The sequence below is a fragment of the Pontibacillus marinus BH030004 = DSM 16465 genome (assembly GCF_000425225.1).
Classification (GTDB): Bacteria; Bacillota; Bacilli; order Bacillales; family BH030062; genus Pontibacillus; species Pontibacillus marinus.
Window position 1 is genome coordinate 6,894 of record NZ_AULJ01000019.1, and the last position, 57,207, is coordinate 64,100.

At 38.5% G+C, this 57,207-nt stretch carries 63 protein-coding genes and 3 riboswitches; of the genes, 15 read left to right on the plus strand and 48 right to left on the minus strand.

Annotated elements, in window-relative coordinates; translation table 11 throughout:
- Window positions 1-213: 213 nt before the first annotated feature.
- Window positions 214-408 carry a hypothetical protein gene (locus tag H514_RS0104650; RefSeq protein WP_027445910.1) on the minus strand — a complete coding sequence of 65 codons (195 nt, stop codon included), beginning with the start codon at window positions 406-408 and terminating at the stop codon, window positions 214-216.
- Between the two features lie 135 nt (window positions 409-543).
- Between H514_RS0104650 and H514_RS0104655 the strand changes: the two genes are divergently transcribed.
- Window positions 544-924 (plus strand): kinase-associated lipoprotein B, encoded by a 381-nt coding sequence (locus tag H514_RS0104655; protein ID WP_027445911.1) that lies wholly within the window; start codon window positions 544-546, stop codon window positions 922-924.
- A 620-nt stretch (window positions 925-1,544) separates the two neighbouring features.
- Here H514_RS0104655 and H514_RS0104665 read toward each other — a convergent pair.
- The 3 genes from H514_RS0104665 to H514_RS0104675 form a co-directional block, all read right to left on the minus strand.
- Window positions 1,545-2,732 carry a cation:proton antiporter gene (locus tag H514_RS0104665; protein ID WP_233422672.1) on the minus strand — a complete coding sequence of 396 codons (1,188 nt, stop codon included), beginning with the start codon at window positions 2,730-2,732 and terminating at the stop codon, window positions 1,545-1,547.
- 5 nt (window positions 2,733-2,737) lie between these two features.
- Window positions 2,738-3,226, minus strand: coding sequence for a cation:proton antiporter regulatory subunit (locus tag H514_RS0104670; RefSeq protein WP_027445914.1), 489 nt, complete (start codon window positions 3,224-3,226; stop codon window positions 2,738-2,740).
- Between the two features lie 102 nt (window positions 3,227-3,328).
- On the minus strand, window positions 3,329-4,384 hold the full coding sequence (locus H514_RS0104675) for an HD-GYP domain-containing protein (RefSeq protein ID WP_027445915.1): 1,056 nt from the start codon (window positions 4,382-4,384) through the stop codon (window positions 3,329-3,331).
- A 213-nt stretch (window positions 4,385-4,597) separates the two neighbouring features.
- Between H514_RS0104675 and deoD the strand changes: the two genes are divergently transcribed.
- Entirely contained in the window at window positions 4,598-5,308 is a 711-nt protein-coding gene (gene deoD, locus H514_RS0104680; RefSeq protein ID WP_027445916.1) for a purine-nucleoside phosphorylase, read from the plus strand.
- Between the two features lie 103 nt (window positions 5,309-5,411).
- Entirely contained in the window at window positions 5,412-5,798 is a 387-nt protein-coding gene (locus tag H514_RS0104685) for a hypothetical protein (RefSeq protein WP_027445917.1), read from the plus strand.
- 84 nt (window positions 5,799-5,882) lie between these two features.
- Here the strand turns inward: H514_RS0104685 and H514_RS0104690 are convergent, their stop codons facing one another.
- Window positions 5,883-7,373 (minus strand): leucyl aminopeptidase, encoded by a 1,491-nt coding sequence (locus tag H514_RS0104690; protein WP_027445918.1) that lies wholly within the window; start codon window positions 7,371-7,373, stop codon window positions 5,883-5,885.
- 240 nt (window positions 7,374-7,613) lie between these two features.
- Between H514_RS0104690 and H514_RS0104695 the strand changes: the two genes are divergently transcribed.
- On the plus strand, window positions 7,614-8,087 hold the full coding sequence (locus H514_RS0104695; RefSeq protein ID WP_027445919.1) for a divergent PAP2 family protein: 474 nt from the start codon (window positions 7,614-7,616) through the stop codon (window positions 8,085-8,087).
- Window positions 8,088-8,127: 40 nt separating this feature from the next.
- Here the strand turns inward: H514_RS0104695 and H514_RS0104700 are convergent, their stop codons facing one another.
- From H514_RS0104700 to H514_RS0104715, 4 genes are all read right to left on the minus strand, one after another.
- Window positions 8,128-8,454, minus strand: a complete 327-nt coding sequence (locus H514_RS0104700) for a hypothetical protein (protein WP_027445920.1) — start codon at window positions 8,452-8,454, stop codon at window positions 8,128-8,130.
- A gap of 134 nt (window positions 8,455-8,588) precedes the next feature.
- The gene (locus H514_RS0104705) at window positions 8,589-9,278 is read right to left on the minus strand and encodes a 3D domain-containing protein (RefSeq protein WP_027445921.1); all 690 of its coding nucleotides are present in this window, start codon (window positions 9,276-9,278) and stop codon (window positions 8,589-8,591) included.
- Window positions 9,279-9,420: 142 nt separating this feature from the next.
- Window positions 9,421-9,738, minus strand: coding sequence for a YuiB family protein (locus tag H514_RS0104710; protein ID WP_036842042.1), 318 nt, complete (start codon window positions 9,736-9,738; stop codon window positions 9,421-9,423).
- A 316-nt stretch (window positions 9,739-10,054) separates the two neighbouring features.
- Window positions 10,055-11,275, minus strand: coding sequence for an NAD(P)/FAD-dependent oxidoreductase (locus H514_RS0104715; protein ID WP_027445923.1), 1,221 nt, complete (start codon window positions 11,273-11,275; stop codon window positions 10,055-10,057).
- Window positions 11,276-11,975: 700 nt separating this feature from the next.
- Between H514_RS0104715 and H514_RS0104720 the strand changes: the two genes are divergently transcribed.
- Window positions 11,976-12,965, plus strand: coding sequence for an NAD(P)/FAD-dependent oxidoreductase (locus tag H514_RS0104720; protein WP_231566571.1), 990 nt, complete (start codon window positions 11,976-11,978; stop codon window positions 12,963-12,965).
- 51 nt (window positions 12,966-13,016) lie between these two features.
- On the opposite strand, the gene H514_RS0104725 is transcribed toward H514_RS0104720, so the two are convergent.
- The 6 genes from H514_RS0104725 to H514_RS0104750 form a co-directional block, all read right to left on the minus strand.
- On the minus strand, window positions 13,017-13,562 hold the full coding sequence (locus H514_RS0104725) for a hypothetical protein (RefSeq protein ID WP_027445925.1): 546 nt from the start codon (window positions 13,560-13,562) through the stop codon (window positions 13,017-13,019).
- 126 nt (window positions 13,563-13,688) lie between these two features.
- The gene (locus tag H514_RS0104730) at window positions 13,689-14,048 is read right to left on the minus strand and encodes a HesB/IscA family protein (RefSeq protein WP_027445926.1); all 360 of its coding nucleotides are present in this window, start codon (window positions 14,046-14,048) and stop codon (window positions 13,689-13,691) included.
- Between the two features lie 132 nt (window positions 14,049-14,180).
- Window positions 14,181-15,128, minus strand: coding sequence for a lipoyl synthase (lipA, locus tag H514_RS0104735; RefSeq protein ID WP_027445927.1), 948 nt, complete (start codon window positions 15,126-15,128; stop codon window positions 14,181-14,183).
- Window positions 15,129-15,154: 26 nt separating this feature from the next.
- On the minus strand, window positions 15,155-15,973 hold the full coding sequence (locus tag H514_RS0104740; RefSeq protein WP_027445928.1) for a lipoate--protein ligase family protein: 819 nt from the start codon (window positions 15,971-15,973) through the stop codon (window positions 15,155-15,157).
- Between the two features lie 170 nt (window positions 15,974-16,143).
- Window positions 16,144-16,380, minus strand: coding sequence for a YuzB family protein (locus H514_RS0104745; RefSeq protein ID WP_027445929.1), 237 nt, complete (start codon window positions 16,378-16,380; stop codon window positions 16,144-16,146).
- Between the two features lie 101 nt (window positions 16,381-16,481).
- Window positions 16,482-16,805, minus strand: a complete 324-nt coding sequence (locus H514_RS0104750) for a DUF1462 family protein (RefSeq protein WP_027445930.1) — start codon at window positions 16,803-16,805, stop codon at window positions 16,482-16,484.
- A 233-nt stretch (window positions 16,806-17,038) separates the two neighbouring features.
- Here H514_RS0104750 and H514_RS0104755 point away from each other — a divergent pair, with 233 nt between their 5' ends.
- A complete protein-coding gene (locus H514_RS0104755) occupies window positions 17,039-17,269 on the plus strand; it encodes a NifU family protein (protein ID WP_231566570.1) in 231 nt (76 codons plus the stop codon).
- A gap of 377 nt (window positions 17,270-17,646) precedes the next feature.
- Here the strand turns inward: H514_RS0104755 and H514_RS0104765 are convergent, their stop codons facing one another.
- Together H514_RS0104765 and yutH are read right to left on the minus strand one after the other, a co-directional pair.
- Entirely contained in the window at window positions 17,647-18,615 is a 969-nt protein-coding gene (locus tag H514_RS0104765; protein ID WP_027445933.1) for a 2-hydroxyacid dehydrogenase, read from the minus strand.
- A gap of 74 nt (window positions 18,616-18,689) precedes the next feature.
- Window positions 18,690-19,673, minus strand: coding sequence for a spore coat putative kinase YutH (gene yutH, locus H514_RS0104770; RefSeq protein ID WP_027445934.1), 984 nt, complete (start codon window positions 19,671-19,673; stop codon window positions 18,690-18,692).
- Window positions 19,674-19,829: 156 nt separating this feature from the next.
- Between yutH and H514_RS0104775 the strand changes: the two genes are divergently transcribed.
- The 3 genes from H514_RS0104775 to H514_RS0104785 all read left to right on the plus strand — a co-directional run bounded on the left by H514_RS0104775 (window position 19,830) and on the right by H514_RS0104785 (window position 23,675).
- Entirely contained in the window at window positions 19,830-20,336 is a 507-nt protein-coding gene (locus H514_RS0104775) for a phosphatidylglycerophosphatase A family protein (protein ID WP_027445935.1), read from the plus strand.
- A 132-nt stretch (window positions 20,337-20,468) separates the two neighbouring features.
- Window positions 20,469-22,010, plus strand: coding sequence for a hypothetical protein (locus H514_RS0104780; protein ID WP_027445936.1), 1,542 nt, complete (start codon window positions 20,469-20,471; stop codon window positions 22,008-22,010).
- Window positions 22,011-22,124: 114 nt separating this feature from the next.
- The gene (locus tag H514_RS0104785) at window positions 22,125-23,675 is read left to right on the plus strand and encodes a hypothetical protein (protein WP_027445937.1); all 1,551 of its coding nucleotides are present in this window, start codon (window positions 22,125-22,127) and stop codon (window positions 23,673-23,675) included.
- Window positions 23,676-23,856: 181 nt separating this feature from the next.
- On the opposite strand, the gene H514_RS0104790 is transcribed toward H514_RS0104785, so the two are convergent.
- Window positions 23,857-24,627, minus strand: a complete 771-nt coding sequence (locus tag H514_RS0104790; protein WP_027445938.1) for a TIGR01457 family HAD-type hydrolase — start codon at window positions 24,625-24,627, stop codon at window positions 23,857-23,859.
- 56 nt (window positions 24,628-24,683) lie between these two features.
- Window positions 24,684-25,121 carry a DUF86 domain-containing protein gene (locus H514_RS0104795; RefSeq protein ID WP_027445939.1) on the minus strand — a complete coding sequence of 146 codons (438 nt, stop codon included), beginning with the start codon at window positions 25,119-25,121 and terminating at the stop codon, window positions 24,684-24,686.
- Between the two features lie 143 nt (window positions 25,122-25,264).
- On the opposite strand from H514_RS0104795, the gene glpX reads away from it, so the two are divergent.
- The 3 genes from glpX to H514_RS0104810 are packed head-to-tail and all read left to right on the plus strand — an operon-like array spanning window position 25,265 to window position 26,887.
- Window positions 25,265-26,230, plus strand: coding sequence for a class II fructose-bisphosphatase (glpX, locus tag H514_RS0104800; RefSeq protein ID WP_027445940.1), 966 nt, complete (start codon window positions 25,265-25,267; stop codon window positions 26,228-26,230).
- 26 nt (window positions 26,231-26,256) lie between these two features.
- Window positions 26,257-26,526 carry a DUF3055 domain-containing protein gene (locus H514_RS0104805; protein ID WP_027445941.1) on the plus strand — a complete coding sequence of 90 codons (270 nt, stop codon included), beginning with the start codon at window positions 26,257-26,259 and terminating at the stop codon, window positions 26,524-26,526.
- A gap of 58 nt (window positions 26,527-26,584) precedes the next feature.
- Window positions 26,585-26,887, plus strand: a complete 303-nt coding sequence (locus H514_RS0104810; protein WP_027445942.1) for a hypothetical protein — start codon at window positions 26,585-26,587, stop codon at window positions 26,885-26,887.
- A gap of 165 nt (window positions 26,888-27,052) precedes the next feature.
- Here the strand turns inward: H514_RS0104810 and H514_RS0104815 are convergent, their stop codons facing one another.
- Window positions 27,053-27,328 (minus strand): YutD family protein, encoded by a 276-nt coding sequence (locus H514_RS0104815; RefSeq protein WP_027445943.1) that lies wholly within the window; start codon window positions 27,326-27,328, stop codon window positions 27,053-27,055.
- A 156-nt stretch (window positions 27,329-27,484) separates the two neighbouring features.
- Between H514_RS0104815 and H514_RS22510 the strand changes: the two genes are divergently transcribed.
- Window positions 27,485-28,165 (plus strand): YhcN/YlaJ family sporulation lipoprotein, encoded by a 681-nt coding sequence (locus tag H514_RS22510; RefSeq protein ID WP_051255034.1) that lies wholly within the window; start codon window positions 27,485-27,487, stop codon window positions 28,163-28,165.
- Window positions 28,166-28,317: 152 nt separating this feature from the next.
- A complete protein-coding gene (locus tag H514_RS0104825; RefSeq protein ID WP_027445944.1) occupies window positions 28,318-29,289 on the plus strand; it encodes a M23 family metallopeptidase in 972 nt (323 codons plus the stop codon).
- A 41-nt stretch (window positions 29,290-29,330) separates the two neighbouring features.
- On the opposite strand, the gene H514_RS24235 is transcribed toward H514_RS0104825, so the two are convergent.
- From H514_RS24235 to H514_RS0104915, 18 genes are all read right to left on the minus strand, one after another.
- Window positions 29,331-29,435 carry a methionine/alanine import family NSS transporter small subunit gene (locus tag H514_RS24235; RefSeq protein ID WP_081672934.1) on the minus strand — a complete coding sequence of 35 codons (105 nt, stop codon included), beginning with the start codon at window positions 29,433-29,435 and terminating at the stop codon, window positions 29,331-29,333.
- The gene (locus H514_RS0104835) at window positions 29,435-30,949 is read right to left on the minus strand and encodes a sodium-dependent transporter (RefSeq protein ID WP_027445945.1); all 1,515 of its coding nucleotides are present in this window, start codon (window positions 30,947-30,949) and stop codon (window positions 29,435-29,437) included. Before H514_RS0104835 ends, H514_RS24235 begins: the two co-directional genes overlap by 1 nt.
- 329 nt (window positions 30,950-31,278) lie before the next feature.
- Window positions 31,279-32,835, minus strand: a complete 1,557-nt coding sequence (locus H514_RS0104840) for a Na+/H+ antiporter NhaC family protein (RefSeq protein ID WP_027445946.1) — start codon at window positions 32,833-32,835, stop codon at window positions 31,279-31,281.
- Window positions 32,836-33,031: 196 nt separating this feature from the next.
- Window positions 33,032-33,219, minus strand: a riboswitch (Lysine riboswitch).
- 57 nt (window positions 33,220-33,276) lie between these two features.
- Window positions 33,277-34,065 carry a sporulation protein YunB gene (gene yunB / locus H514_RS0104845; protein WP_027445947.1) on the minus strand — a complete coding sequence of 263 codons (789 nt, stop codon included), beginning with the start codon at window positions 34,063-34,065 and terminating at the stop codon, window positions 33,277-33,279.
- 56 nt (window positions 34,066-34,121) lie between these two features.
- A complete protein-coding gene (locus tag H514_RS0104850) occupies window positions 34,122-35,225 on the minus strand; it encodes an HD-GYP domain-containing protein (RefSeq protein ID WP_027445948.1) in 1,104 nt (367 codons plus the stop codon).
- Between the two features lie 227 nt (window positions 35,226-35,452).
- Window positions 35,453-35,773: a YunC family protein gene (locus H514_RS0104855; protein WP_027445949.1), complete on the minus strand. Its 321-nt coding sequence runs from the start codon at window positions 35,771-35,773 to the stop codon at window positions 35,453-35,455.
- 51 nt (window positions 35,774-35,824) lie between these two features.
- Window positions 35,825-37,222, minus strand: a complete 1,398-nt coding sequence (locus tag H514_RS0104860; RefSeq protein WP_027445950.1) for a bifunctional metallophosphatase/5'-nucleotidase — start codon at window positions 37,220-37,222, stop codon at window positions 35,825-35,827.
- A 12-nt stretch (window positions 37,223-37,234) separates the two neighbouring features.
- On the minus strand, window positions 37,235-38,059 hold the full coding sequence (locus tag H514_RS0104865) for a sulfite exporter TauE/SafE family protein (protein WP_154657323.1): 825 nt from the start codon (window positions 38,057-38,059) through the stop codon (window positions 37,235-37,237).
- Window positions 38,060-38,798: 739 nt separating this feature from the next.
- On the minus strand, window positions 38,799-40,196 hold the full coding sequence (sufB, locus tag H514_RS0104870) for a Fe-S cluster assembly protein SufB (protein WP_027445952.1): 1,398 nt from the start codon (window positions 40,194-40,196) through the stop codon (window positions 38,799-38,801).
- Between the two features lie 42 nt (window positions 40,197-40,238).
- Window positions 40,239-40,679 (minus strand): Fe-S cluster assembly sulfur transfer protein SufU, encoded by a 441-nt coding sequence (sufU, locus tag H514_RS0104875; protein ID WP_027445953.1) that lies wholly within the window; start codon window positions 40,677-40,679, stop codon window positions 40,239-40,241.
- A complete protein-coding gene (locus H514_RS0104880; protein ID WP_027445954.1) occupies window positions 40,669-41,889 on the minus strand; it encodes a cysteine desulfurase in 1,221 nt (406 codons plus the stop codon). The genes sufU and H514_RS0104880 overlap by 11 nt, the downstream gene beginning before the upstream one ends.
- Window positions 41,889-43,196, minus strand: a complete 1,308-nt coding sequence (sufD, locus tag H514_RS0104885) for a Fe-S cluster assembly protein SufD (protein ID WP_027445955.1) — start codon at window positions 43,194-43,196, stop codon at window positions 41,889-41,891. The genes H514_RS0104880 and sufD overlap by 1 nt, the downstream gene beginning before the upstream one ends.
- A gap of 18 nt (window positions 43,197-43,214) precedes the next feature.
- Complete coding sequence (gene sufC, locus H514_RS0104890; protein WP_027445956.1) at window positions 43,215-44,000, minus strand: Fe-S cluster assembly ATPase SufC; 786 nt, start codon at window positions 43,998-44,000, stop codon at window positions 43,215-43,217.
- Between the two features lie 350 nt (window positions 44,001-44,350).
- The gene (locus H514_RS24930; RefSeq protein WP_169449748.1) at window positions 44,351-44,491 is read right to left on the minus strand and encodes a hypothetical protein; all 141 of its coding nucleotides are present in this window, start codon (window positions 44,489-44,491) and stop codon (window positions 44,351-44,353) included.
- Between the two features lie 234 nt (window positions 44,492-44,725).
- The gene (locus tag H514_RS0104900) at window positions 44,726-45,097 is read right to left on the minus strand and encodes a carboxymuconolactone decarboxylase family protein (RefSeq protein ID WP_027445957.1); all 372 of its coding nucleotides are present in this window, start codon (window positions 45,095-45,097) and stop codon (window positions 44,726-44,728) included.
- Between the two features lie 83 nt (window positions 45,098-45,180).
- Window positions 45,181-46,068: a MetQ/NlpA family ABC transporter substrate-binding protein gene (locus tag H514_RS0104905; protein ID WP_027445958.1), complete on the minus strand. Its 888-nt coding sequence runs from the start codon at window positions 46,066-46,068 to the stop codon at window positions 45,181-45,183.
- Window positions 46,069-46,086: 18 nt separating this feature from the next.
- The gene (locus H514_RS0104910; RefSeq protein ID WP_027445959.1) at window positions 46,087-46,755 is read right to left on the minus strand and encodes a methionine ABC transporter permease; all 669 of its coding nucleotides are present in this window, start codon (window positions 46,753-46,755) and stop codon (window positions 46,087-46,089) included.
- The gene (locus H514_RS0104915) at window positions 46,745-47,773 is read right to left on the minus strand and encodes a methionine ABC transporter ATP-binding protein (RefSeq protein ID WP_027445960.1); all 1,029 of its coding nucleotides are present in this window, start codon (window positions 47,771-47,773) and stop codon (window positions 46,745-46,747) included. Before H514_RS0104915 ends, H514_RS0104910 begins: the two co-directional genes overlap by 11 nt.
- Before the next feature lie 81 nt (window positions 47,774-47,854).
- Window positions 47,855-47,973: riboswitch (SAM riboswitch) on the minus strand.
- A gap of 174 nt (window positions 47,974-48,147) precedes the next feature.
- A riboswitch (SAM riboswitch) is annotated at window positions 48,148-48,252 on the minus strand.
- 83 nt (window positions 48,253-48,335) lie between these two features.
- Between H514_RS0104915 and H514_RS0104920 the strand changes: the two genes are divergently transcribed.
- Window positions 48,336-48,746, plus strand: a complete 411-nt coding sequence (locus tag H514_RS0104920; RefSeq protein WP_027445961.1) for a TlpA disulfide reductase family protein — start codon at window positions 48,336-48,338, stop codon at window positions 48,744-48,746.
- Here H514_RS0104920 and H514_RS0104925 read toward each other — a convergent pair.
- From H514_RS0104925 to H514_RS0104970, 10 genes are all read right to left on the minus strand, one after another.
- The gene (locus tag H514_RS0104925; protein ID WP_027445962.1) at window positions 48,743-49,066 is read right to left on the minus strand and encodes a hypothetical protein; all 324 of its coding nucleotides are present in this window, start codon (window positions 49,064-49,066) and stop codon (window positions 48,743-48,745) included. The two genes, H514_RS0104920 and H514_RS0104925, sit on opposite strands and share 4 nt — an antisense overlap.
- Window positions 49,067-49,205: 139 nt before the next feature.
- Entirely contained in the window at window positions 49,206-49,487 is a 282-nt protein-coding gene (locus H514_RS0104930; RefSeq protein ID WP_027445963.1) for a hypothetical protein, read from the minus strand.
- 94 nt (window positions 49,488-49,581) lie between these two features.
- A complete protein-coding gene (locus tag H514_RS0104935; protein ID WP_027445964.1) occupies window positions 49,582-49,881 on the minus strand; it encodes a thioredoxin family protein in 300 nt (99 codons plus the stop codon).
- A 12-nt stretch (window positions 49,882-49,893) separates the two neighbouring features.
- Window positions 49,894-50,244: a toprim domain-containing protein gene (locus H514_RS0104940; RefSeq protein ID WP_027445965.1), complete on the minus strand. Its 351-nt coding sequence runs from the start codon at window positions 50,242-50,244 to the stop codon at window positions 49,894-49,896.
- A 157-nt stretch (window positions 50,245-50,401) separates the two neighbouring features.
- Window positions 50,402-50,560, minus strand: coding sequence for a hypothetical protein (locus H514_RS24565; RefSeq protein ID WP_154657325.1), 159 nt, complete (start codon window positions 50,558-50,560; stop codon window positions 50,402-50,404).
- Between the two features lie 58 nt (window positions 50,561-50,618).
- A complete protein-coding gene (gcvH, locus tag H514_RS0104950; RefSeq protein WP_027445966.1) occupies window positions 50,619-51,002 on the minus strand; it encodes a glycine cleavage system protein GcvH in 384 nt (127 codons plus the stop codon).
- 74 nt (window positions 51,003-51,076) lie between these two features.
- Window positions 51,077-51,433 (minus strand): arsenate reductase family protein, encoded by a 357-nt coding sequence (locus tag H514_RS0104955; protein WP_027445967.1) that lies wholly within the window; start codon window positions 51,431-51,433, stop codon window positions 51,077-51,079.
- A 361-nt stretch (window positions 51,434-51,794) separates the two neighbouring features.
- Window positions 51,795-53,579, minus strand: a complete 1,785-nt coding sequence (locus H514_RS0104960) for an acyl-CoA dehydrogenase family protein (protein ID WP_027445968.1) — start codon at window positions 53,577-53,579, stop codon at window positions 51,795-51,797.
- A gap of 14 nt (window positions 53,580-53,593) precedes the next feature.
- On the minus strand, window positions 53,594-54,769 hold the full coding sequence (locus tag H514_RS0104965) for an acetyl-CoA C-acetyltransferase (protein WP_027445969.1): 1,176 nt from the start codon (window positions 54,767-54,769) through the stop codon (window positions 53,594-53,596).
- A 13-nt stretch (window positions 54,770-54,782) separates the two neighbouring features.
- Window positions 54,783-57,182 carry a 3-hydroxyacyl-CoA dehydrogenase/enoyl-CoA hydratase family protein gene (locus tag H514_RS0104970; RefSeq protein ID WP_027445970.1) on the minus strand — a complete coding sequence of 800 codons (2,400 nt, stop codon included), beginning with the start codon at window positions 57,180-57,182 and terminating at the stop codon, window positions 54,783-54,785.
- Window positions 57,183-57,207 lie beyond the last annotated feature (25 nt).

The following is a 57,207-nucleotide window of genomic DNA, read 5'->3' on the forward strand; positions in this document are numbered from 1 at the left end:
AAGTTCGTCACGTCCTGTGACAACGCCGATCTGACCCACGTCGTGTGGGCCCAAGTTCGTCACGTCCTGTGACAACGTCGATCTGACCCACGTCGTGTGGGCCCAAGTCCCTTCGTTGCTGGGCGCTGGAGCTGGATGTGGCCCCACTTTTATTAAAAAGTTATACACAAGCCACAATCTAAAGAACAAAAAAGCCCCTTCTACAAGAAGAGACTAAGAACGGGGCTCATTATCTGATTCATCTATATTGTGAGTATCATATGTTTCATCAACGATTTCTTTCTCTTTCTTAGCAGCCTTTAAAATAATACGCATTGTTACAAAGGCCCCTAAAGCGAAAAAGAGTAATGTAATTAGCGCTGGAATGTATTCGGTCTTATCTTGTGGAAAATATAGAAATTCCATCATAAGCTATCACGCCTTTCACCAATATCACCGATTCTATTATACCAAATTCTATCCAGAACGACACTACGTGAAAGTGAACAGTGAGTGACAAGTTATGTTATGATGAGCCTAAAATAGAATGTTGGAGGAATAAAAATGGCAGAATTGCAACCTGGAGATAAAGTTCAAGCACATTATAAAACAGGGAAATACATTGGAGAGATTATGGAAGATCGAGGTCATGCCTACTTAGTAAAAGTATTGGCAGTCCTAAAGCACCCACAACAAGGTGACTTACATAACCCTGGTAAAACGGAGAATGTGTTCTTCCACGAACGAAAAGCTTTAGCTCATAATGAAAAAGCAAACATTTCGAAATCCTCATTGAGTGAGCATGATGGAGAAATTCCAAATTATCAAGATTCTTTAAGAGAGGCTTTGGATAAACTTAAACAAAAACTCGCTGCAAAAGATGATGAGTTCAGTGAAAAAGCTCAGCATCAATTAGCGGAATTAGAAAAACGATATTTCAAGTAATATTCCCCTTCTTCAGTCAAAGCCCTCTATTATTGAAGACTTGGGTTCGAGATAAAACTATGTTGTGGAGTCCTTTGCTGGAAAGAGAGTAAGGGGTTCGTTGAAACGGCAATACTCCTGCGGAAGACCAGCTGAGCCTCCTCATACGCTACGCTCCTTGCGGGGTCTCATCTGCCCTTTCTACCGCGGGAGTTTGCCATTTCCCTCACCCCTTTGCGGTTATGGGGAATAACGGACCCTAGTTGTGTGAGCTCTAAACCATACGGACATCTGTTCCGTTATTTGTTTTAAATCACCTTGGAAAAAACCAATTTGCCACAAAATAAGGTATCATATGTCCGTAAGCATCGACCTCTCAATATCGCTGCGGTTCCGTTAGTCACCATTCGGCTAAGGTGGGCTGTGGAACGGGTTGACTCCTCCGGTAGAAAGGGCGAGCGAGATCCCGCAGGAACGAAGTGACGAGGAAGCTCGATCGGTCTTCCGGGGAAAGCAACCCGTTCCACAGCCCGCCGATCTCCACAAAAGCGACGGAACCATCCCGCACCAGCTTATTCCACATCACTCCCATATAACCAATAAAAAAGTCCTACACCATCAAGGTATAGGACTGTGAAGAGTTATGATCCAGGTACTTTTAAGTTCTTCTTTTTCTTCTTCGGTTTTCCATAAATAAGATTGGTGATATTTGGCGCTCGTTCAAATAAGAGCATGCCTATAAACGCCGCAACAAGAATGTACATGCCGCTAAACACCTTAATCGTACCAGTTGCCAATGCCGCAATCACAACGGAAAATTCTCCTCTCGAACAGATCGACAAACCTGCTCTTAAGGATACACGCTTTGATAATCCATAAAGCTTACCACCTATAATTCCAACAAGCAGCTTGGCAATTAACCCCCATCCAATCAATGTGAGTAACAGACCTAACATTGGAATACCATCACCGAACTCAATCGTCGTTCCAAAGTAAACGAAAAATAAAGGAAGCATCAAATCTTTAACAGGCAAGACAGTCTGCTCAACACGCTCAATCTTACCAATTTCCGCAAGCATGATTCCTGCAAGAAATGCTCCTAACACTTCAGAAAGATCTAGATATAAAGCAAGACCTCCATAAGCTAAGGCAATACCGATGAGTAAGGCAATTTTAAAGTCCTCATCATCAATTTTTTCAAGCAACACTTCAAACCTTTTAAATAACGTTTTACCAAGGATAATCGCACCTAATGCTAATCCAACAATTTTTCCAATTAAGATAGCAAGGTCGATGGGAGCAAAATCTCCACCACTACTCATCCCCATAATAATTGCGACTACAATGGGAGCAACTAAGTCTTCAAAAATTAATAAAGCCAAAATAAACTCTGTTTCACGGTTTGCCATACGACTTGTATCATCGAGCAACTTAGCTGTGATAGAAGAACTTGTTGCATATGTAACGCCACCAATTAAGAAGGACGTAAAGAGGTCAAGGCCGAATGCATACGTTATGGCCATCGACACTCCTAAGCTTAGACCAACATCAAGAAACCCAGCCGGCCATATCTTCTTAGCAATACCACCTAGTCGTTTGATATTAAACTCTAACCCTAAAAGGAAAAATAACAATACGATTCCAATTTCACTAGCGAAATGCAATAACTCATTATGATGCAGTGCCCCCGCTAGCACAATACCAAGTAAAATATATAAAATAACATTCGGAAATTTTATTTTGAGACTTAAAAAACCTAGCCAAAAAATGAGTAACAGGACAAGTCCAGCACCTAATAATGATGGCATCTCTATATCAAATGGAATCAATGGGATCATTCCTCTCCCTTACATAATGCTGTAAGTGAAGCAATTTGATCTTTCTTACCAATCCCCATAAGTACGTCACCTGGTTTCAACGTTGTATATGCCTCTGGGATGGCAATAATGTCATCTCCTTTTACAATTCCAATAATCGTAGCTCCTGTTTGATTTCGAACCTCAGACTCTTCAATCGTCTTATGTGCAATAGAAGATGCTTCTTTAATTTCCACCCAATCAATAACGATTTGGTTATTAAACATCTTAAGCTTATCGGCATCAACAGGTTGATAGGTTGCACCAAGCAATTGTGCTCCAAGTTCTCTTGTTTCATCACCAGTTAGATCCATTCCAAAATCCGCTTCTTCGCTGTCAGCATCCTCAAAAAAGTATAATTCACGTTTTCCTGTATGATGAACAATTAAAATGAGCTGACTATCTTCAGCAGTAGTTAATGTAATTTTTTGACCGATACCAGGTAATTGGGATATAGATATATTCATTCGGATATCTCCTTTCAACATGTATCATTATGTTTGTATATGCTTCACTTAAACAATTCGTTCAACAAGCTTTATTAAGTCATTCCCTATTCACACCAGGTTTTAATCTTGTACCATGCGATTAATAAATAACGTTGGTGCTTTTGCCAGATTAATTTCTTCAACATCATAATGCATATACTGATTTGTCGTATTATTAGAAAAAATACGTACAATCGGACGTTGGGGTAGTCCTTTATTCTGCCCAACTATTGTAGCGATACTTCCATTAGATAAGTGGACATTACTTCCATTCGGATAAAATGCAACACTTCTTAAAAATTGCCAAACAACATCTCGGTCAAACTTCTCCCCAGCTAACCCCATGATCTGTTCCCCTGCTTCATAAGGTAGTAGGGGTTGACTTCCATCTTGTGGCGATACTAAATTGTCGTAGGTGTTCGCCACAGAAACAATACGTGCGTAAGGATGAATATTTTCACCTTTAACTCCCCTCGGCTCACCACTTCCATCAAGATACTCATGGTGTTGAAAGGCTACATGGGCAGATACCGTACTTATTTCTCTATTTTTACGCAAAGTATTAAATCCAATCCAAGCATGATGTTCATTTGCAGCAAGTCCATCTTTTTGTTTCTTACCCACCTTGCCAACATCATGAAGTATAGCACCAATCCCCAGCTCTATAAGCTCTTTATTGGTGTATTGGAGCTTAATCCCCACAAGCACTGACATGACCGTTACGTGCATAGAGTGGATTAATAGTTCATTATCCTTAGTCCGGATATCTTCTAATTGTAATAACACATCTTTATTATGTAATAGTTCATCAATAATATTTTTCGTGGTTTGGCCAAGATCCTTTGTATGAAAATCTTTCCCCTCTTGAATGATTCCTAACGATTCAGAAAGGTTTTTCATAACTTCACGCTTCGTTTTATCGGAAATGGAGGATTCATCCTCTGACTCAGGAATGTCTTTTCCCTCTTCTTCATCGTCCATCACATAAACAGCATGTACTCCCATGCGTTTAAGACGGCCGATTAGTCCAATCGTTAATGAAATCCCTTTTCCTAACAATACACGTCCATCATTGGCATAGATATTCCGTCCCAGTCTATCACTTTGCTCTAATTGATCAATTGGTCTATATTTCATACAAAATCCCCTCGAACTACACCTTTGTTCTTATTTTAGCAGTCCTTCAACTGAAAACATAGTAAATATATTCCTCCATGATCTGAAAACGTTCCCATTTGTGTTCTTAAAACCGTTATGGTATTTTTACATTGTAGATGTCAGACAACCTGAATTTTCTATTCATGACATTACTTTTATGAGAAACAATGAACTCAAGGAGGTTTATACCATATGACAGTACATATTGGTGCCAATAAAGGCGATATTGCAGATAAAATTTTACTACCTGGAGACCCTCTTCGTGCGAAATATATTGCAGAGAACTTTTTAGAGGATGTTACTTGCTATAACGAAGTTCGTGGTATGTACGGCTTCACAGGTACATATAAAGGAGAACGTATCTCTGTACAGGGAACAGGTATGGGTGTACCGTCCATTTCGATCTATGTAAATGAACTTATTCAGAGCTATGACGTACAAAAGTTAATCCGTGTAGGTTCTTGTGGTGCTTTACAAAAAGACGTGCAAGTTCGTGATGTTATTCTTGCATCTACTTCATCTACAGACTCTCAAATGAACCGTATGGTATTTGGCGGTATCGACTTTGCTCCAACAGCAGACTTTAGCTTATTAAAAGCTGCCTATGACGTAGGTGAAGAAAAAGGGCTTAACTTGCGCGTAGGTAATGTATTCACAAGTGATAGCTTCTACCGCGATAACGCAAAAGAATTATTCGATCAACTTGCTGACTATAACGTACTAGCAGTTGAAATGGAGACGACAGCTCTTTATACTCTTGCATCAAAATTTGATCGTCAAGCGCTTTCTGTTCTAACAGTAAGTGACCATATTATCACAGGTGAAGAAACCACATCTGAAGAACGACAAACAACGTTCAACGAAATGATCGAAGTAGCATTAGAAGCTGCAATTCAAGATTAAACCTACAAAACGAGCCTCAATAAGAGGTTCGTTTTTTTATAAACTATTTTCACTCTTACCTTACACTTGCATATAGTGTGTATGAGAAAAGGAGGCCTGAAATATGAACCCTTACCAAAACCATTACCCTGTATATTACACTCCCTATATGCTTGTACCTGTAAATCCACTTCAATATCAGCAGCAAATCGTGTCTCGTCAATACCCAGATGTAACCACTAAAAAATTTCAAGAATCCTCTCAAGCCTATCAAAATTTAATCAATGATTCTCAGATTATTTCGCAGCGTTTTGCGGAATCTGGAAATTTACGCCGTAAGGTAATGCGTGCGGCACAAAAATCAGATCACAATACGGTTGTTCATTTAATACAGAATACAGGTATCTCACACCCAATTGAGGTTTCATATAACCCAGACAGTATAAAAGTGACGATAATGGATATCGAGGAAAGTCCAACCAGTAAGCTTATTATGGCATTACGTTGGTAGGTTTCCTTTACACCGAAATCCCTTTTGCACTCTTAAAATAAAAAAGCATGGCCCTGTATAAAAAGACCATGCTCTTATAGATGTCTACCTTGTTAAAACATAATGTGCTAACGTACGAGCCATAACCCCCGTTGGACCTTTTGGACCTAAATCATATTCTGTCCCTGGATTAGATGTACCTGCAATATCTAAGTGAACCCATGGTGTACTTTCAGCAAATTCCGCCAAGAAGGAACCAGCCATAATCGCATGCCCTTTACGTCCTGGTGAATTATTTAAATCAGCAACATCACTTGATCTTACTTGATCTCGATATATTCCATTATATGGTAATTGCCAAATCGGCTCATCTGTATATTTAGATGCTTTATCAAGTTCTGTAAACAAATCATCATTATTCGTCATCGCACCTGTAACCCAATCCCCAAGTGCAACTACTACACCGCCAGTAAGCGTTGCAACATCAATTATTTTTTCAGCTTTATGATGCTTAGCATAGGTGATTCCATCAGCAAGAGCTAGGCGACCTTCTGCATCTGTATTAAGCACCTCTATCGTTTTCCCACTTAATGAAGTAATCACATCATCAGGTTTGAAAGCAGAACCACTAATCATATTATCTGTGGAAGGGATAACAGCGACGATGTTTTGCTTTGGTTTAAGACGACCTATTGTATCCATTGCACCAAGTACAGCGGCAGCTCCCCCCATGTCACCCTTCATACCTACAATGCCATCCTTCGGCTTAATCGAGTATCCACCTGTATCAAAAGTAATTCCTTTTCCTACAAGACCTACAACGTCATCCCATTTTTCTTTACCCTGGTATTTCAAAACGATCATCTTTGGTGGCTCAGTTGACCCTTGGTTTACGGCTAAAAGAGCTCCCATACCTAAACGTTCCATATCTTCTCTTTCCAGAATTTCTGTTTCAAAATCATACGTTGTAGCAAGTGTCATGGCATACTCAGCTAAATCCGTGGCTGTTAATAAGTTACCAGGTGTTTGAACTAAATGACGGGCCGTGTTCACACCATGTCCAACTGCCACTCCCTCTTCAAGAGCTTTTGTAAGTAAGCCAGATTCTTGGTCAGATAAAATACGAACAGATTCGATGACTTGTTCTGGTTTTTCATTACTTGTTTTGTAGTGTTCAAACTGATAAGGAGCTACAATCATCGCTTCAGAGAACGCTTTAGAAGCTTCCTCCTCAGAGATTTCATCGGTTTGGAACGTATGTAGTAAACAAGTAACTTCAGAAACACGATCCTTACGTAGCTGCTTAAATAAAGGACCGAAAGCTTTCTTTAACTTTTGTACACTTAAATCTTTCTTTTTCCCTAACCCTACGACGTAGATACGCTTGGCTGAAGTTTGATTTAATGTAAATACCTTTGAAACTTTCTTATAATCGTTTGATAGATCTCCATCTTGCATATATTGATCTAGAGCTCCATCTAATGCATCGTTTAGTTGCTGATAAGCTGGTTGATGCTGTTTGTTTTCATGATATAAGCCTAGTACTAGAGCTTCCGTTTCTTGAAACATTTCTGTTGTTGGTTGTATTGTAAACAAAATCTCCACCTCCACTTGCTATTATACAGAAAAATCAATCGTTTTTGTGATTCAGTATTTCATGAGTGTGATATAATGAAAAAACACAAGTTTTTGCAGGGTAATCATATCCATATTTAATAATATTTTTACATACATAAAGCCTTGAATTTCCTCATTTTCATTTCCTTCGTGTTAAAATTAAAGGAGCAGAGTCAGGGTCAAACAATGTACTAGATGTAGAAAGGATGACACAGAAGCATGGAAATACTCTCCAATTTCCCCCTCTGGGCTGCTTTAACCGCAATTGTTTTTGCCCAGGTTGTTAAAATTCCCATTCATTACATTGCAACGAGAGAAGCAAATATAGGCCTCGTTTTCTCAACTGGAGGTATGCCTAGTAGTCACTCTGCTGCTGTTACCGCTCTTGCAACTGCTGTAGGGATTCAAGAAGGCTTCGGATCGAACATGTTTGCGATTGCATGTGTCTTAGCTGTAATTGTCATGTATGATGCAACAGGAGTCCGGAGACAAGCTGGTGAGCAGGCAGTGATGTTAAACATGCTAGCGAAAGACTTCTCACATTTTGTCGAAGAAGCAAAAGTGTGGAATAAAAAAGCAGAGTATGAAAAGCGTGAAGAATTGAAAGAATTACTTGGTCACCAGCCTATTGAAGTATTTTTTGGTGGAATCACTGGTGTTCTTTTAGCTATCGTTCTTAATTCTATGATTTAATACCACGTAAAAAGCATCAGCTATATAGCTGATGCTTTAATTATGCCATAAAGTATGGGGCATAATAGATCAATGTAATAATTAAACTAATAATCAAAAATAATATAAGTCCAAACATAATAGGTGTTATTTCAAAACGAAACAACTTCACTTGACCAGCATCCAGACCAGTCCACCCTTTTGTACCTGCCTTCGCAATATTATTAACCCGATTCATTTCAATACCCGACAACCAAATAACCCCAAAAATAAAAGCCCCTCCTAAAAATAGGACTTCCATGACTTGAACTCCCAAAAATGTAGCGATTACTAATATTAATAAAAATTCAAAGAAAATTGTACCGAATACAATAAAAAAAGACTTCATTCCTTTTCCAACTCCTCAAACTAACCTTTTATATGTCTAACGATTTAAAAAGGAAAAAGTTTCAATTTTATTTTTTCATACAACACAAATAAGAGCTTGGATGAACCAAGCTCTTATCGTTACCGGTCTTTGCGTTAACTTTGTAGAATTTCTTCACGGAACACCTGAAGTTGTTCATTTTGATTTAAGGTAACAAGCGTATCTTCAGAAAGCCTTCCGTTTCCTTTTTTCACAACATATACATCAACGCGTTTTTTACCCCATTTTTCGTAAACATCATCAACAGTTTCATAATAAAGATCGATCTTATTTCCCTGGATAGCTGAACCTTTATCAGCCACAACTCCAAATCCGTAATCAGGAATATAAAGAATTGTTCCAATTGGATAAATATCCAAATCTGCTGCAATCGTAGAATATAGATCCCGCTTAACTTTTACACCTGAATACGTAATGCCGTACATTGGGTGGTCCGGTGTTTTACCTGTTGACTCTACACCAGCAGTGTACCCAGTTGCTAGCACTGTTGATTTAGGAAACTGTGAAAAATCTACTGCTTCCTCAATTGAAGTTGGTCCTTGGATCTGCTGACTAGAAATATAACGAGTTTTAGAATCTGCATATTTGAATTCTTTTTTCTTTAAACTTACTTGGCGATCCTCGTGTTCATCATAAGTAGATTGAAAAGGATATAAAGACTTTGTTTGATTGTGGATCCAAACGCCAACCTCAACGGCCGAGACATTCGAAATAGATGTAAATGTCGAACCTAATGCAGCTACCAGTAACCCCAACATCATGATTCGTTTCAGTAATGTTTTCATCTTGTTAACACCTCTCTCGAATGTCATCCTTGCCAAATCCATTAGGTAATATACAAATCCATTAAAAAAACACTACTTTTGTCCTGGTAAAAGGAAGTAGTGTTTAAGGAATATAAAAGCAGAGATAAATTCTCTGCCTCAATTAAAACATCTGATAGCCACGAACACGTAGCATTTTAATAACGATGCCAGAACAAATGGCTCCGGCTAAACCTGAAGAAAGGATAACAACATCCATAACATGAAGCTGAACTAAGTTTTCAAAAGCCACTTGAATAGATGAGCCGAATTGGGTGAAGTATTTTCCGATTGAGATATTATCCACGATTGTTAGGACAATGATTGGATAGAAAAAGGCTAAGAGCCATGTCTGACGAAATAGCATATTGACGATAAAAGAAATCCCAAAAAATAAAACAAAAAACAGAAGCACTGAGACTACCGCTTGTACAATATCCAAAGATGTTCTCCTCCTATATTTTAACGATCTTAGAAATTCCCTCTATAATATAGAGACCTTTTCTAATTTGTTCTTAGTCTTTTAAATTAAAACGGTTTCTAAAACATTTTATAATGCTCAAATCAAAAGCGCAAGTTCTCCTAGAGATTGTCACATAAACTTACGATTCATCCATACAAATACACGTTAGAAAAACACGGTTATCGCCAAAAATGGCGAAACCGATGTCTTTTCTTATACTTTAATCCTTTACAATAGTTACACTTTCTTAAAGCGTAAAAAAGCAAAGGCAGCTTAAGCTACCTTTGCTCTATCATTACTTCGTAAAGATATTAAATTTACCTTTTTTCAGTAGTAAGCCAACTCCGCCAAGCATGAACAGATAACGGTTGTCGATAACCTTCTTCATAACAGATGCTGTCCAACCAAATAGCTTTTTATCGCCAACTACGCCAATTGCTTGTCCTTCTCCTAAGGATGCAACGGTACCTTTTAAGTGTGGCTCAAATGGCTCAAGGTCTGATCCACCACGTACGAGCACTTTCAAGTTGTGCGCTACGTTTTCAGCTTCTTGCATAGCAATCTGTGCAGTTGGAGGATAAGGACGATCGTTTTCTTCGTTCATGATAAGTGCGCAGTCACCTACGATAAATACATCATCATGACCTGGTGCTAGAAGTGTATCAGAAACTTTTACGCGCCCACGCGCTGTTTCAAATCCAGCCTCTTCAACGATAGAGTTACCACGTACACCGGCTGCCCATACAACTGTGTTTGTAGGAATCTCTTCTTGCTGTTCGTCTTTTTCAACTAGAATCTTATCTTCATGTACTTCTTTAATCATTGTACCCGTTTTGAATTCAACGCCTTTTCCTTCAAGAAGGTTCATAGCGTATTCAACAAGTTCTTCATCGAAACCGGGTAGAACGCTTGGAGATGCTTCTACGTTCATAATACGAACTTTTTCACGAGGAATATCATATTCTTCACAAAGTTCAGGAACACGATTTGCAAGTTCACCGACAAATTCGATACCAGTGAAACCTGCACCACCTACAACAATGTTAAGCCTATCTTGACGTTCTTCTTTCTCATTGTTGTATTTAGCAAAATTGTACTCAATGTGCTCACGAATCATACGAGCAGAGTTGATATTGCTGATTGTGAACGCATTCTCTTTCAAGCCTGAGATACCGAAAGTTGCTGCTTCAAAACCTAGTCCAACTACAAGGTAGTCATACTCAAGGTCTCCATTTTCAAGCTTCACTTTCTTCTCATCTGAATTGATGGAAAGAACGGTGTCTTGAACAAAATTAATTTTGTTTGTGTCCACTACATCACTGATCTTCATACGAGTTTTGTCGTGGTGAAGTGTTCCGGCTGCATTTTCGTGAAGCCAAGTTGTTTGATAATGGTAGTTATGCTTGTTTACAAGGGTTACATTCGCTTCATTAGCACCTAGCATTTTTTGCAAACGTACAGTTGTAATCATGCCACCATAACCTGCTCCAAGAATGACAATATTTGGTCTCTTCATAACATATCACTTCCATTTACTATTAGTTTTTCACATTTCACGAAATCCATACAGTGGTTTGTGAATGGGTGGATTGTGACCAACTTCACGAACTAACACATTAAGAAAACTTGCCGATTGGCAAGCCGTAAGGCGCTGACAGAGGCCTAGTTGCACTGGTACTTGAACCTCAAATGTTTAACTACGTCGAAATCTCTACTTGCTAAACATTTACCCAATTCAACGTATTAAGAAAACTTGCCGATTGGCAAGCCGAAGGCGCTGACAGAGGCCTAGCTGCACTGGTACTTGAACCTCAAATGTTTAACTACGTCGAAATCTCTACTTGCTAAACATTTACCCAATTCAACGTATTAAGAAAACTTGCCGATTGGCAAGCCCATATAGCTTACTTGTAGTCAGGCAAGTAGATACAGTGTTGTGTCTTAGACATATGATGTATAGTGTCACATGGTTTTATGTGTTCTTAATGTGAAAAAGAAGACATACTTCAATTAGGGATTGTCATAATATCGTAAAATATTTTCTGAAATCATCATAGTCCTTTTTACTACAATTTTCAACCCTAAATGACAAATAAACGACATTCAGACATTTCAAATAGTTTTATCAAATTGGTGGTTTTGGTATTATTAAAGGTGGAGTGTCATAAGTATGGTAGAATAGAAAAGAAACGAAATTATGAATGGGGGAATCATTTGTGTCTGAACAAGTATATGATATTACCATTATCGGAGGAGGGCCTGTTGGCTTATTCACTGCGTTTTACGGTGGAATGAGACAAGCCAGCGTAAAAATCATCGAAAGCCTCCCTCAGCTTGGTGGACAGCTCTCCGCTTTATATCCAGAAAAATATATTTACGACGTGGCGGGCTTTCCAAAAGTTCGCGCGCAAGAACTAGTAGATAACTTGTGGGAGCAAGCAAACCAGTTTGATCCTGCTGTTGCTTTAGAAGAATCTGTACAAGTTGTTGAAAAGCTTGATGATGAAACATTTAAGCTTACAACAAATAAAGATGTACACTATTCCAAAACGATCATTATTACGGCAGGTAACGGTGCATTTTCACCCCGCCGATTAAAAATACAAGATTGCGAACACTTCGAGAAAACAAACCTTCATTATCATGTTGACGATATGAAAAAATTCGCTGGCCAAGATGTAATGGTTTGTGGTGGCGGTGACTCAGCTGTTGATTGGTCTCTTATGCTTGAACCAATTGCAAAATCCGTTACCCTTGTCCATCGTCGTGATAAATTCCGTGCGCATGAGCATAGTGTTGAACAGTTAAACAACTCTAGCGTCAATATTATGACACCATACTCGCCTGAAGAACTTGTTGGAACAGACCGCATAGAAGAGGTTGTGTTGAAAGAAACAAAAGGTGATCAGATTCATAACATTCCAGTTGATGCTATGATTGTAAACTATGGTTTCGTTTCTTCATTGGGACCAATTAAAGAGTGGAACTTAGATATTGAGAAAAACAATATTGTTGTAAACCAAAGAATGGAAACAAATATTCCTGGCATTTATGCAGCTGGAGACATTTGTACGTACCCTGGTAAAGTTAAGTTGATTGCTTCAGGGTTCGGTGAAGGTCCAACAGCAGTTAATAATGCTAAAGCAAAAATTGATCCGAATGCGAAAGTTCAGCCAATGCATTCAACTAGTCTATTTGGTTCCTAATTAGCATAAATCCCCTTGGCTTCATAAACCAAGGGGATTTTTATGAGTTTTCTAGGAGTTATCTCCTTGCTTTTCTACATCATATTTCATAATTCTATATAACCCATTTTGTAGTTCAAACACAGCAGTCAATGTTGCTTTACCATTAATATCGGTATTATTTTTTTGTGTTAGTTTGTACTTGCCAGCTTCCATCTGTTTGAAGTTAACGGATTTCTCAGGAACAAGAAAATGTTTATACTCTTCGTTTGTTTTCAAATACAGACCTTCATCACGCTCTTCATATATTTTATTTACAATCGGTTTAATAACATCTTTACTAGCGATCTCATGGACATCATTAATAAGTTCTTTTTTTGTATCAAAGTTTTCAACTTTTCCCTCATCGTTCGTTTTTGGTAACAAGCGATCCTCAAACTCTGCCATTAAAGATTTCGCTTTATCTTGAGACAGCTTTTTGTCACCTTCACTATTCTCTTCACTCTTTTGGTCATTACCTTCACCACTACTTTGATCACCTGAAGTTGAATCGCCACAAGCTGATAACACTAATGTGAGGCTTAAGCCTAATAGCATTAGAATTTTTGATATGTTCATATAAGAATCCCCTTTTACAAGTGTGTTTTCTATATGTATTCACAGTATAAAGAGGTCCAAAACATGTGAACTCGTTAATTACGATCAAAAAAATAGCCTTACCGTAAAAGGTAAGACTATCTGTTCTTAACAATCTGTACTTGGCGCACCAGCATTTGTTGCCGTACGGAATGATGAACCACAACCGCAGTTTGCGATGGCATTCGGGTTATCGATCGTGAACCCGCCGCCCATCATGTTTTGTTTAAAGTCAATATTCGTACCTTCTACGATGGCAAGGTCTTGCTTATTGACTACAACAGGGATTCCATTAGCTTCGAATGTGGTATCAAGCTCTTCATTGATATCATATTCAAACCCCATTGCATATGAAAGTCCGCTGCAACCTCCACCTTTAACACCAAAACGTAGACGAACGTTATCCGATTCTTCTTTCATCATTTCTTGTATTTGTAGACTAGCGCTATCTGAAATGTTGATCGACATATGATGACCCTCCTTACGTCTGATCTTATTACTCAGTATACTAACAATTGGCTTTTGTATCAATTTTTGAATCTGAATCTTTTACTACAATTACGCAAAAAACCGCACACCCTAAGGCATGCGGTTTTAAAATTAAAAGTTCATCGTATCTAGTTTTTCCTCAGTAGACTCCTCATAGCCTTTCATGTATTTGATTCGGCGTTGAAGTGATGTTTCGTTAACCTGTTCATCAGCGTGGTAAGATGAACGGACAAGTGGGCCAGCCTGACAGTGTTTGAAGCCTTTTTCTAAAGCGATTTGGCGAAGTTCTTCAAATTCATCAGGATGATAGTAACGCTCAACTTTAAGGTGCTTTTTCGTTGGTTGTAAATATTGACCGATTGTCATGATATCTACATTGTGTGCAAGAAGATCGTCCATCGCTTGTACAATCTCTTCTTTTGTTTCACCCAAGCCTACCATTAAACTTGATTTTGTTGGTGTATTTGGAGCAATTTCTTTAACACGACGTAGCAACTCTAAAGAACGGTCATAAGTTGCCTTGGAACGAACTCTTGGTGTTAAACGGCGAACGGTTTCAATATTATGGTTAAAAATATCAGGTCCTGCATCCATTAATGTATGAAGGCTATCGTAGTCACCTGCCATATCGGATGGTAATACCTCTACAGTACAACCTGGTTGACGACGGTGGATTGCTTTAACTGTTTCAGCAAAAATGAATGCTCCACCATCACTTAGATCATCTCGTGCTACTGCTGTAACAACGGCGTGTTTTAGATCCATAAGCTCTACAGATTCAGCTACTTTTTCGGGCTCCTGGCGATCTATCTCGTTTGGAAGACCTGTTTTCACTGCACAGAAACGGCAACCGCGTGTACAAGTATCACCTAAAATCATGAAAGTTGCTGTTTTCCGCTCACTCCAACACTCATGAATATTTGGGCATCTAGCTTCCTCACATACAGTATGTAAGCCGCGTTCACGCATAATACGCTTTAGTTTATTGTAGGATTTGTTCGTCTTGATGTTAATTTTCAACCATTCCGGCTTGCGTAAATGTTCTTCTTTTTTACTCATTCGCCCACATCCTTTATTAAATTTGCTTAGCGATAATAAGTCCATTCGTCATTAGCATATCGCTCTTCTGCTAACTGATTCACTTCTGCTAATTGTTCTTCTGTTAATGTAAAAGGCTCCAATTGTATTCCTAGACCCTTTTCAAAACCTGAGTAGAAGGCTTTTTTCACTTCATCTAGCGAAACTTCACGTCCTGTCACTTCATTAATAGCAACAGCTTTTCCACTAAAGGCCTTGCGTGCACGTTCTTTTATTCGCTCATTTGGATAAATGAACATATCAAACAACGCTGTTTCATCTACCTCTATTGGAATTGAACCATGCTGTAAAATGACACCCTTTTGTCTAGTTTGGGCACTACCTGCTGCTTTTTTGCCCTCAACAATTAATTCATACCAGGATGGCTCTTCAAAGCAAACGGCTGAGCCCGTTTGTTCGAGCTTTCCTTCAGGAATAGAGAAATCTGCTTGAACATCTAAGTTTCGAAAACCTTGAAGAATCCCTTCAGAGATCACCCTATAAGCTTCTGTTACGGATGGTGGCATTGATTGGTGAGTCTCAGAGACGATGACGCTATATGTAAGTTCATTATCATGGAGTACAGCACGTCCACCTGTAGGTCTTCTCACCAACCCATAACCATATTCATTCACGGCATCCACATCAATTTTTCCACTAAGCTTTTGAAAATAACCGACTGACAGTGTCGCTGGCTCCCAACCATAAAAACGAATGACAGGCGGAATAAGTCCTTGACTATGCCAGTTCAGTAATGCTTCATCCAATGCCATATTATAAGCAGGCGAAGCATGGCCAGAGTCAATAAAATACCATGTTTCTGACATGTTGTACCTCTTTTCTATTTTGTCCCTTTAGTGAATTAAAATAATCAAATTTATTCTAACAAGGTTATATCTTCCATGTAAACTGCTCTGCACTTTTTGAGCCGACCGAATCAGATGACAAAAGTATGATATACAAAAACGCGATGTGATAACATCGCGTTTCTATTTCATTAGAACAGGGGATTCTCTTCTAAGTGCTGATATACATTTTCTACTAATTCTTCGGGTGTTTCTCCAGTTACACGATCCCCATTCACTAGACAAAAAAGGGACTGGGCACATAGGCCACAATGACTTAAACAGCCATATTCTATAACATCAAGATCTAGATCCTTCTCTAGCTCTTCTTTTGCTTTTTGTGATCCACTTGCTAAATTATTAATACAAAATTCGATGATCGGATTCATCGTTTTCACCTCTTGCTATTTAATATGATGAATCCCCTACTCAACGATCTATGCTACCATAGTTTCGGTATAAATCACAATATACATACACCTTTATTCATTTAACCTGTGGGCTGAATACCTTCCGATTCCAATGCTCTATAAACCGTTTTCAAGCGAGGGTTCCCTTCTCCAACGACTTCTCCATTCACGACCACGAGTGGATAAAAGTATTCGTCATCTAAAATCTTTTGTGTGAAATATTGATGCTCTTCTTGTTCGGGTGGTGTGAAAATATCAATATACTGAAACTGTAGATCACTAGAATCATATTTTCTTGATATAGCTGCTTCAAGCCACTCATATGTCTCCTTAGACCCAGGAGCATTCACACAACTTGCACATCGTTGCTCTGCACCATACACTGTGATAGTTGTTTTATTCATGCTTTCTCCTCCCTCTCTGACGAAGCATTTCTCTTATAATTCTATTTTACAAAAACCTGAAAAAAAGTTAAAATGATAATGGTTCTCAGTGAATGTAAAGAGAGACAATTATACTTTTTCATTATATAATGGATCTATCCATAGATGAACCAGATTGAGGAAATTGACGCAGTATAATAGATTTTTTATGAAGTGTGAATTATAATGAACATAAGAATGAAAGGAGAAGATGGATGATGGAAAACCAAGAACAAGTACAAGAGGTCTTAAATAAACTTCGTCCCTTCTTACTACGTGATGGTGGAGACGTTGAGCTTGTAGATGTAGAAGAAGGAATCGTTCGCCTTCGTCTAATGGGAGCTTGCGGAAGCTGCCCAAGTTCTACGATTACACTAAAAGCTGGTATTGAGCGTGCACTTGTAGAAGAAGTACCAGGTATTCGTGAAGTTGAACAAGTATTCTAAATCACTTTACTAAAAAACATGCAGCTATAAGCTGCATGTTTTTTTATATTGAATTGTTCTGTTAAAGCCCTCGTTTGTTGAAGACATGGATTCGAGATAAAGTGGGAGGAGGCAGTGCAGGGGGGCCAAGGGAATTCCGCGTCTAGCCGAGCAATTCCGTCGCTTACCTGAGCAATTCTATCGCCTACCCGATTCCGTCGCTTACCCGAGGGAGTACTGTTCCTTCCCACAAGAACATAGCCCGCCGCACTCCATAAAAGCAACGGAACCACCCCACACCAGCTTATTCCAGATAACTGCCATAATACTGAACAACTTGTCTTTAAATAAGTCATAATAAATAAAAAAGATCTCTCAATTAAGAGAGATCTTCGCCATTAAGGGTTTACTTTTGTCTTAGCTTCCTGACCATTCCACACACGCTGTATATTTTCGAAGCAAAGTTCCATCATATTCTTTCTAGTTTCCTCGCTAGAAGACCCAATATGAGGCAATGCAACAACGTTCTCTAATTGCAGTAAAGGGTGATCAGATGATATTGGCTCTTGAGCGAAAACATCAAGTCCAGCGGCTTTAATTTCACCTTTTTCAAGAGCTTTATAAAGCGCTTCTTCATCCACATTGGCTCCCCTAGATGCATTTACAAAAATAGCAGTGGATTTCATCTTTTCAAAAGCTTTCTGATCAAACATCCCTTTCGTTTCTTTTGTTAATGGAGCTAAACAAACCACATAGTCAGATTGCTCTAACAAATCTTCAAATGAAACATACTTTGCTCCAAGCTCCTGTTCGGCCCGCTCTTTACGACTTCGATTATGATAGAGAATATCCATATAAAATCCTGTAGCACGCTTAGCTACAGCTTCACCAATTCTTCCCATACCTACAATACCAATTGTTTTATGGTGAATATCATTGCCCGCTAACAATAAGGGTGCCCAATTTTGCCACTGACCTTCTTTCACATACTCAGCCGCTTCAACAATACGTCTTGCTGTTGCCATTAATAAAGAAAACGTTAAATCTGCTGTTGTTTCGGTTAGAACATCAGGTGTGTTGGTTATCGTTATCCCTTTTTCCTCAGCCTTTTTCACATTAATGTTGTCATAACCTACTGCCAGATTCGCAATAACTTTAACCTGTTGGCATTCATTTAGCAGCTCTTCATCCACCTTATCACTAAGCATTGTAATAAGGGCATCCGCTTTAGTTGCTTCTTGAAGTAAAGTTTCTCTGTCCACGGGTTTTTCTTTATAGTCCCACATATGAACATCAAAAATATCTCGGAATTGATTAACGACATCTTCTGGTAAAGATCTTGTGATATATACATACGGCTTTGACATGTTGATCCTCCTAAAACGATTACTTTGCCTACAATAGTACCATAATCACAAATTCATTACCTAGTCATAGAAGCTCAATCCCAATCTAAAACTGGAATATTTACGCGTTGGACATCTAAAGAAAGCTCAGCAAAAAAGCGATAGAGAATTTGTTCATATGTTTCTTGATAATGCAAAAGATCTCTCAAGGATTGTTCTGCCATTCGATTTCTCTTGTCCCCCTTTCCAAGTGCCCCTTCTAAAGAGTCAAACAAATGAACAGGTAAAAGCAAACGTGCATAAATCATCCTCCAACTAAAAACGGACAATGTTCTAGAGGACTCATAATCATCTAAAAAAGTTTGGATCTCTCCAAACGCTTCAAACCCTTTTTCGAGAAATTTGTATCTCATCCATTCGGCAATGTCACGAGTTGGATGATCATATAACAAAGTATGAGGCCATATGTTTTCGGATAACATAGAAGGATGTAGGCGTTGAAACGTAAATGTTCCTTGGTCTGTTTGATCATAACGCCAATCTTGCTCACTTTCTTGTAAGTATTGGATCGCGTTTTCGGTCATCCCTTCCAAATAAGGAAATGTTTCAATAAATAATCTTTGATATGAGGTGGCAGGTCTCTCCTCCCATTCCTGTTCGTATAAAGAAGTCCATGCATCCATTTTATCTTCCCAAAGTGTTTTCCATTGACCATATCGAGAGACATATTGAGGTTGGTAGGGGTAATCGTTACCTAATTGATGGAACCTGGCAAGCTTTGTTCCTTGTTTTTCTTGCACTGTATCAAAAGAAGGTGTATAAATAAGTGAGAATGTTTGGTTATCAAGGCTAGTCTGAAGTCGGCCTTCTGTTGTAAACAAAGGTATTGCGACGTTTTGAAAACCTTGATTTGCTAAATATTCACAAAGAGAGCGTTGTTCATATGCTTCTTCATCTGTAGTTGGCGGTTCTGGTATAAGAATATAATACCCATCACGCCCTTTAAATCCATGAAGACCAGAATGATAAATCTCTTCTCCTAATTCAATATTATACCGTTCTTGAATGATGTCTTTCATATTAGCACCTACCTTAAAAAGTGTCTTATTTTATATTTATGTATAAGTTCCAAAACCTTGAGCACTCTTTCCTGAATCACAACCATGATATTTGTTTCATAACATAATTTATGGGGAATAAATGATGTGTACAAACAAAGAAATAGGTGATAAAAAATGGCACAGCAAAAAATGACGCAGTTAGAAGAAAAAGCAAGAACATGGTTAAAAGAGAGAGGCGTAACACTAGATGATATCGCCGATCTCGTGTACTACTTACAGTCTAAATATCACGACGATTTATCGTTAGAAGAATGTAAAAGAAACGTGGATCGAGTTATTGGTAAGCGTGAAGTTCAAAACGCGATTCTCACAGGGATCCAACTTGATATTTTAGCTGAGAAAAAGCAGCTTGACTCACCGCTTCAAGAAACCATTGAAGTTGATGAAAGCCTATATGGAATTGATGAAGTTATAGCACTTTCTATCGTAAACGTATATGGTTCCATTGGGTTTACGAATTACGGATTTATTGATAAACAAAAACCAGGAATATTAGAAAAGCTAAATGACAAATCTTATGGCTGTAATACCTTCTTAGATGACATTGTTGGAGCAATTGCAGCTGCAGCATCCAGTCGTTTAGCCCATAGTACCGCAAGCGACGAAGAAATCGATGACTAAGTCATCGGTTTCTTTTTTTTATACATATGGTTGTTGAAGTAATTGTTTTTTAATTCGCAGAGTCATGGTAAAATCATGGTAAAATAAAGAAAATTTAGAGAGTTTTGTCCTAATTCTATTTTGGGGGTCATTATGTTAAAGAAAATTAGGAGAAATCTAGTTTGGATTGTTCCAATAATTATTATTACAACTATTGTTCTTGGGTTATTTTGGAGTAATCTAACACTAATTGCTAAGCAACCGAGTGATGAGTGGAGCCGGCATATAAAGATAGGTGAAACTCAAACGAATCGTACACCATTCTCTTACCAAAATGGTTCAGAGGTGAGGGTAGCCTTTTTTAATGAGGGGAAAATTTTCACGAAAACCTATAATCAGTCATTCGAGTTATTACATGGATCATCCAAATCTGTTCCATTCACAAAATGGGATCCGTTCTACTATAACAAAGGGGAACTAATTTACCATGAAGACGGTGAAATAATAAACGGTGAGACTGATGAATTCATTACAATGGCTGATAAGTTCTATCCTTTAGAAGATCATTTATTTTATTCAAAGGACCATGAAATTTATCAATTAAATCCTAAATCTAAGTCCTCTACTCTACTAGGAAGGATTTCTGATGAATACGAAACCATTGTGCCAATTGTACATAACAATAAAAAGTACTTTATGGCCTATAAATCTTTAGGGTTTAAAGTACCAATGGCTTTATATGAAGCACTTCCTAGTGGCGAACTAACCGTTAAAACAAAAGACATGCTAAAGGTTCCAATAAGTGAATATTTTAAAGACATTTCAGTGGCTACAAAGGATGAAGGGTTTGGGATTGTTGCAAAAACTGAAAATGATCGAAATGAACATCGTCTATATATATTAGAGAGTTCTTGGGATCGTCCATCATTAGAATTTAACTTATTAAACCTTAAAGACCCTAATACAGGAAGAAATTTAAAGGAAGCTGGTGATTTCAGGCCCTATTATAGGTATGGGCAATTACATGTAATCTTTCATGCCACAGGCTTTACTGAACGCGCCACGGAAACAATGAGTGCAAACAACATCTATCAATTCTCTAAAACGGACTCTGGAATCGATGTTCAACAAATTAGCAATACGAGATATTTCTCAACAAATCCATTACTACTCAATAAAGAAACGATTATGTGGCTCGATTATGGAATCAAGAAGAAAATTTTCATCTCGTCTAAGAATCCAAAGCTAATTGAAAAAGCAGATAGATTCACCCAAACAGACTTAACTATAGCACTCGGACAAACCGTCATGCACTTAGTTAAATCATTTACATCCATTTATTTAGCTTATCCATGGATCGTCGTACCACTTCTATTCTTTAGTATCCTTTTTCTCTTTTTTAAGAGATCAATGGATCAAAATTTACCTTGGGTTCTGTACAGTGGAATTGTCGTTTATATCATCGGTGCTTTACTGCTTGAAGAGCATTTCTTTGTACGTACCATTCAAGCTCGCGCACCTGATTTTGTAACCTTTACTGGATTTCCTTACGTATTTATTTTGTTATTCGGTCTGCTAGCCCTATTTTGTTTAATGTTTGTACGTCGAACATGGTCTGTAGGATATAAAGTTATGTACTTTGTAGGCTTGCACATTATCTTTCTTATGTTAACAATCGGAGGTTATATCTTATAAGAGCAATGTCATTGTATGCGATTGAAACATCCATTTTTTACAAAATAATGAAACCGTTTCATGAATGAGCCGTATAAATAGGAGGTCTCATTTATATTAAAAGGGGGAGACACAATGAAAGTACTTAAACAAAAACTCATTTGGATTGTTCCAATCACAATGGCATTTGCCTTTTTTTCTCTTTTGTTTTATCAAGGTGCTGAATCCGTATCCAATCAACCATCTAATGATTGGAGCCGAGGGATTGAAATAGGTGAATCAAACAGTAAGACACTGCCTAACCTTTATAAAACTGAAGATGGAAACTATCAAATGGCTATTTTTAACGATGGGACTCTGACGAAAAAGACATTCTCTAAAAACTTCACATTACAGAATGAGTCAACTATGGAGATCCCTTTTACAAAATGGGATCCGTATTACGCCTATAACGATACATTAATTTATCAACTTGATGATGAAATTATTCACCATGATTCAGGAGATGTGTTAGCAAAAGCTGATTCAATGTACGTTAATGAAGAAGATATTTATTATATCCAAGAAACTACTCTTTTCTCATTAGACCCTAACTCACTAGAAACAAAAGAACTAGGAAATTTACCTGAAGGTTATGAAGAGTATAAAATCACAAACCATAATGATATCCTTACAGTTATTGCAGACAGTACTGTTGCAAATAAGTTGAATTTTACAATGTTCCAACTCAAAAATGGAGACCTAAAAAAGGTGCAAGAACAGTCTATTAATGTCCCAGCCAATGAGAGCATTGTAGAAGTAGCTTATGCAGCCACTGATAAACGTTTAGGATTGGCTATGAAATCTTTTGTTGAAAGTGCCGGAAAAGATCCGTATCGTTTATATGTTTCAGAATTTCAGTCATCGGATGACTCCATATCTCCGAGGCTCATTAGCCCTATTGATCCGAATACGGGTTCAAGATTAAATGAAATCGGAGAAGTAACAGCCTCCTACCTTAATGACCAACTTAGTCTTGTGTTTTATGGTATCGGATTTAGTAAAGTTGATTATCAAACAAATTATGCTCCGAATATTTATGAGTTAAACGTTGTTGATGATGAAAATATCACTGCGAAAAGGAGAAGTAATACCTACCGCTTTTCAACAAAACCCAAACTTGTGAATGACCACATGGTAATGTGGCTGGATACGAATATTCCAAACACATTATATGTATCTTCCTCTAAACCTCAGGTGATTGAACAAGCATCTGGGTACACGAAAACAGATATGTTATTGGCTCTCGGGGTAACCATGAGTATGTTGACTAAAGCATTTCCATTTTTGATCCTTGCAATGAAATGGATGGTTTGGCCACTCATATTCTTCGTTCTTTTATTCTTATTCTATAGAAAGTCAATCGATCAAGATTATAATTGGGTTCTTTATTCTGCGATTGGGGTTTATTTATTAGGGGCGTTCATACAAAGTGGTACCATATTCACTCAAAAATTAAATGCTACTGCTCCAGCGTATATCGCTTTCCCAGGAAACTCTATTGTGCTTATATTAGTAGCTGGTCTGATTGCTTATGGTTGTATGCAGTTCATACACAGATCTACTTCTTCTGGTTATAAGGTTGTCTATTTTGTATTTGTCCATATTCTCGTATTATCACTTACAGTCGGACCATATGTATTTTAAAGAAAACTTGCCGATTGGCAAGCCTTTTTAGGCGCAGACAGAGGATTAGCCTTAGCTTATACTTCATACTTTCAAGATTTTTACTACGTCGAATTGCTCCAATGCTAAAATTTTATACTCTTAACGTGTAAAAAAATCTTAAGTAAAGCCCTCTCACGCTAGAGAGGGCTTTTTTGCTATCTTATAACTTCGGAATCCATTCTTCTAAAGACTCTATTGTGTAAGTAGGTTGCCGATCATACTCTTCTAAATGCTCCTTAGTGGTGACACCTGTGTGAACTAAAAGCGTATCTAATTCCGCATTCATGCCAGCTAAAATATCGGTATGATAATTATCTCCTACCATTAACGTTTCTTCTTTCGTAAGTCCTAACGCCTCCATTGCTTGTTGCATTATGATCGACTCTGGTTTTCCTATGAATAGGGGTTCTGCTCCAGTAGAGACGGTTACAACAGAAGTTAATGAGCCATTACCAGGGAGCATACCTCTTTCAGTAGGAATAGCGATATCACCGTTCGTTGATAAGAACTTCGCCCCATCACGTACATTTAAGCATGCTTTACTTAATTTTTCATATGTAATTCCTCGGTCAATTCCGACAACAACATAATCACTATTTTCCTCTACAAGCTGAAGCCCTTTATCCTCCAGTGCATGGAAAAGTCCTTCTTCACCTATAGCATAAACATTTGCATCTTCCTTTTGCTGTTTAATATAAGATGCTGTTGCCATACTTGTTGTGAATACTTGAGTTTCTTCAGCAGGTATATCAAATGAATTCAATTTTTCTGCCACTTGGTCGGGGCGTCTTGATGAATTGTTCGTAACAAACAAGTGAGGAATGCCTTTTTCTTTTAATGCTTTAACAAAATCTGATGCTGCTTCAATACGTTCAGTTCCCCGGTACATTGTTCCATCTAGATCAATTAAATACCCTTTATAAGATTTCATGGTGTAATCCCCTTTCTTTTCTTCATGTAAAAACGCTCTCCGTATTAGGAGAACGTCTAGTCTTTGGAAAAGGCTGAAACTGGCCCTAATTCTTCATTAAGATAATAACGTATTCGCTCGCTGAAAGTTGTAAAAGATGTCCAATTTTCATTTATTGTATTATATAAATAATCGTGGTCCATATTGACAAACTCTCTAACTAGAGGTTTACGCATTTGGATAATGTTTTTATAATGCTCTTGCTCCTCTTCAGGAAGAACTTTTTCATCCGTTAAAATATCGATAATATCCTCGTAACTACCGGGATCTCTCATTATGAAGCCATCAATCATCATATTCCCAACATCGACAATTGACTCTACACACATATGAGCTATGCGCTCAAGAGCTAATTTTTCTTTGAAAGTTACAAATGTCTCGTTCTCGAAACAAACTAACAACTCATCAAAATATTGTAATGTTTCTTCAATTTTACTTCTATCAACAAAATACATTCTCTATATCTCCTTTCACTTCAACCTTCTTCTTGTGCTATCATATCATATATTATTCGATATAAACGGTAATTTCCATTTAAGTTCTGGTTCGTTTTCTGCTATTATATAGAAGGAAAACTAAGTATCGGGGGAAAACAACCATGGATCGTGAATTAGCCTTAGAACTTGTACGTGTAACAGAAGCAGCAGCTGTAAGCTCAGCCCAATGGATGGGAAGAGGAAAGAAAAATGAGGCAGATGATGCTGCAACTTCAGCCATGAGAGGAATGTTTGACTCCATCTCTATGGAAGGTACTGTTGTAATAGGTGAAGGTGAAAAAGACCAAGCACCTATGCTATATATTGGAGAAGAATTAGGTAACGGTAATGGACCTGCAGTTGATATAGCTGTTGATCCACTTGAAGGAACAAACATTGTTGCAAAAGGTCACAATAATGCAATGGCGGTCATTGCAGCAGCAGACCGTGGCGCTCTATTACATGCACCAGATATGTATATGGAAAAGATTGCTGTCGGTAAAAAAGCTCGAGGGAAAATCAGTCTAGATGATCCGATTGAAAAAACGATTGATATTGTTGCTGAAGCTAACAATAAACGTATTCATGATTTAACAGTTATTGTGCAGGAGCGTCCACGTCACGAAGAACTTGTTGAACGTATTCGAGCTAAGGGTGCTCGCGTTAAGTTGTTTGGAGATGGCGATGTTGGTGCTTCTATCGCTACATGTCTTCCACATACAGGAGTAGACCTTTTCGTCGGTAGAGGTGGAGCGCCAGAAGGTGTTATCTCAGCAGCAGCAATTAAATGTTTAGACGGAGATATGCAGGCTCGTCTTGTTCCTAAAAATGATGAAGAAGCACAACGTTGCATGGGTATGGGACTTGAAGATCCAGAACAATTATTAACATTAGATGATTTAGTTCAAAGTGATGATGCCATTTTTGCAGCTACAGGTGTAACAGAAGGTGAGTTATTAAACGGCGTTAAGTTTTTAGGTGGCGAGTTAACGGAAACAGATTCTATCGTTATGCGCGCAAAAACAAGAACTGTTCGCTTTATTAAAGCAAATCACCAACTGGATCATAAGCCGAACTTCGTTTATTAAACATTACCCTAAGGAGGTTGTAAGACATGTCCGAAGACCAATTTTTTCTATATGATGATCAAGAAGAAACAAACACACGTTTTGTTAGTTTTATGGGAGAAAACCATCGTTACGATTTAGCCATTATGACTACGGACCGGTATTATGGTAAAAAAATTGTGATCGATCTACAAGGAAGTCATTATGCCATTATCGGTCAAGATGATGTAGAAGAACCCGGCTATTTGGAGCATGTATATAACCTCACTGAAGTCGAAGCCGAAGAATTACGTGAATTTTTAAGACAAGTGATATAACTTTATAAATAATAAGAAACCCTCTTTTGGTTTAAACTAAACCAAAGGAGGGTTTTTTATGTCTGATGAAAAAGAAGAACGTTATTCGGACTTTGCGAATGTAGAAGCTATGCGAAATTACCTGACTCCTGAACAATTACCTGAAGGCCCTTATGGAGCTCCACGCAACAAATATGAGCCTGTAGAAAATAAAAGTACACCATGGAAACCTGGTCAACGTTATTACAGTGCCTTTAACTATGAAAACAAATCGCTTCATAAGGACTTACAACGACTTGACCCAGCTTCCCATCCGACACACGATCATCCTGATAAAGAAGTTAAACCTTCTATTGAAAATCAAAACACAGATGAGTCTTAAAAAAGGGCAGGGATAAGGATGATCGGTTAAGTTCGTCACGTCCTGTGACAACACCGATCTGACCTACGTCCTGTAGGCCCAAGTTCGTCACGTCCTGTGACAACACTGATCTGACCTATGTCCCTGTAGGCCAAAAAACCAGACAAGCTTAAAGCTGTCTGGTTTTTATTCATCTACTTTTTTGATAACAAAGTGCGCACAACCAAAATTACAATATTCTAACAAATAATCATTTAAAGTGCTAATTTTGGTATCAAAAGTTGCTTTTGGGTTTTGATCATCATAAAAGCCACGAAGTCGAAGTTGACCGTATCCCCAGTCGCCAACAATAAAATCATATTTACTTAAAATATCACTGAAACGTTCTTCAAATGCTTCTTCTTCAAAGCCGTCTTTTTCATTATGAATTAGATCATATTTTTTTCCTTGAATCTCAATCACGTCGATCACCTCTTATGCTTCTTCTAGTGTATCATATTTTGGATTTTTTTACTTTTATAATTTTATACTGGAGAACATTTTCTAGCATGAAGATTTTATTATGACTCAAGCTATAGATGAGGAGAGGAACATTATAATTGCATAGGAGGGTTTCCATTGAACTACAAAAGTTGGTTAGCAACGACAGCTTTAACAGCGACAATGCTGGTTTCAGGCTGTGCAGGTAATGGTAACGGTAATGAAGGAGCCCTAGACATGGGTGAAAATAATAATGGCTACAACAATGTAGGATTTGATCAAGACCAATCATTGAATAGTAGTTATCAGTCACAGAAAGAAGACCGAAACGATGCTCGTACAGACCGATTCGGGTATGTTCGATATACAAAGGATCAGGTAGGAGATAATGAAGAGGAAATTCGTTACGGTATCATGGACCGTGAGCAGGTATCTGATTTAATTACACGTTATATGCTTCAAGGCGAAGGCATTAAAGATGCAGCAACATTAGTGACCGATTCTGAGGTATTAGTTGCTTATACACCTGAAGGTAATATGGATCGTAACCGCGCAGCAGATATGGCTAAGAAAAATGCGATGTCCGTTGTTCCTCGTTATTATGAGGTTTATGTGTCTGATCAACAGAACATGTATCGTGAGCTTGCAACATTAAGTAATATGAGGACAGGCGACCGCGAATATCGAGACTCAATTGAATCCGTAATTGATCAAATGAAAAAGTCACCTCAAGGCGAACAAATGTATAACGATGAAACAAAGTCTAAAAAAGACAAACGTGATGTTGAAAAAGAACAAGGGAACATGATGAACCAGTAACTCTCCTCACACAGAGCTTCAAATCATATGGGATTTGAAGCTCTTTTTATGTTTCCATATCCATTTAAATTTTTAAACATTTACCAATCATGTTTTCAACTATGTTACCGCAAACTACCTAATATAAGAGCTTATCGTGGAGGTGAACAACTGTGATAAAGAAACTTGGAGGCGTCCTCGTCCTTACCTTATGTTTAATTGTGCCAACAATAACGCAAGCTGAGCCTGAACAAGATCCATATAAACAACAAATGGACTTATTTAAAAGTATGGAAACATTAACGCAAATTCCTTGGTATTACTTAGCTGCGATTAATCAATATGAAAAGCATATTCACAAAACTCATGCCTCGGATGACCTAATCTCTATCACCTTCCCTTCTCCCCTTTGGAATGGGGCTCAATCAATAGAAGATCGGCCATTAACTGTAAGTGAAATTGAGGTTCTTGGTGGGATTGGAAAAGATGGTGATGGGGATGATGTAGCCGATCGGACAAATGATTATGATATTTTATATACGATGGCTGATTGGATCAAACAGTATGGTACATCTAAACAAGACATTAAAATCGCTATCTGGAATTATTATCAACGAGACCTTTCGGTACAAACAATCATGAACACTGCAAAGGTGTATGAAAAATTTAATACGATAGATCTTCAAAATCGCATGTTTCCAGTTCCTCTATATCATAACTATAGTTATAAAAATACATGGGGAGATGCACGTGGTTTTGGTGGAAGAAGAATTCATGAAGGCACCGATATATTTGCTAATTATGGGGTTCCTGTTCGAGCAACATCCTATGGGGTTGTTGAGATGAAAGGATGGAACCGTTACGGTGGGTGGAGAATTGGTGTACGTGATATCAATAACATCTACCATTATTTTGCTCATTTAAATGGTTTTGAGAAAGGTGTAAAAGTTGGACAAGTCGTAAAACCCGGAGATGTAATTGGTTATGTAGGGGCCACAGGATACGGTCCACCAGGCACTTCCGGAAAGTTCCCTCCCCACCTCCATTATGGAATGTATAGAGATAATGGATACAGTGAATGGTCCTTTGACCCTTATCCTTATTTAAAGAAATGGGAAAAAGAGACACGAAAACTTAAGAAATAATAAAAAGGATTGGGTGCTAAGTGCACCCAATCCTTTTAGATTTATTCCTTACCAGAAGTTTTTACTGCGTTGAAAATACTTGCAGCTAAACCTCCCCAAATTAGTACCATACTTAATATCATCATAAAAATCGCGCTACCAGTCATTAGCCACTAACCTCCTTGTCTGAGTTAACGGATGTTTGTGCTCCACCTTTCCATTTTAGCTTTGAGAAGATAGCTGCAACAATAATAACTAATGCTAGTGCACCCATTCCCCAAGGTCCAATTAAGGAAAGGGAATATCCATCTACATATGGAGCTGTAAAGTCATTGATCAGTTGTAAGACAATCATGTAACCCAATAGGATAGGTGTAATAATTGTTAAACAAATGGTCCACCAAGACCCTAGGCGGATTTGAGATAATCCATTTGCATGGCTTTGAAGTTCTTTAACTTTCTTGATTGCCCAAGCAATAAGAATAACTTCGATTAAACCACCTAAGCCTACACCAACTGTTAGAACATAACGGTCAACCGCTGTTAAGAAGTGTACTCCACCTTGTGTCGCATAAACTAGAGAAATAAGAGCTGATAATCCTCCACCAAATGCTACAGCTTTTGTACGAGAAATGTTGAATTTTTCTTGGAAAGCTGCAATATACGTCTCACAAATAGAAATTAGAGAGGATAATCCTGCTAATACTAGTGAAGCAAAGAATAAGAAACCAAAGAGTCCATTTAAGAATGGCATCTGATTAATAATTTGTGGGAATATGGCGAATGCAAGACCTACACCATCCCCAGCAAAATCAGCAATTCCAGTACCCGTAGATACAGCTACGAAACCAATTGCACTGAATACTCCAATACCAGCAAGTAATTCGAAGCCAGAGTTACTTAAACCAGTAATGAAAGCATTATTTGTAATATCTGATTTTTTCGGTAAATAACTTGAATACGTAATCATGATCGCAAAACAGATGGATAGGCTAAAGAAAATTTGTGTATAAGCTGCTGTCCATACTGTAGGATCACCTAATACTGACCAACTTGGTTGGAAGAAGGCATTAAGCCCTTGTGCTGCTCCTTCAAGTGTTACCGCACGAATAACAATAATTAAAAATAAGACCACTAACGTTGGAATGAAGATCTTGTTTGCTGCTTCAATTCCTTTTTTAACACCTTTAAATAGAACACTTAATACGACTGCCCAAACAATTAGAAGTGGAATGAGTACTCCAGGTACAAAGCTTCCAAATTTACCAGGGTCACCTGCTTGTAAGTAATCCCCCATCAGGAATGCACCTGTTTCGCTACCCCAAGATAAATTAAATGCAAACACGGAGTAGGCTATGGCCCAACCGATAATAACGGCATAGTACGTCGATATACCGAATGAGACAAAAACTTGGAACCAACCAACAAATTCTGACTTTTTATTTAGTCTAGAGAATGTTAAAGGTGCTGAACCACGTAACTTGTGGCCCATGGTGAATTCCATGATTAGGATTGGAATCCCAGCTGTAAATAGTGCAATTAAATAAGGTAAGAAGAATGCTCCTCCACCGTTGTCATAAGCAACATATGGGAATCGCCAAATGTTACCTAGACCAATAGCAGAACCAACTGCCGCCAATATAAATCCGGCGCGTGTTCCCCATTGTGATCGATTTTCCATAGAAAGACCTCCCCTTCACTCTTTCCTCATACTTTGATACAAGCATATGCTTGACCTTATATGAGAATGTTAAAATTTTCTGATTATTTCTGCTGTTTCAGTATTGATTATAGCGAGTCCAACCATACTTGTAAAGGTAATGTTGCAATTTTCAGTATTTTCTAATTATGACTTTTGGTCTAGATACTGACATTAGTGGATTTTTGTTTTGATTGGTAAATATGTTCTACCTAATACAACTAGGCGTGATTTTCTAGATGGAGCTTCTACGTTTCTAAGAAACCAATAAAAAAACCAGCAATCCTATACAGGATTACTGGCTAAAAAAATTATTTTTCTATACTATTTTGTTTTGGCTGAAACAAAAGAACAACGACAAGTACAATCACTAATGTGACAACTAAAGAGAGTATTGTACTTGTTGTAAATCCAAAGATCACATACCCTACTGAAGCAGCTAGCGCTCCAATTAATGCATATGGTAGCTGTGTCATAACGTGATCAATATGGTTAGATCCTGCTCCTGTTGAGGACAAGATCGTTGTATCTGAAATTGGTGAACAATGGTCTCCAAATACACTACCTGCCAATACAGCAGCAAGAGATGGCAAGAACATTGCTACGTCTAATGTAGCAGCAATCTCTCCAGCAATCGGTAGCATAATTCCGAATGTTCCCCAAGAAGTTCCTGTTGCAAAAGCCATAAATCCAGCTACGATAAACATCATAAATGGCAAGAATGTTGGACTAATATTAGCTTCTTTAACTCGATCTGCTAAATATTCACCAGTTCCCATAGAACCAATAATTGTTCCAATCATCCAAGCTAGAACTAAGATATAAATAGCTGGTAGCATCGCTTTAATACCTTCAAGAACCACTTTGCCTGTTGAAGACTTCGACCCTTGTAAGAACATATATAGAACCAGTCCGCTTAAAGCAGCAAATAGACCACCAAAGAATAAGGAACGGTTTACATTCGTATTTGCAAAGATGCTTAGAATAGATACTTCTTCTTCAGCTGGTGTACCTTGAATACCCGTAATAAACATGGTAGTTACTGTAGCCACGATCAACACAAGAATTGGGATGATCAGGTGATAAATTTTACCGCCTTGAGTAGCTTTAAATTCATTATTAAGATCACCTGGCACTTCTTTACTTGGATCCACTAGCTCACCTGTATTTTGTGCCTTTTCTTCGTGTTTTCTCATAGCACCAATATCAAATTTACGATAAATCGTTAAGAATACTAAGAATATTGAGCCAAACACGTAGAAGTTCATAGGGATCATACGAAGGAAAGCTTCAAGTTCTCCATAACCTGTGATCTCTTGTGCAGCAATAATTGTCCCAATCAACCCAATAATATAAGCTCCCCAACTAGAGATAGGAGATACAACCGTTATTGGAGCTGATGTTGAGTCAATAATATAGGCTAACTTCGCACGAGAAACCTTATAACGGTCTGTTAGTGGGCGAGCGACTTGGCCGACAGCTAAGCTGTTGAAATAATCATCAATGAAAATGATAAGACCTAAAATCCCCGGCATCGTCTGTGCGCCCTTTCGAGTACGAATACGCTGAATAGCCCACTCTCCAAAAGCAGAGCTTCCTCCTGAAGCTGTCATAAACGCTGTTGTGATACCTAACAAAATAAGAAAGCTTAATAACTGAATGCTTCCAAGCTGAAGATCTCCCTCAACATAGAAAATCTGTGAAAAGCTTTTCCATATTTCATTAAATGATGGCACGATATCAAAGCTATTTAACATAAATGCTCCGACAACAATGCCTGCTCCTAAAGAAAGTAAAACCTGTCTTGTTAGTAACACAAGGACAAGCATAATGATTGGTGGAATTAGTGAAAGAATTCCGAATTCCATTTTGTTCCCTCCTGATGTCTGTAAATAAGTACCTATCCTTTAATAGGATGGCCTGAAGGAACGATGGACATGTAGATGCTGTGTACTGAAGTTTTTTTAGAGTTTTTAGAGGAATAATAAAAAAACAGGCAATGATAGAGTCAATAACTATCATTACCTGCTTTTAAGAAGCAAATAATATTGGTTATCCTCCATCTCGATCAGTAGCGCATCATGCAATCCATACGTTCAGATTTGCATGACAGTATATTCTTTATTCAAGAACATACCAGCATAAGTAGGTAGACACCTATTTTATACTTCGGCAAGTAGCCCTTTCCCCCTATGATCCTCGTTGTCATCCTCCCATAGGGTATTCATGCTAAATGCACCTCTACCTCATCGATATGATAAGGGTAGATTCGATTCAGTTGTCACGATCATTACTATATCAACATTTCTTTAGTTTGGCAAGGATCCAAATGGAATTTCTACAGAAGGATTTGCACCATTCTCACTATTGTTATAAAAGTCCGGCACATCCCCATGAACAGTGTTTTGAGCAATAGGAATTTCGGTCTCCACTGTAGTTGTATCCGTGGAAAACGGTAGTAAAATTCTTAAATTTACCTTTACACGCAAAAATAACTGATACATTGTATTATTAATAGGATGATACTTTACTTTTGCTATAACTTGAGACTCTACGTCCCCAATTGTCGCAAAATGAACAGGAATTTTAGGTCCTAAATTACTTAGCAAAACATTGTTCGTTACTTGCCCTAAAGGTATTCTTGCAATCTGAGGTTTTTCCAACAATTCTTCCTGTGTTGTACCATTCTCTTGGTCCACATCAATATCTAATGACTCACCTGGTTCGACTGCCTTTCCTTCTTCTAATCTCTCTAAATATTGTTGAACCCGATAATGGGTTTGGTAGTGTGTTCGATTAATTAATGGCATATTCCATTGAACAGAACGTACATAACCATTACTTTCATTTTCATCAATGATGATGATATCTTCATTTAACCCATCTCCTATTTTTTTATTTACCGCTTCAAATATGGCATTCCTTGCAAATTGATCTGTCTTAGCCTCAGCAATTTCTAAGAGTTTGGGTTCAAGTCCTTTGTTTATAATCCACAAGCTCAAAAAAGTGCTTATAATAAAAAATACAAAGGTTACCATAAATATTTGTCCGGGCGGAGGTGGTGCCATGGGTTTATGTTTTCGTCTAATCTTTTTCATAAAAAACCCCCTCTCCTAAACTTTATGCAAGTCTAGGACAGGGTTTGACTAAAAACTTATGCATTTTTACTAAATAAAGTTGTGTCGCATTCTGTGACAATAACATTTAACTCTTGAGACATGTCTATTTCATAATATTCCGAGAGTTCCAGACCATCTTCTTCTAGTATGCGAACTACTGGACGGTCACTCACATGTTTGTTTTGACGAGCAACGATCCCTTTACGTCCATCGCTTAAAACCACTGTTAACCCATTTGGATACGCTGCCACACTTTTTCTAAAGGCTTGTATCATTTTTTGATCAAATAGTGTACCTGCACCTGCATAAAGAATCTCTAAACCTTCATGCGGAAGCATTGCATTGCGATAGACTCGATTACTTGTTACTGCATCAAAAACATCAGCAATACCAAGTATTTTAGCATACAAATGAATATCTTTTTCCGTTAATCCTCTAGGATACCCTGACCCATCTAATCGCTCATGGTGTTGATAAGCGCAATGAGCTGCTGTTAATGGCACAGTAGGCATTTTTCGAAGCATGTTAAAGCCTGCTTCTGAATGCTCTTGAATTTGCTTGAATTCCTCGTCTGTTAGCTTCCCTGGCTTCAACAAAACGTCACGAGGTACAAAAACCTTTCCAACATCATGAAGCATAGCTCCATAACCTAATTCTTCTAGTTTTTTAGATGGAAGCCCTAACTCTGTTCCAAGTGCCAAAGCATAAATAGTGACATTCAAGGAATGTGTAAAGATATAATCATCATATGTAAACACATCTGATAAGAGAGAGATCACCTCATTATGATCTTGCACTTCAGATAAGATATGGCGAACGATATCCACCATTTTTTCTCCAGTCTTATCAAAAATAAATGAATTCGCAACATCATCTGAACCACTCATGGTATCAAATGTATCCTTAATTGTATTAACAGCTTCTACACGGACTCTGTCTGAGATGGGCGATTTGCTCTCAATATCATTTGTCGCTTCATCTTCTATGTACACATATGTAACCCCAATATCAGTGAGGCGGTTAATCATTCTTTTCGTAAGAGCCACACCCTCATGAATAAGGATTTGCCCCTTATCATTATAAATAGGTTTTGATAATTCATCACCATCTGCTAATGAAAATGTCGATACAAGACGCATTTCATCCCAACCTAACTTTTACTATGTATTATATTTATTGCTCGGTTCTTGTTTATAAGAAATGCAACTCTTACAAATACCCTGTTCCTTTATCCCTAAAACTTTTTCACTATAATTCATTCACTAATGTATAATTCTTTCTTTCTATTTAACAGTAAAAAGAATCTGTTATGCAACCTAAATATAACAGATTCTTAAGATATACGTCATAATTTATGTTTATTGTATCATGATTGTGATGGTTCGTCAGCTATTTTCAGTAAAGCATCTTTTCCAATCATGCCTTCTTCCCAACCGTATTTTTTCGCCCCTACTGTCACTTTTTCTAACGGAGCTTGGATAAGGTCGTTAATAGTGCGTACACCTACCGCCCTTGCAGCAACAATATTTCGATCCGCAAGTTTCTCATTTAATAAATCAACGTCTAAAGCACCGCACATGATATATCCCTTTTCATTTGATACAACAAGCAGATTGGTTTGAGGAAGTACCACACTTACTGCAGTAAATGGAACTCCCTCAATCATAACTGGTTCAACCGTTACCACATAAACCACTCCCTTCTTTCTACAATCTATGTAGATATGAAGGGAAAGTGACTATTTTAGACTAAGTCTTTGTAATGTACTTGAAAGTAAATCTCTTAACAATTCAGGCATAAAGTAATGTTTATCGCTACTATGGGAGATTTCAGGTAACAATCGACCAAATGTAAATGTATCAGCTGTAGCTACCGTATATGTTCGGTTGTGGTCTAGAGGTTCACCTTGGAAACGTACCTCTCTTACATGTTCATTTCCTTCTTGATCCTTTTCTGTTTCTACTTCTACACCAGAAAACACCATTCTACCAAGCACCTCTCCACGGAAACCAAAACCTTTTAATTTTAATTCCATAAACCGTTTTGTATGAGCTTGTCGAATGACCTCTAAGAGTTCACTACCTGTAAGTGTTACCTTACAAGGGTTAATTGGATGAGGGCAGATTTTATGGATATCTCCTCTGGTAACAGGACCTTCACTAAAAGGTTCCAAAAGTACACCTGCATTTAACATGGAAAGATCAGCATCAGTCCACTCTTTTAACGTGTGAACAAGTTCCTTAATAATTTTCGTTTCCTGAAACCAATGAACATCTAATGGTTCACGAAGCCTTACAACCTCATGATTTAAAATATCAGCTGCTTGATCATTGTATTGATCTAATTTTTGGCGCGTCTCTATATCCTCTTCTTGAGTACCGAGTGGGTAAGCATATGCTTCTTTTTGCACAAGTTCATTCTGTTCATGATCCCACTGCATAGCAACTTGACCAACATAAACACCATGCTTCCCAGCCGCTGTTAAAAGAGTGTCTTCCATCATTTCACCATCTCTAAAAAGATGATGTGTATGGCCTCCTATAATCACGTCTATACCTGAATATCGATTGGCTATTTCTTGATCATCATTGATGCCTAGGTGAGACAGTAGAATAACGATATCCGATTGCTCACGTAGCTCATCTAAATAATCATCTAGAAGTTGGAAGGGTGAGTATACATTCCATCCTAACAAACCATAAAAAGCTTTAAATGGAGCTGTTAATCCTATGATGCCTATTCTTGTTCCTTGCTCAGTGATCAAAAAAGAATAAGGCTTAAGCCATGACGGTTTTTCTTTTCCGGTATTTTCTAAGTTAGCGCAAACCACGTCAAAATTTGCTTCATCATATAAATGAAACAACTCCTCATGAGACAACGTAATGCCCTCATTGTTGCCAAGTGTTGCACAATCGTAACCCGCATCATTCAACAGGTCTATATTTGCAGAACCTCTCATCGCTTCAGAAATGGGATGAAATCGATCAACGTGGTCTCCCACATCTAATAAAAACATCGGCTCATTTTTTTGGTCATGATAGTTCCTTTGATGCTTCCAATGGTGTACAATTTTTGGCCAGTTTTCAAAATGGCTATGTAAGTCATTTGTATAATAAAGATAGATTTTTTCCTGCATATCATCGACTCCTTATCCTATCCCTTCCCAAATCAAACGGATTCCAATCAAAATTAAAATGACACGTAGTACCCATTCAATCGTATGACTTTTCATACGTTGATTGAGTTTAGCCCCTACAGTCCCCCCAACCCAAGCTCCTGGGATAAACGCTAGTGTGTACGCCCACTCAACATGACCAAGCGCAATATGGGTTCCTGAACTGAATAGACTCATGAAGAAAATCATAAACATGGATGTAGCTGTAGCTATATGAGCTGGAAATCCAAATAATAAGATCATGGCGGGCACCATTAATGATCCTCCACCAATTCCGAACAATCCAGATAATATCCCGACACCAAAAGCTAAAAGAATTCCCCAAATTACTGGAACTGCGTAATAGTGGGAATGTCCATTGATTGTTATGGAACGCTGTATATAGAGTTTAGACTCAGCTGTTTTACTGTTTGGTTGACCTGATTTCTTGAAGAAGAACAGAAGTGATATTCCAATCATGACAAGTCCAAACACTAAAGAGAAAGTATCGTCGTTAAGAAACTGATTTAACCAAGAACCAAACACACCACCTGGGAGACTTCCAATCAAAAAGATTAGTCCACTTTTATAATCAATTCTTCTGCTTTTCAAATAGGAAATGGTGGAAGATAAACCGGTAAACACCATGACAACTAAGGAAATTCCTACAATTTTTTGAGGTGTGGCCCAGTTGAATGATTCAGATATATGATTCATAAATAAAAGGCTTGGAACTAATATGGTCCCTCCGCCTATTCCTGCAATACTGCCAATGAAAGCAGTGAAAAATCCGATAATAAGTAAGATAACAATGGTCAAAATGATGAACCCTCTCTGTTTGTTTTCACTCTTTCATTATATTTTAGTGTAGAGGTAATGTCGAATATGTGAGGAGATTTGATGATTTCTTATTCTTTTTAGCTCCCTATTGCTGAAGACTAGGTTTCGAGATAAGGAGATGAGAGGAGTCCGTTGCTATGATGAGTCTAAGGGGTTCGTTGAAACGGCAATACTCCTGCGGAAGACCAGCTGAGCCTCCTCATACGCTACGCTCCTTGCGGGGTCTCATCTGCCCTTTCTACCGCGGGAGTTTGCCGTTTCCCTCACCCCCTTTGCTTTTGTGGAAATTAACGGACCCATGGCTGAGATGAGTTAATTTCTTGCTTAAGAAAACTGTATTTTAGCTCTACATATAAGGCTTTAGATCAATTAAATGCGTATAAAATTTAACCACATTCTGCATCAGGATGCCTTACAATTGTTGCGGTTCCGTTATTCACCATTCGGCCAAGGTGGGCTGTGGAACGGGTTGACTCCAGCGGAAGAACGGAGTGACGAGACCCCGCAGAGAGCTTGCGAACGAGGAGGCTCGGCGCTTCGTCCGCAGGAAACCAACCCCCCCCACAGCCCGCCGCTCTCCACAAAAGCAACGGAACCCTTCCGCACAAGCTTATTCAACAATCCTGCCATATAATTGAACATACTTGTATTTAAACAGAATAACTATTCCCTTATAAAACATAAAAAACCCCGCAAAAGCGGGGTTTTTCTAGATATATTAACCGATTGAACCTTCCATTTCGAATTTGATAAGGCGGTTCATTTCTACGGCATATTCCATTGGTAGTTCTTTCGTGAATGGCTCGATGAAGCCCATTACGATCATTTCAGTCGCTTCTTCTTCAGAAATACCGCGACTCATTAGATAGAATAACTGTTCTTCAGATACTTTCGATACCTTAGCTTCGTGCTCTAGAGAGATATTCTCATTGTAGATTTCGTTGTAAGGAATTGTATCTGATTTAGACTTGTTATCCATAATTAGCGTATCACACTCTACGTTGGAACGTGCGCCTTCCGCTTTACGTCCGAATTGAACGATACCACGGTACGTTACGTTACCACCCTGCTTCGAAATAGACTTAGAAACGATTGTAGAAGATGTGTTAGGTGCTTGGTGAATCATCTTCGCACCTGCGTCTTGGTGCTGACCTTTACCTGCTAATGCGATGGAAAGGGTCATACCACGTGCACCTTCACCAGCTAAAATAACAGATGGATATTTCATCGTAAGCTTAGAACCTAAGTTACCATCAACCCATTCCATTGTTCCGTTTGCTCCAACCTTAGCACGCTTCGTAACAAGGTTGTAAACGTTGTTCGCCCAGTTCTGGATCGTTGTATAACGGCAGTACGCATTATCTTTAACGTAGATCTCAACAACTGCACTGTGAAGAGAGTTTGTTGTATAAACTGGTGCTGTACAACCTTCTACATAGTGAACAGATGCCTCTTCATCAACGATGATTAACGTACGCTCAAACTGACCCATATTCTCTGAGTTAATACGGAAGTAAGCTTGAAGAGGTGTTTCCGTTTTAACGCCTTTTGGTACATAGATGAATGAACCACCAGACCAAACGGCAGAGTTTAGTGCAGAGAACTTGTTGTCTGCTGGAGGAATTACTTTACCAAAGTATTCTTTGAAAAGGTCCTCATTCTCTTTAAGAGCTGTATCTGTGTCTTTAAACACAATCCCTTGATTTTCAAGGTCTTCTTGCATGTTATGATAAACAACCTCAGATTCGTACTGAGCAGATACACCAGCAAGATATTTTTGCTCTGCTTCAGGGATACCTAGCTTATCAAACGTTTGCTTGATTTCATCAGGTACTTCATCCCAAGAACGCTCGGATTTTTCAGATGGTTTTACATAGTACGTAATCTCATCAAAATCCAATTCGTTTAGATCGCCACCCCATTGTGGCATTGGCATTTTGTAAAACTGTTTAAGAGCTTTCAAACGGAAATTAAGCATCCATTCTGGCTCATCTTTTTGATTAGAAATTTCGCGAACAATTTCTTCCGTTAGACCACGTTGTGTACGGAAGATGGATACGTCTTTATCATGAAATCCATATTTGTACTCTCCAACCTCAGGCGCTTTTTTAGCCATCGATCAAAACCTCCTTTAGGTGTGTAAAACTCACAGAGCTACTTACTCTTTCTCATCTACACCTTGTTCCATCGCTTTCCAAGCAAGAGTGGCACATTTAATACGTGCAGGGAATTTTGCAACGCCCTGTAAAGCTTGAATGTCACCCAAGTCTTCCAGCTTATCTTCGTTTACCTCTTTACCTTGCATGATATCAGAAAACATGTTTGACATGTCAACTGCTTCTTCTACGGTTTTCCCTTTGATCGCCTCTGTCATCATGGATGCAGAAGATAGAGAAATTGAGCAGCCTTCACCATCAAATTTAGCATCTGACACCTTTCCGTCTTCAACTTTTAAATGCAATTGAATACGGTCACCACAAGTAGGGTTGTTCATATCAACAGTCATGGCATCCTCTTCAAGAGATCCTTTGTTTCGAGGGTTCTTGTAGTGATCCATGATAACTTGTCTGTATAGTTGATCGAGATTATTAAAAGACATCTCCGAAAAACTCCTTTGTCTTTTGTAATCCATCGACAAATGCATCCACATCTTCTTTCGTATTATACATATAGAAGCTTGCACGAGCTGTAGCTGAAACCTCTAACCATTTCATCAATGGTTGGGCACAATGGTGTCCAGCTCTTACGGCAATACCTTCAGCGTCTAATACGGTTGCCACATCGTGTGGGTGTACATCATCAAGATTAAATGTAACAAGTCCAGCACGTTCTTGAGGGCCATAAACGGTTACACCGTCAATGGATTGCAGTCGATCTAACGCATATTGAGCTAACTTTTTCTCATGAGCCTCGATTTCTTCAAGTCCTACACTTTCTAGAAAATCGATCGCAGCTCCAAGCCCAATTGCTCCTGCAATGATTGGTGTTCCACCTTCAAACTTCCAAGGTAGCTCTTTCCATGTAGAATCATATAAGCCTACAAAGTCAATCATCTCACCGCCGAATTCGACTGGTTCCATTTTTTCTAGTATATCCTTTTTCCCGTAGAGAACTCCGATTCCTGTAGGTCCACCCATTTTATGTCCAGAAAAGGCGTAAAAATCACAGTTTAGGTCTTGAACATCGACGCGCATGTGTGGAGCTGCCTGAGCACCATCCACAAGCATAACAGCACCGTGCTCATGCGCAATTTCTGTTATTTCCTTGATTGGATTGATTGAACCTAGAACGTTTGAAACGTGCATCATCGCAACAATCTTAGTATTGTCCGTAACCGTTTCTTTAACATCATCTAAGGAAATCGTGCCATCTTCCTGCAATGGAATATACTTTAATGTTGCACCTGTAGCTTTAGCAGTTTGCTGCCATGGAATGATATTACTGTGGTGTTCCATTGGTGTAATCACAATTTCATCACCTGGTTGCAGATTATCGCGACCATAGCTATAGGCAACTGTGTTAATTGAGGTTGTTGTACCTCTTGTGAAAATGATTTCTTGCGTGCTTTTGGCATTGATGAAGCGACGTACTTTTTCACGTGCTCCTTCATATCCATCTGTTGCCCAAGTACCAAGGGTATGAACTCCACGGTGAACGTTGGAGTTGTACCCTTTATAGTACTCTTCAATAGCATCAATTACTGATTGAGGCTTTTGGGATGTTGCCGCACTATCTAAATAAACCAATGGATGCCCGTTTACTTCCTGATGCAAGATCGGAAAAGCATTACGAACTTGTTTTACATCCATTAGTATACTTTCCTTTCAATCACTTCACGTAACTGGTTTTTAACAGCTTCGATAGGAAGTTGTTTAACAACTGGTGCTAAGAAACCATGGATTACTAGACGTTCTGCTTCTTCCTGACTAATTCCACGACTCATTAGGTAGAACAATTGTTCAGGATCAACACGACCTACAGATGCTGCGTGACCAGCTGTTACGTCGTCTTCTTCAATAAGAAGAATTGGGTTAGCATCACCGCGCGCTCCACTACTAAGCATAAGAACACGAGACTCTTGTTCTGCGTTAGATTTTGATGCGCCGTGCTCGATTTTACCAATTCCGTTGAAGATTGCGCTTGCGTTGTCCTTCATAACACCATGTTGAAGGATGTAACCTTCTGAGTTCACACCATAGTGGACAATTTTAGCAGTGAAGTTTTGTTTTTGATCTCCGCGACCAACAGATACCGTTTTTGCATCAGAATAAGCGTTATCGCCCATTAGGTACGTAACGTTCTCACTTACGGTGTTACCATCATTCATTTGACCAAGAGCCCACTGAATAGAAGCATCACGATAAGCAACGCCACGACGGTTCACATACGTTGTTGTACCTGGTGCGAAGTTATCAACAGCACCGAAAGAAACTTTCGCATTATCTTTAGCGATCACTTCTGTCACGATATTCGCAACCGTTTCATCCGATTCGTTATGAGAAATATAGTTTTCAACATACGTTATGGAACTTCCTTCTTCTGCTACCACTAGTACGTGATTGAAGGTCGCAACGGATGGATCCTCTTGCCAAAACACGGATTGAATTGGCTGTTCAAGCTCTACATTTTTCGGAACATATACGAATACTCCGCCATTCATAAGAGCAGCATGAAGAGCTGTTAAACGATGCTCATCCACTTGCACGCCGTCTTTCATGAAATATTGCTCAAGTAAATCGGAATGTTCTTTTGCTGCTGTAAAAATATCTGTAAAAATAACGCCTTTATCTTTTAACTCTTGGTTAAGAGACGTGTACGCTACGGAGTTATTACGTTGAATAAGAAGATTCTGACCTTCGTCTTCTGTATTTAAAAAGCTCTGAACGCCTTCAGGAAGCTCAGTTAATGTGGAAATAGGTTGACCTTCTGCTTCATGATTAAACTGAGAGAAGTTCCACTTGTCAATTTTAGTTTTATCAGGCTTCGGCATTGGAAGCGTATCAGCTTTCTCCAACGCTTGTTGACGAAGCTCCGTCATCCATTGTGGTTCATTACGTTTTTCAGAATATTGGCTGACATATTGCTTGTCGAATGGAAGTTGTGTGTCTACAGTCATGATTTCCCTCCTAACTGATTACGCTTCTTGACCTACTGTTTCGTCTTCAATTCCAAGCTCTTGCTTGATCCAATCATAACCTTCTTCTTCAAGGCGCTGCGCAAGTTCTGGTCCACCTGACTTCACTATACGGCCCTGCATCATAACGTGTACTTTATCAGGAGTGATATAGTTTAGCAGGCGTTGATAGTGGGTAATAATTAGGCAACCAAATTTTTCATCGCGCATTTTGTTAATGCCTTTAGAAACCACTTTTAGTGCGTCGATATCAAGACCAGAGTCAATCTCGTCAAGAATTGCAATCTCAGGTTTATTCATCATTAACTGAAGAATTTCGTTACGTTTCTTCTCACCACCGGAGAAACCTTCGTTCAAGTAACGCTGAGCCATGTTTTTGTCCATTTCTAGCTCATCCATATTTTTATCCATCTCTTTAATGAATTTCATTAAATTGATTTCATCGCCTTCTTCACGTTTAGCATTAATAGAAGAACGTAAGAAGTCAGAGTTTGTTACACCGCTAATCTCGCTTGGGTATTGCATTGCAAGGAATAGACCTGCTTGTGCACGCTCATCTACTTCCATCTCTAGAACATCTTCACCATCTAATGTGATACTACCACCCGTTACTTCATACTTAGGATGTCCCATTACTGCTGATGCTAGAGTGGATTTACCAGTTCCGTTCGGTCCCATGACAGCGTGGAACTCGCCACCATTTATAGTAAGGTTTAAACCTTTAATGATTTCTTTACCTTCAATTTCTACATGAAGATCTTTGATTACTAGTGTTGATCCTGCCATTGCGATACCTCCAATATCTTTTGTTTTAGCCACATTTCAACATGAGGATCTAAAAGCTATTCTCAATTTATTCTCATTATAATCTTATAACAAATGAAAAGTGATATCAACTTTTTTCCCTTGTTATACCGTGGTTTTCAACATGGTTATAGTGTAAATGTAAAAGCCCATAAATCTTAGTTTCTACCTTATTATTTATGAACCCCAACATATCTATGGTAACAAAATTTTGAACCTTATTAAAACCCAGTCTGATTTCATAAAGAAAAGCAGGCGTTCAATTCCCGCCTGCTTTTTTCATTTAGACTTTATATTCTATATATTTAAGGATATCTTTTCCTGATGTTTCATTATCGATGTATTTGCCGATCTACTTCTGCGACAATTCGTTGACTTTGTTCATAATCACTTTGTCTTCTTTGTTCAACCTTTAATCGTTGATCCAAACGCTGGCTATATTCCTGGTAGCCAATTCCATGAGATGCCTGCATAGCCTTTTCCATCTCATTTGTGTAATTCAAATTCAGTTGGTCACTAATAGTGAATCCATCCCTTCAATTTGTATAAAAATATAGTAGCACAGAGGTAATACCCTGAACAAAACCCATATAAACCAATTATTAAGGATGGAAGAGTGATCAATAGGAAGTGAAGTTTATACCTTCTCACACCATAAAATTGTTTCCATATTCTCTTCATTGCTAACGTATATTCATGATCTGGGCTTACTGCTTATATTGCGTTAAATCTGTGATGCTATCTTGGACAAGCGTTACAGCTTGGCTTAACGCAGCTCCACCACCAAAGGCAGCAGCTACCCCACATGCTTCCATCATTTCATCGCGTGAAGCACCATGATCTAAGCACCCCTTTGAGTGATAAATAATACAATATTCGTCTTGTGCTACGATACTAATCCCTAAAGCGATTAACTGTTTCTCTTTTTGTGTAAGAGCTCCTTCATCAAAGCACTTCTCAGAAAACTCATTGAAATGATGAGCTAATTCAGGCATGTGTTCAGAAAAAGCTCCCATGCCATGTTTATAGTCAGATAACGCTTCTTCAGTTTTATTGATTGGTCTATTTTGTTGATCCATAAAAAATCCCTCCAGGATAGAATGTGACTACTCATAGTATGAGCAATCACTTTATTTCTATCCAAAGAGGGGATTAACAATTTTTATTTTTCTACTGGTACAATTGCACCTTCATATTCTTCTTTAATAAAGCTTACAATTTCTTTAGATTGAAGCACTTTTAGAAGCGTTTGTACGGCTTCATTGTCTTTGTTTTTCGTTTTCGTAACGATTAAGTTAGCGTATGGAGATTCTGCACTTTCAATGAACAGAGAATCTTCTGTAGGGTTTAGATCAGCTTTAATTGCATAGTTCGTATTAATCGCTACAAGTGCATCTTCTTCACGTTGGTAGTTCTGTGGTAAAAGTTCTGCGTTTACGTCAGCATGGAACTGAAGGTTTTTTGGATTTTCAACAATATCTTCACGGGTTGCTTTAATTTTGTTGACCCCTTCTTTTAGCTTGATAAGACCTTTTCTTTCAAATAGAGAAAGAATACGACCATGATCAGCTACTGAACGACTCATAATGACATCTGTACCTTTAGGAATCTCTTCAATACTTTTAATGTTTTTAGAGTAAACGCCCATTGGTTCGATGTGTACAGGGCCTACACTTGCAAAGTCATAACCAAATTCTTTAATTTGATTTTCTAAATAAGGCTTGTGTTGGAAATAGTTTGCATCAAGTCTACCTTCTGAAAGGTCACGGTTAGGAAGGATGTAGTCTTGATAGGTTTCAATTTTTAGGTTAATACCTTTTTCAGCAAGAATTGGCTTTGCTTTTTCTAAAATTTCAGCGTGCGGTGTAGTAGAAGCTCCGACTACTAATTCCGTTTTTTCTTTTTCTTGCTCTTTGTTTTCTTGAGATTCTTGTTCAGATTGTTCTTTATTATCGTTACTAGCGCTTGTGTTATTCTCTTCACTTGTACCACATGCAGCTAGTGCAAGGATGGCTAATGATGTAATGATTAGTGTTAAAAATTTCTTCATGATTTGTCTCTCCTTTTTTTATCTTTTATCTAATTTATTGGATATAAAGTCTCCAATGAATTGAAAAATGAATACAATTATAACGATGAGTACAGTGCTTAAGAATACTACATCAAAATCCCACAGTTGGAATCCCTTCATATAGGCTAAGTCACCGAGACCTCCTGCTCCGATAACACCTGCCATAGCTGTATAACTAATGAGTGCAATAGCTGTAACCGTTAAGCCGGAAACTAAGGCTGGCATTGATTCAGGTAATAAAACTTTGAAAATAATCGTTGATGTTTTAGCTCCCATAGCTTTAGCTGCTTCGATAACCCCTTTATCTACCTCCTTCAAGGCGATTTCAACCATACGTCCATAGAAGGGTGCTGCCCCAATAATTAACGCAGGTAACGCTGCATTAGGTCCTCTGATTGTCCCCATTAACCAATCTGTGAATGGGAATAATAAGAAAATAAGAATAATAAATGGAATTGCTCGAGATATATTCACAATGGTTGCAACGATAAAATTCAATACCTTATTCGCCCACAATCCTTCTTTCGCTGTTAAATAAAGAAGTAAGCCAAGGATAATACCGAAAATAAAAGTTCCTAGTACGGAAACGCCTGTCATATAAAACGTTTCTTTTGTTGCTTCTACTAAATCCTCTACTCTTGCATTCGGAAACAATTTATGAAACATCGGAGGTCACCTCCACTTCAACAGATGTCTCTTCAATGTAATGGATCGCCTCTTGAATCGCCTCTGATGATCCATCAATGTGTACAATGAGTGTTCCATAAGCCCCTTTTTTCGTTTGCGTGATCTTTCCATGTAAAATGTTCACGGCTACAGGGAATCGCTTTGCTATTTCACTAATAAGTGCCTGGTTTGTCTTCTCTCCAACAAAGTGAAGACGTAACACTTTTCCTGAGTCATGCTGGCTAACGATTGTTGATAATGCATCTTCTTCATCACGATCCCCCATGATTTGATCCACAAATCGTTTGGTAACAGGTTGTTGAGGGTGTAAGAAAACATCCAATACATCGCCCTGTTCTACTACTCGACCGTGTTCCATGACAGCAACTTGATGGCAAATCTTTCGGATAACATGCATTTCATGTGTAATCAAAATAATGGTTAGACCTAATTTTTCATTGATATCAACCAGTAAGTCTAAAATTGAATCGGTTGTTTCTGGGTCTAACGCTGAAGTTGCCTCGTCACACAGCAAAACTTTTGGATTATTTGCTAGTGCTCTTGCAATACCAACTCTTTGTTTTTGACCACCACTTAATTGAGATGGATAAGCATCCTCTCTTCCCGATAAGCCAACCAAATGAATTAACTCATCTACTCGCTTTTCTCTTTCTTGTTTTGAAACCTTGGCGATCTCTAAAGGAAACGCAATATTTTCGCGAACGGTTCTTGACCATAAAAGATTGAAATGTTGGAAAATCATTGCGATATCTTGTCTTGCCTCTCGTAACTTGTTCGTGCTGAGCTTGGTAACATCCTGATCATCAATGATGACTTCACCACTAGTCGGCTCTTCTAATCGATTAAGCAGACGAATGAGTGTACTTTTACCAGCACCGCTATAACCAATTACACCAAATATTTCACCTTTAGGTATGGATATATTTAAATCTTCAACAGCTGTAACATCACCTGATGATGATTTGAAGATCTTATTTAATCCTTTGATGGAAATCATGATGGCTTCTCCTCCTTGCTCCAATAAAAAATGCCTTTCTATCCAAGAGGACAGAAAGGCATTTATATGTACCATAACGTCCTCTCATCTTTCTGAGATCAATCATCTCAGCAGGATTTGGCACCTTCATAAACACAAAATATGTGTTTAGCGGTTGCCGGGCTTCATCGGGCCAGTCCCTCCACCTCTCGTGATAAGAGTTTATCGCTTTATTTAATTAATAAATTAATACTTTAACTCAGTTAAGTTCTAAAAAGAATCTTATCATTGTGATTTTGTTGAGTCAATACGATTATTATAATTTTTTGAAAAAAAGATCTATCATAAAAAAATCCTCTTCAAAAGATGAAGAGGATTCGTACGTCTTGTATATCCTCTTATCTTGCAGAAACCTATTGTTCTGCAGGAATTAGCACCAATCCAATTTGGACGGTTGCCGGGTTTCGTAGGGCCAGTCCCTCCACCACTCATGATAAGATTTTTATATTCGTTTTAATATTGTTGATTATGTTAGCATGTTGTATAGATAAACGTCAATTATTTTTTTACAGGAGGATCATAAATGAAAGCTCCTTTATTTGAGTTACAGACAATAGATGGAGAAACCTATCAACTTGAACAAGACTTAGGGAACGTGATCATGCTCACGTTTTGGGCATCCTGGTGTCCAGATTGCGGAAGAGACTTACCCAAAAAAGAACAGTTTTATCAATCAGTACCTAAGGACCAAGTTAAAATGGTAACCATAGATGTCGTAGGCAGAGAGCGAAATGTACAAGAAGGGATAAATTACGCTGAGAAGTTTTTGACTCAGCCTACGCTATTAGATAATGGTCGAAAAACTTATGATCTTTATGAATGCGATGGTGTGCCTACAACCATCCTTATAGACCAAAGTGGAGAAATTGCTCACCATTTCGGAGATAAAGCAGAAATGATGGATATTATTAAGGCTGTAGGAGAATTAATCTAAGAAGCTAGATGAAACAAAGCTTCTACAAATAATAATTCTCGAAACGGTCCCTTTGCTTGAAGCGTTTGCTCAGGTAGGGCTAGTAAACGCTTTTTTCCATTCCATATATTTTGTAGCACCGGAAACTGAGCATGGATCGTAACATTAGGTTGTTGCTGTTCATGCTCTAATATTTTAATTACTTCCCCATCCACAATCACTCCAACACGATCCTGCTCATCGTGAAAATAGATGACAATATGTTTTTCAGCTAACATGTGCTCAAGGTCTTTTCGCTTTTCAATTCGATCTTTCCATTGGTAAAGTTCATTCACATCCATATGTCTGCTCCTTTTGTCTCACATCTCTCCTTGTTACTTTCGCTATGTAGATTGGAATTCCTTTAGTTTCTTTTCGACAAATTGTTTAGATCTATGTACTGAATGGATGTTTCAACACTTTTATGCTAAGCTTCTTCACTTATTTGTTTTTTTCAACACTTATTAGCTTCTCTTCCTCACTTATTGGGTTTTCTTCCTCACTTATCAGCTCCTCTTCCTCACTTTTTGGACTTGCTTCCTCACTTATCAGCTTCAGTCCCTCACTTTTTGGACTTGCTTCCTCACTTATCAGCTTCAGTCCCTCACTTTTTGGACTTGCTTCCTCACTTATTAGCTTCTCTTCCTCACTTATTGGACTTGCTTCCTCACTTATCAGCTCCTCTTCCTCATTTTTTGGACTTGCTTCCTCACTTATCAGCACAGTCCCTCACTTTTTCAGTTTCCTTCCACACTTATAAATTCGTGCCATTCCAATACATAAAAAAAGCCTCAGGACTTATTATCCCAAGGCTTACTCAAGTATATTTTTTCACAACCTCAAGCATATTAGGCACTGAATGAAAGGCGTAAATTTTCTCACATACCTCGTTTTCCTTCAATACTAATAAACAGGGTACACTTTCTACTTTATAGGTTTGCATCATATCAGGGAACAATGGTGCGTTTATGTCATAAAAAACCTCTTTGCCCCATAGTTCCTCAATCGTATCCAACATTTTTCTGGCTACGTGACACGTTCCGCAGAAAGGGCTGTGGATAAAAAATAATGTGTACGTACCTTTATGGATATCAAGTTCTTCCTTGACCTGAATCATTCTTTACCACCTTTAGGCTAGAAATAACGGGTCGACGGATATGCTTCTACTGACAAGGGCAGATGCCAGTTCCAGCTCAGGAGTCGCAGCAACTTCTCGAAAGGACTTATCAATATAAATGTGCTCTGCATGAGGTAATTCTTCTGATAACTGCTTTCGAAGCTTATGCCCTGAATCATCCTCATCAACCAAAATAAATACATCTTTATGATCTAAATCATATTCAAAAATTAGTTCTTCAAGACGTTCAACACCCAGTGTACCATTCGTGCAGATGATTTCGACATTTTCATTTATAATTTTTTTGATCTGTTGTTTATCAGTTTTCCCTTCAACAATGATCACTTTTTCTAATTCATCCATCCATATCACCTGTTTTCTCAACATTCTTTTCTTTATTTTATGTTATGAGGTGTGATAAATGCTACTGCTATGTCCTAAATGAAATTAAAAAGGGCTTACTTAAGATAAGGTGTAAAAAATGGCAGTGGGAGGTTGTCCACTGCCATTACCATTCTATTTAGCACCAGCCTTTTGTTTCATCACAATCCACATACTTATCCACTTGTGATGGAATCGCTGTTCCTCGCCAAGATTCTTTTTTGTGATTTTGTGCGGAAGGCTTGCCTTTGGTATTTTTAGTTCGTTGAGTTTGTTGCTTATGGTTTTGTTTAGACATTAAAGGATCACCTCTTACACTTAGAATGCCCTTTGTTGTCTATACTATTTAACCAATATTATTCTTCTTCAATCATTTCTTGGTATTGATCAGCTGACATTAGTTCGTCAATCTCACTATTGTTAGATGGTTCTACAATGATCATCCACGCTTTATCATAAGGAGATTCGTTAACAAACTCAGGGCTATCCTCTAGCTCTTCATTGATGCCAACAACTTTACCAGTTAGCGGGGCATAAAGTTCAGATACTGTTTTAACAGATTCTACACTACCAAAAGGCTCGTCTGCTTCAATTTCATCGCCTACTTCTGGAAGCTCAACGAATACAATGTCGCCTAGCTCAGACTGTGCGTGATCTGTAATTCCGATACGAACTTTGTCGCCTTCTACTTTCACCCATTCGTGCTCTTCTGAATAATATAACTCTTTTGGTAAACTCATGTGTACCCCTCCATTTTCTACTACTTCATAGTAAATGTATTAAATTTGGCCAAGTTAGCCAAATGTTTTGCTCACTATTTCCAAGTATCCTCAAATGTTTCTTCTTTAAACCCTACAGTCACCTTATTTCCATCAGTTACAATCGGCCTCTTAATTAGCATGCCATCTGATGCTAGCCATTCAGCCATTTGATCTTCACTAGCATCCTGAAGCTTGTCCTTCATACCAAGTTCACGATATTTTTTACCACTTGTGTTGAAAAACTTTTTAGCAGGAAGATCACTTTGTTCAATAAAGGTTTTGAGTTGTTCTTTCGTTGGTGGGTTCTCTACAATATGTACAGTCTCATATGACTTCTCATTTTCATCCAGCCATTTTTTTGCTTTTTTACAAGTACCACACTGTGGGTACCAATAAAACGTTAGTGCCACTTCAAGAACCTCCTTCTATTTATCATTTTTATTTTATCATTATTGTAATCATCTGACTATCTTGGCAACATCGATATGTACAAAACAATCCTACCAAAATGATAGGATTGTTTATCTTCAGTAAAAAATATAATATTTTGTCTCATAGATGTCTAGCTCCAGCGCCCAGCAACGAATGGACTTGGGCCCACACGACGTGGGTCAGATCGACGTTGTCACAGGACGTGACGAGCTTAGTCGATCATACTTTCTCCGTACGATAAGTCAACATCGATTCACCAAGGTTCATCGTGTTTCCTTTATCGTACTACGGGCTCAGTCCAGTCCCTTCGTTGCTAAACGGGCGCTTGCGCTTTTCTTATTAAACAACATATTTCTCTTCTTTAATAATTGTTGCAGCAATTTCACGTTTCTTCGTAATTACATTAATTGGTGTATGACGAGTTAACTTACGTAGTGCTGATAGCATCATGCGAAGTGTATCGCCTTCTTCACTAGCAATAAGCGTTTCCTTAGCATGAGCTTCAATACGGTTGAATGCTTCCTGAACGAAAACTTGAGTCATAAGAAGTTTGTGTTGGTTCTTCTCTTCGCCTGTTTTATTAATTGCTTTTTCAGTACGTAGGACAGCGGATTCCATATTGAAAATCTCTCCTACGATGTCTGCGATATTCACAAGCAATTCTTGTTCATTTTCAAGCTTTTCACCATATTTCTGTGCAGCTAGACCTGCAGCTAACAAGCCGATTTTCTTAGCATTTTTCAGTAGGTATTTTTCTTGCTCTAACGTCTCTTTTCCAGGCTCTTCCGGCATCATCATCATTAGTTCTTCTTGTAAACTTTGAGCTTTCTGAAGTAATGGTAATTCGCCTTTCATTGCTTTTTTCAACAATGTACCTGGTACGATCATACGGTTGATTTCATTTGTACCTTCAAAGATACGATTAATACGAGAATCACGGTAAATGCGTTCTACTTCATATTCTTGCATGAAACCATAACCACCGTGAAGCTGTACCGCTTCGTCAGCAACATAGTCTAGAAGCTCTGTACCTAATACTTTTCCAATTGAGCACTCAATGGCATATTCAGCAATCGCCTTCGCTACTTTAGAGCCGTCTTTAAGCTCCTCTTCACTCAACTTACTCATGCGTTGCTCGAACAATCCAACTGTGCGATAGACACCACTTTCATTCGCATACGTTTCAGCTGCCATCTTCCCTAGTTTTTCTTGTGTAAGCGGGAAGCTTGAGATCGCTGTATTGAACTGTTTACGCTCATTTGTATATTTCACAGCTAATTCTAGAGCACGTTTCGATCCACCAACGCCTCCGATTGCAAGCTTGTAACGACCAACATTTAGAATGTTAAAGGCGATAACATGGCCACGGCCGATTTCACCAAGAACATTTTCAACTGGTACCTCAGCATCTTCAAGAATCAATGTACGCGTACTTGAGCTCTTAATCCCCATTTTCTTTTCTTCAGGGCCTGTAGAAACTCCATTATAATCACGTTCTACAATGAAAGCTGTGAATTTATCTCCATCAACTTTTGCATAGACAACGAACACATCAGCAAATGCAGAGTTTGTAATCCATTGTTTCTCACCATTTAAAATGTAGTGCGTTCCAGCTTCATTTAATTTCGCTGTTGTTTTAGCACCTAGAGCATCTGAACCTGAACCTGGCTCTGTTAACGCATAAGCAGCTAACTTTTCACCTGTAGCTAGTGCAGGTAAATACTTTTGCTTTTGATCTTCATTACCGAAGAAAACAATTGGCAGGGATCCGATTCCTACGTGAGCACCATGCGTAACGGAGAATCCTCCAGCTAGAGAGAATTTTTCAGTGATTAAGGATGAACTGATTTTATCAAGGCCTAATCCACCATATTCTTCTGGCACATCAGCACCTAAAAGACCTAATTCTCCAGCTTGTTTTAGCAAGTTTACGGAATGCTCAAATTCATGATTTTCAAGATTAGGGATTTTTGGTACAACTTCCCCCATTACAAAATCTTCCGTAGTTTTTGCAATCATTTTGTGTTCATCATTAAAATCTTCAGGGGTGATGATATCCTCTGCTTCTAGATCCTCAATGATAAACGCTCCGCCTTTAAACACTTGTTCTTTTGTTTCACTCATAAGGGTTTCCTCCTTTAGATAAGTTCAAATACTCCAGCAGCGCCCATTCCGCCACCAATACACATGGTTACAACACCATATTTCTCATTACGACGCTTCATTTCGTGCATTAAACTTAAGGTTAGCTTTGTACCTGTACAGCCTAGTGGGTGACCAAGTGCAATAGCTCCTCCGTTTACATTCACTTTATTTTCATCAAGTCCCAATTCACGGATGACTTGAACGGATTGAGAAGCGAATGCTTCATTTAATTCAAACAATCCGATATCTTCCTGACTTAAACCAGCAAGCTTTAATGCCTTCGGAATCGCCTTAACAGGTCCAACACCCATAATTTCAGGTTCAACTCCTGCTACAGCAAAAGAATGAAACTTCACAAGAGGCGTTAAACCTTCAGCTTCTGCCTTTTCACGTTCCATAATAAGTACGGATGCAGCACCATCACTCATTTGAGAGGAGTTCCCCGCTGTTACTGTACCTCCTACTGAGAAAGCAGGACGTAACTTCGCAAGTCCTTCCATGTTTGTATCAGGTCGAACACCTTCATCCACGCTAAACTGAACTTCTTTTTCTTGAAGCTTGTTGTCGCCTCCAAGCGTTCTGTGAATCACGTCGACTGGAACGATCTCATCCTGAAACTTTCCTTCTTGTATCGCTTTAGCCGCTTTCTCGTGACTTTTTACTGCAAAAGCATCTTGCTCTTCTCTTGTGATGCCATACTTTTTCGCTACTTCTTCAGCTGTAAAGCCCATGCCCATGTAGTACTCTGGAGCATTTTCAACAAGCTTCACATTCGGCTTCACTACATGCCCTGGCACTGGTACTAGACTCATAGATTCAGCGCCACCCGCAATGATTGTGTCACTATATCCGAGCATGATGCGTTCTGCTGCATAAGCGATACTTTGAAGGCCACTAGAGCAGTAACGGTTTATTGTTATACCAGGAACTGTGTGAGGTAACCCAGCTAAAGCTGCAATGCTTCTAGCCATGTTCGTCCCTTGCTCAGCTTCTGGAATCGCACAACCGATAATGACATCATCTATGTTGCCATCGTAGTTTCCAGCTCGTTTTAATGTTTCTTTTATCGTTAATGCCGCTAAATCATCTGGTCTTGTATTCGCTAACGTTCCTTTACTTGCTTTCCCAACAGGTGTACGAGCACCTGCTACGATTACAGCTTCCTTCACGATCCTTCCCCCTTTAGTTACGTAGTGGCTTACCTTTCATTAACATGTGTTGCATACGTTGTTGTGTCTTAGGCTCACCTACGAGACTTAAGAATGCTTCACGCTCTAAGTCCAATAAATATTGTTCATCTACTAACGTTCCAGCAGCTACTTTTCCTCCCGCTAAAACATTGGCAAGTTTTTGTGCAATCTTTATATCATGTTCTGATGCATATCCGCCGAATCCCATTGTTTTAGCACCAAGAAGCATGGTGGCATATCCTTGTTCACCAACAACCGGGATCTTCTTACGTTTTGGTGGTTGATAACCTGCTTTAGCAAGACCCAACACTTTTTGTTTTGCATCATGTAAAAGATGATCACCATTTACGCTGATAGCATCCATCTGGTCTAGGTAACCAAGCTCACGTGCTTCCTCAGCTGATGTAGAGACTTTGGCTGTTGCAATCTTTTCAAATACTTCATTTGCAACTTTTTGAAGGTCAAAATCAACGGAATCAGGAATACCACGCAGGTGTTTAATATAAAGCTCTTTGTTACCGCCTCCACCTGGGATTAAGCCAACTCCTGGTTCCACTAGCCCCATATACGTTTCTTGTGAAGCTTGAACCGCACTCGTTGGTAATGTAATTTCTGTTCCTCCGCCAAGTGTCATGCCGAATGGTGCTGCCACAACAGGCTTTTCAGAATATTTGATATTCATCATGGCATTTTGGAATTGCTTCACGACCATTTCAATTTCCATGAAGTTGAAGTCTTGAGCTTCCATCAGGATCATGCCAAGGTTAGCACCAACACAGAAGTTCTTCGCTTGGTTCCCAATGACCAATCCTTCATAATTTTGTTCGACTTCCTCAACTGCAAAATTGATCATCTGCATAATGTCTAACCCAATCGCATTGTTTTGCGAATGGAATTCAAGTAATGCAACACCATCACCGATATCAATTAGGCTTGCACCGCTATTTTTCTTAATAACGCCTTTTTTCTCTTTTGTGCTCTGGATATGAATCTCTTTTTCATTGAAGGATTGAAGCTTATATTCGCCGTTATGGTAAAAGTAAACGCTACCATTTTCCTTCTTATAAAAAGATGTGTACCCTTTTGCCAGCATTTCTTCTACCCAAGCTGGAACGGTTTCTCCTTCTTCTTTCATACGAGCAACAGATTTCTCTACTCCGATTGCATCCCACATTTCAAAAGGACCTAGCTCCCAGCCAAAGCCCCATTTCATCGCATTATCGATAGATGGGATATCATCAGCAATTTCACCCGTTAGTTCAGCTGAATACGTTAATACTGGCTTCACAATGTTCCAAACAAAGTCTCCAGCACGATCGCCTTTAGACGTTACAAGAGCTTTAAGCTTACGTTTTGGACCTTTTTCTTGTTTAGCCATCTCTGTTGCGCTTGTTTTCAGCTTTTTACGATCTTCATATTCTAAAGTCTCTGGATTTAATTCATAAATGGTGCTTCCGTCTTTTCCTTTTTTCTTCAAGAAGAAGCCCTGACCGCTTTTCGCACCGATCCAGCCTTTTTCAGCCATTGTTTTCATAAACTGAGGAGGATCGAAAACATCTTTTTCGTCCCCTTCTACTTTGTCGTAGACGTTTTTGGCCACGTGTAGGAATGTATCAAGTCCTACAACATCAAGTGTACGGAAGGTTGCGCTTTTCGGACGGCCAATCATTGGGCCAGTTACTGAATCAACTTCCCCAACACTATAGCCACCATTCACCATTTCACGTACCGTAACTAATAGACCGTACGTTCCGATTCGGTTTGCAATAAAGTTTGGCGTATCTTTTGCTTCAACTACGCCTTTCCCCAAGACATCTTCTCCAAAGCGTTTCATGAATTGAAGAACTTCGGGATCTGTGTTCTTAGTTGGAATAACTTCTAATAATTTTAAGTAACGAGGTGGGTTGAAAAAGTGTGTTCCTAGGAAATGTTTTTGAAAATCTTCAGAACATCCTTCCGCCATACTCTCAACGGAAATTCCTGATGTATTGGAAGTGACAATTGAACCTTCTTTACGATATTGATCAACAGATGAGAAAACCTTTTGTTTAATTTCTAGGTTTTCAACAACAACTTCAATAATCCAGTCCACTTCACTTAATCGATCCATGTGATCTTCCATGTTACCGGTTTCAATCATGTCTAAATTTTTCTTACTAGTTAGTGGTGAAGGTTTTTGTTTGAGTAATCGTTGCTTACTTACTTCACTCATTCGATTTCGTACTTGAGGATCTTCTAACGTTAACCCTTTTTTCTTTTCCTGGTCGTTTAGTTCACGAGGTACAATATCGAGCATTATAGATGGAATGCCCACATTCGCCAAGTGTGCAGCAATACCTGCTCCCATTACGCCTGAGCCTAAAACAGCTGCTCGCTTGATTGTTCGCTTCATTCTAAATCCCCCTAACATTTGAATG

What these genes read in the sequence shown, in the direction of transcription:
- H514_RS0104960 (WP_027445968.1), bottom strand. Translation starts at nt 53,579, where the DNA reads ATGAGTGAAACAAAAGAACAAGTGTTTAAAGGCGGAGCGTTTATCATT.
- H514_RS0104850 (WP_027445948.1), bottom strand. Translation starts at nt 35,225, where the DNA reads ATGCGTCTTGTATCGACATTTTCATTAGCAGATGGTGATGAATTATCA.
- H514_RS0104840 (WP_027445946.1), bottom strand. Translation starts at nt 32,835, where the DNA reads ATGGAATTCGGAATTCTTTCACTAATTCCACCAATCATTATGCTTGTC.
- H514_RS0104780 (WP_027445936.1), top strand. Translation starts at nt 20,469, where the DNA reads ATGTTAAAGAAAATTAGGAGAAATCTAGTTTGGATTGTTCCAATAATT.
- H514_RS0104900 (WP_027445957.1), bottom strand. Translation starts at nt 45,097, where the DNA reads ATGGATCAACAAAATAGACCAATCAATAAAACTGAAGAAGCGTTATCT.
- yutH (WP_027445934.1), bottom strand. Translation starts at nt 19,673, where the DNA reads ATGAAAGACATCATTCAAGAACGGTATAATATTGAATTAGGAGAAGAG.
- H514_RS0104905 (WP_027445958.1), bottom strand. Translation starts at nt 46,068, where the DNA reads ATGAAGAAATTTTTAACACTAATCATTACATCATTAGCCATCCTTGCA.
- yunB (WP_027445947.1), bottom strand. Translation starts at nt 34,065, where the DNA reads ATGAAAAAGATTAGACGAAAACATAAACCCATGGCACCACCTCCGCCC.
- H514_RS0104925 (WP_027445962.1), bottom strand. Translation starts at nt 49,066, where the DNA reads ATGGATGTGAATGAACTTTACCAATGGAAAGATCGAATTGAAAAGCGA.
- glpX (WP_027445940.1), top strand. Translation starts at nt 25,265, where the DNA reads ATGGATCGTGAATTAGCCTTAGAACTTGTACGTGTAACAGAAGCAGCA.
- lipA (WP_027445927.1), bottom strand. Translation starts at nt 15,128, where the DNA reads ATGAGTAAAAAAGAAGAACATTTACGCAAGCCGGAATGGTTGAAAATT.
- H514_RS0104910 (WP_027445959.1), bottom strand. Translation starts at nt 46,755, where the DNA reads ATGTTTCATAAATTGTTTCCGAATGCAAGAGTAGAGGATTTAGTAGAA.
- H514_RS0104795 (WP_027445939.1), bottom strand. Translation starts at nt 25,121, where the DNA reads ATGTATTTTGTTGATAGAAGTAAAATTGAAGAAACATTACAATATTTT.
- H514_RS0104725 (WP_027445925.1), bottom strand. Translation starts at nt 13,562, where the DNA reads ATGAACATATCAAAAATTCTAATGCTATTAGGCTTAAGCCTCACATTA.
- H514_RS0104765 (WP_027445933.1), bottom strand. Translation starts at nt 18,615, where the DNA reads ATGTCAAAGCCGTATGTATATATCACAAGATCTTTACCAGAAGATGTC.
- H514_RS0104790 (WP_027445938.1), bottom strand. Translation starts at nt 24,627, where the DNA reads ATGAAATCTTATAAAGGGTATTTAATTGATCTAGATGGAACAATGTAC.
- H514_RS0104775 (WP_027445935.1), top strand. Translation starts at nt 19,830, where the DNA reads ATGGCACAGCAAAAAATGACGCAGTTAGAAGAAAAAGCAAGAACATGG.
- H514_RS0104755 (WP_231566570.1), top strand. Translation starts at nt 17,039, where the DNA reads ATGATGGAAAACCAAGAACAAGTACAAGAGGTCTTAAATAAACTTCGT.
- H514_RS0104940 (WP_027445965.1), bottom strand. Translation starts at nt 50,244, where the DNA reads ATGGATGAATTAGAAAAAGTGATCATTGTTGAAGGGAAAACTGATAAA.
- H514_RS24235 (WP_081672934.1), bottom strand. Translation starts at nt 29,435, where the DNA reads ATGACTGGTAGCGCGATTTTTATGATGATATTAAGTATGGTACTAATT.
- H514_RS0104745 (WP_027445929.1), bottom strand. Translation starts at nt 16,380, where the DNA reads ATGAATCCGATCATCGAATTTTGTATTAATAATTTAGCAAGTGGATCA.
- H514_RS0104730 (WP_027445926.1), bottom strand. Translation starts at nt 14,048, where the DNA reads ATGTCGATCAACATTTCAGATAGCGCTAGTCTACAAATACAAGAAATG.
- H514_RS0104685 (WP_027445917.1), top strand. Translation starts at nt 5,412, where the DNA reads ATGAACCCTTACCAAAACCATTACCCTGTATATTACACTCCCTATATG.
- H514_RS0104715 (WP_027445923.1), bottom strand. Translation starts at nt 11,275, where the DNA reads ATGAAGAGACCAAATATTGTCATTCTTGGAGCAGGTTATGGTGGCATG.
- H514_RS0104695 (WP_027445919.1), top strand. Translation starts at nt 7,614, where the DNA reads ATGGAAATACTCTCCAATTTCCCCCTCTGGGCTGCTTTAACCGCAATT.
- sufU (WP_027445953.1), bottom strand. Translation starts at nt 40,679, where the DNA reads ATGTCTTTTAATAATCTCGATCAACTATACAGACAAGTTATCATGGAT.
- H514_RS0104935 (WP_027445964.1), bottom strand. Translation starts at nt 49,881, where the DNA reads ATGATTCAGGTCAAGGAAGAACTTGATATCCATAAAGGTACGTACACA.
- H514_RS0104920 (WP_027445961.1), top strand. Translation starts at nt 48,336, where the DNA reads ATGAAAGCTCCTTTATTTGAGTTACAGACAATAGATGGAGAAACCTAT.
- H514_RS0104880 (WP_027445954.1), bottom strand. Translation starts at nt 41,889, where the DNA reads ATGGATGTAAAACAAGTTCGTAATGCTTTTCCGATCTTGCATCAGGAA.
- H514_RS0104860 (WP_027445950.1), bottom strand. Translation starts at nt 37,222, where the DNA reads ATGCAGGAAAAAATCTATCTTTATTATACAAATGACTTACATAGCCAT.
- H514_RS0104670 (WP_027445914.1), bottom strand. Translation starts at nt 3,226, where the DNA reads ATGAATATATCTATATCCCAATTACCTGGTATCGGTCAAAAAATTACA.
- H514_RS0104700 (WP_027445920.1), bottom strand. Translation starts at nt 8,454, where the DNA reads ATGAAGTCTTTTTTTATTGTATTCGGTACAATTTTCTTTGAATTTTTA.
- H514_RS0104835 (WP_027445945.1), bottom strand. Translation starts at nt 30,949, where the DNA reads ATGGAAAATCGATCACAATGGGGAACACGCGCCGGATTTATATTGGCG.
- H514_RS0104675 (WP_027445915.1), bottom strand. Translation starts at nt 4,384, where the DNA reads ATGAAATATAGACCAATTGATCAATTAGAGCAAAGTGATAGACTGGGA.
- gcvH (WP_027445966.1), bottom strand. Translation starts at nt 51,002, where the DNA reads ATGAGTTTACCAAAAGAGTTATATTATTCAGAAGAGCACGAATGGGTG.
- deoD (WP_027445916.1), top strand. Translation starts at nt 4,598, where the DNA reads ATGACAGTACATATTGGTGCCAATAAAGGCGATATTGCAGATAAAATT.
- H514_RS24930 (WP_169449748.1), bottom strand. Translation starts at nt 44,491, where the DNA reads ATGCAGGCATCTCATGGAATTGGCTACCAGGAATATAGCCAGCGTTTG.
- H514_RS0104805 (WP_027445941.1), top strand. Translation starts at nt 26,257, where the DNA reads ATGTCCGAAGACCAATTTTTTCTATATGATGATCAAGAAGAAACAAAC.
- H514_RS0104750 (WP_027445930.1), bottom strand. Translation starts at nt 16,805, where the DNA reads ATGAATAAAACAACTATCACAGTGTATGGTGCAGAGCAACGATGTGCA.
- H514_RS0104655 (WP_027445911.1), top strand. Translation starts at nt 544, where the DNA reads ATGGCAGAATTGCAACCTGGAGATAAAGTTCAAGCACATTATAAAACA.
- sufD (WP_027445955.1), bottom strand. Translation starts at nt 43,196, where the DNA reads ATGACTGTAGACACACAACTTCCATTCGACAAGCAATATGTCAGCCAA.
- H514_RS0104740 (WP_027445928.1), bottom strand. Translation starts at nt 15,973, where the DNA reads ATGTCAGAAACATGGTATTTTATTGACTCTGGCCATGCTTCGCCTGCT.
- H514_RS0104705 (WP_027445921.1), bottom strand. Translation starts at nt 9,278, where the DNA reads ATGAAAACATTACTGAAACGAATCATGATGTTGGGGTTACTGGTAGCT.
- sufC (WP_027445956.1), bottom strand. Translation starts at nt 44,000, where the DNA reads ATGGCAGGATCAACACTAGTAATCAAAGATCTTCATGTAGAAATTGAA.
- H514_RS0104810 (WP_027445942.1), top strand. Translation starts at nt 26,585, where the DNA reads ATGTCTGATGAAAAAGAAGAACGTTATTCGGACTTTGCGAATGTAGAA.
- H514_RS0104970 (WP_027445970.1), bottom strand. Translation starts at nt 57,182, where the DNA reads ATGAAGCGAACAATCAAGCGAGCAGCTGTTTTAGGCTCAGGCGTAATG.
- H514_RS0104650 (WP_027445910.1), bottom strand. Translation starts at nt 408, where the DNA reads ATGATGGAATTTCTATATTTTCCACAAGATAAGACCGAATACATTCCA.
- H514_RS24565 (WP_154657325.1), bottom strand. Translation starts at nt 50,560, where the DNA reads ATGTCTAAACAAAACCATAAGCAACAAACTCAACGAACTAAAAATACC.
- sufB (WP_027445952.1), bottom strand. Translation starts at nt 40,196, where the DNA reads ATGGCTAAAAAAGCGCCTGAGGTTGGAGAGTACAAATATGGATTTCAT.
- H514_RS0104785 (WP_027445937.1), top strand. Translation starts at nt 22,125, where the DNA reads ATGAAAGTACTTAAACAAAAACTCATTTGGATTGTTCCAATCACAATG.
- H514_RS0104915 (WP_027445960.1), bottom strand. Translation starts at nt 47,773, where the DNA reads ATGATTTCCATCAAAGGATTAAATAAGATCTTCAAATCATCATCAGGT.